The following is a 56178-nucleotide window of genomic DNA, read 5'->3' on the forward strand; positions in this document are numbered from 1 at the left end:
ATGGCTGCGGCTAACCTGCGGGGGGATTACCAGACCTTTCAATTGATTAGCAACCGACAAAGCGCGCGCAATCAATTTCTCGCGCCATGGCGCGACCCCGCATTCAGCGCCGGGCTCCACAGCTTCTATCATGACAGACGGGTAATTAACCAGGAGATATTCAATAGCTCCGATTCTATTGCCCTCAGCCAATAGCGCTCGAACCAGTTCTCCCACACGTCCAGCATACAGATGCGAATCTCCGAAAATCACACTCCGCAAGTCAGCCTTGAAGTCTCCACCATCATATTTATCACCGAACAAGTGGGAAACTATAGGAACAAGGATTCCGCGCCCCTCCCTTAATTCCGCGGCGTTCATGCGCTTGAGAAATTCGGCAGGATCATCGATCCTCGACTCAACAGGGAGAAGTTCTCCAGCCTTTACTCTTAGCATCAATTCCTTGTCAGATCGAGAAATTGATCCAGCATAAAAATATCCAGAATAGTCAAAGTAGTCTTCACCCAGCAGCCCCTTTGTAATAAAGAATCCAACAGGCCCAAGCTTGAGTTCCGAAGATTTTTTTGCGACGTGCGCAACGAAGGCCGGATCTCTTATCGCTTGCGACAGAGCAGTAAAACTAAAATCTGAGACTTTTTTTCGCATTTCCGAGAGACGTCGCGCAGATCCTGAAGCGATCTCACGGGCGGCGATCATTCTTGAACCAAGAGATCCTTGCCCCTTACCGAGCAGCTCTCGATACTCGACCCTCCTTGAGCCAGCCGGCCCAAAGTCAAGGGACAGCGCGTCTTCCAAATTTGCGGCCTCATCAAATCCGTCCCTTACAAAATCACGGAAGTTCATGGCTGAACCTCCGAGAGCTTCGATAGAGAGCAGAGGGTAGCCGACCTCTCGCTCCGACGCCGCCAGCCATATCAGCGCGCGCAGCTCCTTTTCCGTAGCCGCAAGCTCTTGGGGCTGCATGGAAACCTTTGATTCGAGATCACGCACGGCCAGCTGAAGCTCTCCTCTCCTCTCTTTACTCCATCCAGCATAGCTGGACAACAAATCCGAAATAACGCCCTGACCTCTCAGCAACTCTGCATACTCGCGAGGAAAAAGGCAGCGAGACACTACGGCAGCGAACATTTTATCTTTATTAAGAGTTGCATTGCGACCTATGATAGACCGCATTAAATCATATTCGTTAAGAATATTAACAAGCAACCTCATATCATCCACGTGATATGAAACAGACTCAATTACATATTTAGATGGGCATACATCAGGCGCCCACCCTCGAGCAGCCATTATATCCAGCATCTTTTGCTGCGAATTATCCGTATTTATTACCGACACAATCGGTATAACACAGTCAAAAAATTTAACGCGGTCCCTTGATGAGAAAAGATCATCCCTTACCATATAGATAAAATGGACTGGCCGCCGAATGCTGGGCGAAGAGTTAACTATGAAATTGATTTCACGCAGACGAGTGAATGGACTAGAATCATTAAATCTATCCAGATCTTCGATCATCACAATATCTATTCTATTGCGCTCAAATAGATATACGATCTCATCTAACTGTTTGTGTAGAACTGACATCACTGACGAGCGCGCCAGGGACATGCCTTTTATGGCTACAGCATGCAACCTAAAACCGAGAACCGAAGACAGTATGCTGTAAATTATCGCGACAAGACCCACCGCAATCCCCGCCACACACAGCCCCGGGATAGCCTCAAGAATATAGTTGAATGGGAAATGGATCGTAAGGTGGCTCAATCCCTTTGGAAGACCAAAGAGCGCCAAAGCCGCAGCTGAGGCCGCGGCAACAAAAATCGAGTAGAGCAAGGCAGTACCGGCCCGCACATGATTAATGCGCTTGAGCCTGGTCTGAGGAATACTACTATCACGTACTGAATAGAGAAGTTGCTGGACAATTGAAGATTCAATCCGCTCCAGTGCATCTACCCCGACATCAGCGAATGATTTACTTCCATCGCTATCGGGGCTGGGCCCGCCATCATCTGACGAGCCTCCATCTGCAATCCTAACAGCATCTTTGACGACGTCTATTTCTGAGAATGACGCAAGAGATACGAAGCAGAAATTGTATTCACCATGGTCCTCAACAAAAGACTGAATGAAACTACTCTTGCCAGCTCCGTAGCTTCCTGTGATTGCGATGTTCCGAACTTTGGGCAGGCGGAGTGCCCTCTCAAGTTCTGCGCTGTAGCGTGAGTACTCCTCACCTTTTAATCTCACCGGGGTGAGCGGATCAAATGTACCAACTATGTTGCCGCGATCTGGGTTGATCAGCCGCTTGAATGACTGTCGAAGCGCCACTTGCCAACGCGGAACTCTCACGCTGAATGGCGCGACCCCGCGAGACGTAAATAGCGCGCCCCAAGCACTCTTTAGCCTGCCTGGAGTTTCGTTAGGAGTACGATCTGGTGAAAACCCCAGTTGCTCCAATATCTTTCGGATCATCGCCCCGTCGTCCTTGTGATCGCAGATCTTGACGCACGAACTGAAAATTGCGTTTCTGGTGCAGCCTTTGACTCTACTTCCATGGCGAGTGGACTGCATTAGAAAAAAAAGGGCGGCCGTTCGGCCGCCCTTTCTTCCTAATCAAACCCCGACAGGATTAGCCTTCTCAGGATCAATCTTGTACTGCTTGATCGCCCTAGCCACATCCTTACCCGTCATCTTCCCTTCCTTCGCCAGCGCCGCAATCGCGGCATGCGCGATGTAGTACCGGTCAACCTCGAAGAAGCGACGCAGGTTCGCACGGGTATCCGAACGACCAAAGCCATCGGTACCCAGCACCGTGTACGACATCGGCACGAACGAGCGGATCTGGTCCGCGTACGCACGCACGTAGTCGGTGGCGGCAATCGCCGGGCCCTGACGGCCTTCCAGCAGCTCGGTCACGAACGCCTTGCGCTGCTCGCCTTCCGGGTGGAAGCGGTTGTAACGCTCCACGTCGAAGCCGTCGCGGCGCAGTTCGTTGAAGCTCGGGCAGCTCCAGATGTCGGCGGTCACGCCGAAGTCCTTGTCCAGCAGCTCGGCCGCGGCAATGGCTTCGCGCAGGATGGTGCCCGAACCCAGCAGCTGCACGCGCAGCTCGCCCTTCTTCGGCTTGCCGGCGTCGGTGAGCAGGTACATGCCCTTGACGATGCCGTCGGCCGCGCCTTCCGGCATTTCCGGGTGGGTGTAGTTTTCGTTCATCAGGGTGATGTAGTAGTACTCATCAATCTGATCTTCCATCATGGCCTTGGTGCCGTGCTGCAGGATCACCGTCACTTCGAAGCCGAAGGTCGGGTCATAGCTGCGCACGTTCGGAATGCCACCGGCCACGATATGGCTGAAGCCATCTTCGTGCTGCAGGCCTTCACCGTTCAGCGTGGTGCGGCCGGCGGTGCCGCCGAGCAGGAAGCCACGGGTACGCATGTCCGCAGCCTGCCAGGCAATGTCGCCCACGCGCTGGAAGCCGAACATCGAGTAATAGATGTAGAACGGCAGCATCGGCACGTTGGAGACCGAGTAGCTGGTACCGGCAGCCATCCAGGAGCTGATCGCGCCCGGCTCGCTGATGCCCTGCTGCAGCACCTGGCCGCTCTGGTCTTCGCGGTAGAACATCAGCTGGTCCGCATCGACCGGCTTGTACTTCTGGCCGAACGGGGCGTAGATGCCGATCTGGCGGAACAGGCCTTCCATGCCGAAGGTACGGGCTTCGTCGGCCACGATCGGCACGATGTGCGGGCCCAGTTCCTTGTCGCGCAGGGTGATGTTGAGGCTCTGCACGAAGGCCATGGTGGTGGAGTAGCTGCGCTCGCCGCTGGACTTCAGCAGGCGCTCGTAGCTTTCCAGCTTCGGTGCGTTGAAGCTCTTGGTCGCCTTGCGGCGGCGCTGCGGCAGGTAGCCACCCAGGGCGGCACGGCGTTCCTGCAGGTACTTCACTTCCGGCGAATCCGGGCCCGGGTGGTAGAACGGCACCTGGCCGTCGGCCAGCTGGGCGTCGGTCACCGGGATGTTGAAACGGTCGCGGAAGTGGCGGACGGCGTCGTCGTCCAGCTTCTTGGTCTGGTGGGTCGGGTTGAGTGCTTCACCCGCGCTGCCCATGCCGTAGCCCTTGACCGTCTTGGCCAGGATCACGGTCGGCATGCCCTTGGTGTTCACGGCCTGGTGGTAGGCGGCGTAGACCTTGTGCGGATCGTGGCCACCACGGTTGAGGCGCCAGATATCGTCGTCGGACAGGCCGGCGACCATCGCAGCGGTTTCCGGGTACTTGCCGAAGAAATGCTCGCGGGTATACGCGCCACCGAAGGCCTTGCAGTTCTGGTATTCGCCGTCGACGGTTTCCATCATCAGCTTGCGCAGGACGCCGTTGGTGTCCTTGGCCAGCAGGGCATCCCAGTAACCGCCCCACAGCAGCTTGATGACATTCCAGCCGCCGCCACGGAAGACGCCTTCCAGTTCCTGGATGATCTTGCCGTTGCCACGCACCGGGCCGTCGAGGCGCTGCAGGTTGCAGTTGACCACGAAGATCAGGTTGTCCAGGCCTTCGCGGCCGGCCAGCGCGATCGCGCCGAGGGTTTCAGGCTCATCGCTCTCGCCGTCGCCGATGAAGCACCACACCTTGCGGTCGGACTTCTCGATCAGGCCACGGTTTTCCAGGTAACGCAGGAACTGCGCCTGGTAGATGGCGGCGAGCGGGCCCAGGCCCATCGACACGGTCGGGGTCTGCCAGTAATCGGGCATCAGCCACGGATGCGGGTAGCTGGAGAGGCCACCGCCGTCGACTTCCATGCGGAACTTGTCCAGCTGGGCTTCGTCGATGCGGCCTTCCAGGAAGGAGCGCGCATAGATGCCCGGGGCGCTGTGGCCCTGGATGAAGAGCAGGTCGCCCGGGTGGTCTTCGCTCGGGGCGCGCCAGAAGTGGTTGAAGCCCACGTCATACAGCGTGGCGCCGGAGGCGAAGGAGGCGATGTGGCCGCCCAGGTCGCCCGGCTTGCGGTTGGCGCGCACGACCGTCGCCATCGCGTTCCAGCGGATGATGGAACGAATGCGCCATTCCAGTTCGGCGTTGCCCGGGCTCTTGGCCTCCAGGGTCGGCGCGATGGTGTTCACGTACTCGGTGGTGGGAGAGAACGGCAGGTAAGCACCCGAACGACGGGTCAGTTCCACCATGCCTTCCAACAGCTGATGCGCGCGCTCGGGGCCCTCGACATCAATAACGGCCTTCAGCGACTCGATCCATTCCTGGGTTTCCACAGGATTCGGGTCGTTGTTCAGCACCTCGTTCAACCAGTTCATTTGCGCTCCCATGACCGCACGCACGCGCGCGACTGTTTTAGATTTCTAGCCGCAAAGTGTAGCGCACCAAGGGGTTTGCTTACTTCGCTACGGTTGCGTATGGAACCATCCCGGCGTGTCCGGAAGGACAGCCGGCGACAGCGCGAGGGCCGCGCCGGAAGGTTCCACGCTGCATTTCAGCCTGGCCGGCGGCGATGACACCGGCGCGTCAGCAGGACACCGATGGACAGCGCAGGCGCTGCGGCAGAGGCGATTGGCGTGGATCGTGCGCGGCGCCGGGGCGTTTGAACGCGCATCGGCGTGGATCATCGGACGCGTTGGAGGCCGATGACCACGCGCAGTGTTCCACCACAAGCACGCACCGTCACAGCAGGAATTGACCTGAACGCATCCCTGCCATGCGTGCGCCAGTGCTGGCCGAACCGGAGTTTTCGATATATCGTTCCGCCACTGCATTCGATATATCGAAATGACCTCTCCGCGCGACCTCGACCGCCCTGCCCGCCCGCTGACCGCCCGGCCGCTCAGCCGCGGCGACCTGCGCCTGCTGGTGCTGTCCCTGCTCGCCGACCAGCCCCGCCACGGCTATGAGCTGATCCAGCTGATCAGTGACATGTTCGTGCGGGTCTACACACCCAGCGCGGGCTCGATCTACCCGGTGCTGGCGCAGTTCGAGGCCGCCGGCTGGGTTGGCGCGGTCGAGGACGGTGGGCGCAAGCGGTATGCGCTCAGCGCACTGGGCCTGGCCGAACTGGAGGCACAGCGCGACGAGGTCGATGCCGCGGTGCACCGGGTACGCGACAGCGCGCGCACGATCACCAAGGCCAACCTGCCGCCGTCCGTGCGCGATGCACTCCGCGAGCTCAAGCACGCGCTGGGGCTGTGCCACGGCCGCTGGCAGGACGACAACGCCGCGGCCGTCGCCGAGGCGCTGCGCGAGGCCGCCGCGCACATCCGTGCGCAGGGCCGCTGACCTCCCATCTTCGTTTCAGACCCAGCCAGCCACCGCCCGCCAGGTCCTTCTTTCTCAACGCCGCGCTGCGGCACTGATCCAGGTATTCCCATGGCTCTGCATGAAAACCGACTGCTCCGTCATACCGTGAAGTTCCGCCCGCTGCAGGTACTGCGCACCGAAGAGATCAGCCCGTGCATGCGCCGGGTGATCGTCGGTGGCGAGGCGCTGGAAGGCTTCGATTCGCCCTCGCCGGATGACCACGTCAAGCTGTTCTTCCCCAACGCCGAGGGCCAGTTCGTGGTCCCGACGATGACCCCGGAAGGCCCGCGCTACCCCGAAGGCCAGACGCCCTCCCCCTCGCGCGATTACACCCCGCGCTGGTGGGACCTGGAGACCCACGAGCTGGCGCTGGACTTCGTCATGCACGGCGACGGCCTGGCCTCGACCTGGGCCGCCAACGCGCAGCCGGGCGATGCGATCGCCGTGGGCGGCCCGCGTGGCTCGCACATGACCGCCGATGACTTCGACACCTACGTGCTGATCGGCGATGAAACCGCGCTGCCGGCGATCGGCCGCTGGCTGGAGACGCTGCCGGACGGCGCCAATGCCGATGTCTACATCGAGATCCCCGAATCCGGCGATCGCCAGGAGTTGCCGGAGGACGACCGCATCCGCGTCTCGTGGCTGGAGCGCAACGGCTTCGACGCCGCCAGCAGCACCCTGCTGGAAGACGTGCTGACTGATTTCGAGGAACCGGACGGCGATACCTTCTACTGGATCGCGGCCGAATCGCGCCGGGCCCGGATGATGCGCAAGTACATCGAGGGCCACCTGGGCGTGCCGAAGGACTGGATCCGCTCGACCGGCTACTGGAAGGCCCACGGCAGCGAGCACCACGACGACTGAGCCCGCGACGGGCACCGGCCGCGAATGCGACAATCGCGTTTTGTGCCGGTGCCTTTCATGCAAGCCCTCTCTCTTTCGGCACTGACCGATCTGATCGACCGTGCCGAGCGCGCCGATCCCGCGCTGGATGCCGCCCTGGCGGCGCTGGCGCCTTCCGTGGGCGAGAACATCGCCCCGCTGCGCACCGCCCTGGTGCCGCTGGCCCGCGCGCAGGCCGCGCTGGTGCAGGCGAACATCGATATCGACCTGGTCGCCGATGAGCTGCGCCGTTACCAGAAGTACGCGATGCCCGGTAAGCCGAGCCTGCAGATCGTGCAGCTGCGCAAGCAGCAGGCCTCGGTGAAACAGGCCGCGCTGCTGGCCCGCCAGGCCTATGCGCAGGCCACCCATGCCTTCCTGCGTGAGAGCGGCTTGACCGCCCCGGCACGGCGCACGCCGACCGATTTCACCACGCTGTGGCTGGGCAAGGTGAGCGCGCAGGTGGCGGCGGGTTGATCAGGAACGGTAGTACCGGCCGCTGGCCGGCTCGCCCTAAAAGAAAGCCCGCCAATTGGCGGGCTTTCTGCCTTCTCACGACGAGTGAGGAGAAACTCAGGCCGCCGGCTTTTCGCCAGTCGCCTCGGTGGTGATGCGGATGTTCACTTCATCGCTGACGTTCGGGGCGTACGCGCCGACGCCGAAATCGCTGCGCTTGATGGTGGTGGTGGCATCGAAGCCTGCCGCCGGCACCTTGGCCATCGGGTGCTCGCCGCCGCCGTTGATGGTGACATCCAGGGTCACCGGCTTGGTGATGTCCTTGATGGTCAGGTCGCCGGTGACGGTCAGCTTATTGGTGCCGTTGGCTTCAACCTTGGTGCTCTTGAAGGTGGCGGCCGGGAACTTGGCGGCGTCGAAGAAATCGGCGCTCTTCAGATGCTCGTCGAACTTGGCGGTGAAGCTGTTCAGGCCGGTCAGCGGCAGCTTCACTTCCACGGTGGACTTGGTCACGTCAGCGGCGTCATACACCAGGGTGCCTTCGGCGCTGCCGAAGTGGGCGGTCGGGTGCGAGAAGCCGAAGTGGCTCCACTGGACCAGCACGTCGGTGTGGGTCGGGTCGAGCTTGTAGGTGCCCGAGGCGATCTGGATCGCATCGGCAGCCGGGGCGGCAGCCGCAGCGTCTGCTGCCGGGGCGGCGGTTTCGGTGGCGGCCGGCGCGTCAGCGGCCGGAGCAGCGGCTTCGTCGGCCGGCTTGGAGCAGGCGGCGATGGCCAGGGTCAGGGCGAGCGGCAGCAGCAGTTTGCGGGTCACGGTCATGTCAGGTCTCTCTCGTTTCGAAGGGAAAAGAAGCAAAGGTAATGCAGCCCATCCGCACGGACGGGCCACGATCCGGCGGTAACGCTTATGCGATGCGGGCGGCTTCGTCGAAGGACAGGCGAGGCAGCCGCGGGAACAGGCCCGAGGCGTCACCGTACCCCAGGTTGACGAGGAAATTCGACTTGATCGCGGTGCCCTTGAAGAAGGCTTCGTCCACCTTGGCGTTGTCGAAGCCGGACATCGGGCCGGCATCCAGACCCAGCGCGCGGGCGGCCAGGATCAGGTAGGCGCCCTGCAGGCTGCCATTGCGGAACGCGCCTTCGGTACGGCCTTCACGGGGACCGTCGAACCACGCCTTGGCGTCGGTGTGCGGGAACAGGAACGGCAGCTTCTCGTGGAAGTCTTCGTCGAAGGCGACAATCACCGTGACCGGGGCGGCCAGGGTCTTGTCGTGGTTGCCTTCGGACAGCGCCGGGGCGAGCTTGGCCTTGGCTTCCGGGGTTTTCACGAACACGAAGCGCGCCGGGCTGCCGTTGGCGGCGGTCGGCCCCCACTTCAGCAGCTCGTACAGCGCCTGCAGCTGGCTGTCTTCCACCGGCTTATCAAGGAAGGCGTTCTGGGTGCGGGCGGTACGGAACAACTGATCGAGCGCAGCATCGTCAAGGACGTGGGACATGAAGCCTCCGGAAATAAGGGGAATCGTTCGCGCATCGGCTACCGTGGCAGGGCGACCGCGCGAACGGCGAAGGCTGGCAGTGTAGAGTGTCGCGACAGTTGCAACACCCAGCCTGACTGAAACGAATTAATGCCATACGTGAAACGATGGAGTCCGCCCTGGACGATCACTGACGGCCGTGCCGGCAATGTGCGGCAGGCGGTGGCCTTGGCCACGGCATTGAAGCTGGGGGCGCATCGTCCGCTGGTGCTCGCACCGCGTGCGCCCTGGCGCTGGCTGGCCCCGCGCTGGTTGCCGGGTGGGGCCAACGGCTACGGCGAGGCCTTCGCCACGCTTGCCGCCGAGGTACCCGAGCTGGCCATTGGCTGTGGCCGCCAGGCGGCCGGTGCGCTGCGCGAACTGCGCCGCCGTGGCACCAAGGTGGTCCAGATCCTCGACCCTCGCCTCAGCCCACGCCACTGGGACCTGCTGGTGGTGCCCGAGCATGATCGCCTGCGCGGCAGCAACGTGCTCACCCTGCTCGGCAGCCTCAATCCGGTCAACGATGACTGGCTGGCTTGTGGCCGTGCGGCCTTTGCAGCGTTCAGCGCCCTGCCCGGCCCGCGCACCGCGTTGCTGGTCGGTGGGCCGACCCCGCACGCACCGTGGCACGAACCGGACATGGTGCAGGTGTTCCAGCAGCTCGCCTCACAACTACGCGCAGAGGGAGGCAGCCTGTTGGCCACCACCTCGCGACGCACGCCACCAGCCTTGGTCGGAGCGTTGCGCAGTGCGTTCGCCGATGTGCCGAATGTGATCTGGGGCGATGGCGGCGACGGCGTGAATCCCTATGCCGGGCTGCTCGGCTGGGCCAACCGTGTGGTGGTCTCGCCGGATTCGGTGAACCTGCTCTCTGAAGCGTGCGCGACGCGCATGCCGGTCGCCGTAGCCCTGGCCGACCAGGCGCAGGGGCGGCTGGCGCACTTCCAGCACGCACTGCGCGAACGCGGCCGGTTGCAGGCGCGCTGGCTGGATTGGCAGACGCAGGGCCGCATCGAGCCGCTGCGCGAGACCACGCGCGTTGCAGAGCAGGTACGTGCAAGGCTGGGGATTCAGGCCTGACGTGCTCGCACAGCGTTATGATGCGGCCGCGGCCGGTGCCGCCGGAGACTGTGTGACATGGATGTACCTTTCGCTGCCCGGATCAAACGCCTGCGCCCGCTTTTTCTTTGTGGCGCCCTGCTTGGCGCTGCGCTGACCGCGCAGGCCGAACCGCAGTGCGTGGAGCGTCATCCCACCCCGCAATCGTTGGCGGCGATGTTCGATGTGGCATTGACCGCCGGGGAAACACTCGACGCGCTGGACGGCGTGGACGTGGTGATCATCGCCCGCGGTGGCCAGGACCTCAGCAAGTACGGTCTGCGCCATAGCCACCTGGCCTTCCTGTTGCGTGAGGCCGATGGAAACTGGCGCGCGGTGCACCTGCTCAACCACTGCAAATCACCGCAGTCCGAGCTGTTCCGGGAAGGACTGAGTACCTTCATCGGTGAAAGTGGCAGCCATACCGATCTGCGCATCGGGGTGCCGACGCCGGCGGTTCGCAAGGCGTTGATCGCGATGCTGACCCCGCCGGCCATCCAGGCGCGTGCGCTGCATGAGCCCCGCTACAGCGTGGTCGCCTACCCGTTCCGCGACGAGTACCAGAATTCCAATCAGTGGGTGCTCGAGGTGCTGGCCGCTGCACTGGCGCAGGAGGACGACGGGACATTGCTGATCAAGCGTGCTCAGGCGCAGGTCTGGCTGAAGGAGCGCGACTATCGCCCCAGCACGTTGCATATCGGCGTGGCCAAGCGGCTGGGCGCGCGCTTCTTCGTGCCCAATGCTGCGGTGACCGATCATCCGGCCAGCGAACGCATCTCGGGCAATTACTCGGTGGTGACCGTCGAGTCCGTGTTTGATTTCCTTGCACAGCGTCACGCGCTGCAGCAGGAACTCACCGTGGCCCACGTGCCGGTGGACGGCGCTGCGGCACCGAAACCATGAGCGCGTCATCCCCTACCCTCCCCAGGAACTGCGTCATGACGAAATCCCTTCTCTGCGCGAGCCTGCTCGCTGTGTCTGCGCTTACCTTGCTCCCTGCATCGGCCGGCAATCTCAACGGCAATCAGGCCTCGGGCGTGAGCGCGGTGATCAGCGTCTACACCGTCTCGTTCATTGCCGCCTCGCCGGTGTTGCTGGTGGCCAAGGGGTCGCAGAGCGTCCGCGAAGGTTCCAAGCGCACCAAGCCTGATACCGGCAAGGCCGCGCCGCTGCCACCGATGGCCGTGCAGCAGATCGATCGCCAGCCCGACGGGGGTTTCCACGTTGCGCTGCAGCGGCCTGACGCCCCCGATGCGACCGCGCTGATCGACTGGCCGGCACGCGCGGACAATCCTGCCGCGACGCTCAAGGTGGGCGATGTGCTGCATTTCGAGCCGACCGAGGTTGGTGCAGGCTGGACCGTGAAGGCCGCCGACGGTGCGGCGTTGGCGTTCCTGCCGACGCCCGACGCGGCCGCCGGACAATCCAGCGAGCGCTGGTAAGCGCCGGTTGCCCTCTCCTCTTTCTGTGAACGGAGTGATCAGATGAAACCGCTCTCCCCGCGCGTCATCGCCCCGGTACTGGTCGTGGCGCTGTTCGCCGCCAGCCTGCCGGCCCAGGCGCAGTACTCCGTCTATCGCCACCCGGTCGCCAGCAGCGTGGCGGTGACCTCGGTGGTAAGTCTGGTCGTCGTCACCGCGCCGATCTGGCTGACCTCGGCCGGGATCGGCAAGCTGCACGACGGATCGGTCCAACGCAGCCGGGCGCGCGTCGCCCGCGCGGAAAAGGCCGGCCCGCTGCCGCCGCTGACCGTGGAGCGGATCGAGCCCCAAGCCGATGGCGGCTTCCAGGTGGCGCTGAAGAACCCCGACGCGCCAGACGACCTGGCACTGCTGCAGTGGCCGGCCCGCAGCGACACGCCCGCGCCTGCCGTGGCAGTGGGCGATGTGCTGGCCTTCGAGCCGACGCCGGCCGGTGCCGGCTGGACCGTGACCGCGGTCGACGGTGCAGCCCTGGCCTTCCTGCCGACTACCGACGCTGCCGCCAGCAACCTGAGCGAACGCTGGTAGGCAAACCGGCCCGGGCTGGCCCTGGGGTGGCCAAGCCCGGATAATCCGCCGCTTCCCTCACTCCCCGGCTCGCCATGTCCGCGCGTCCTGCCATTGCCTTTGCCCCGTTGACCGTGCCGTCGCTGCTGCTGGCGGTGCTGGCCATGGGCGTGGTGGTGCTGGGCAGCAACGTGCTGGTGCAGTACCCGATCAACGACTGGCTGACGTGGGGTGCCTTCAGCTACCCGGTGGCGTTCCTGGTGAGCAACCTCATCAATCGCCGCTTCGGCCCGCAGGCCGCGCGCAAGGTGGCCTGGGCGGGCTTTGCGCTGGCGGTGCTGCTGTCGATCTGGATCGCCACGCCGCGGATCGCCGTGGCCTCGTGCCTGGCCTTCATCGCTGCGCAGCTGCTGGACATCACCGTGTTCGACCGGCTGCGCCGCGGGCACTGGTGGCGCGCGCCGATGGTGGCGACCACCTGCAGCGCGACGCTGGATACGACGATTTTCTGGAGCATCGCCTTCGCCGGTTCCAGCCTGCCGTGGGTGAGCTGGGCGCTGGGCGATCTGGCGGTGAAGCTGACGATCGGCGTGTTCCTGCTGGCGCCGTTCCGCGCGCTGCTGTGGAAGATGGCGCCGCGCGCGGTGTGACATTGGGCGCCGATCGCCCACTACCGGTGGCAGAGCACCGCGAGGCCATGCCCGGACAAACCGCCGTCAGCTCACAACGTCGATCCGCACCTGGAATGGCAACCCCGCCGCATCGCTTGCCGCGATGATCATCGCGCGCGCCGCTTCCAATGCGGGCGTGGGTGGTGCCAGGCGCGGGCGGCGGTCCAGCGTGCAGGCCAGGCCCACATCCAGCAGCGCCGCATGCGCCTCGTGAAGGCCATCGCGGGTGCCGCCGGGCAGCCAGGCGATGTCGGCGAGTGCATCGATCAGGCTCGGGGTATCGCGCGGCAGCACCACCTGCGGGTGCGTGCCGGCGCTGTCGAGTACGCCGGTCTGCAGCAGGAATTCGAGATCGACGATGCCGCCCGCGCCCTGCTTGAGATCGAGCCGTGCGGCATCGCTGCGGTCCAGTTCGGCACGCATGCGCGCCCGCATCTTGAGCACGTCGGCGTAGAGCACCGCGTTGTCGCGCGGGCGCGCCAGCGTTTCCGCGCGCACCCGTTCGAAATCGGCCAGCAGCGAGGCATCACCGGCGATGGCGCGGGCCCGTACCAGTGCCTGATGCTCCCAGGTCCAGGCACGTTCGCGCTGGTATTCGGTGTAACTCGCCAGTGAGGACACCAGCGCGCCTTTGCCGCCATCCGGGCGCAGGCGCACATCGATGTCGTACAGGCGGCCGGCGGCGGTGACCGCGCCAAGCATCGCCATCACCTTCTGCGCCAGGCGCGCGTACCAACGGCCGGGATCCAGTGGACGCGGGCCGTCACTGCTGTCCTGATCGGCCGGATGGTCGTGCAGGAAGACCAGATCCAGATCCGAGCCGAAGCCCAGCTCCAGTCCGCCCAGGCTGCCGTAACCGATGATCGCGAAACGCCCGCCGGGAATGCCGCCATGCTGGCGCTGCATGTCGGCCTGCACCAGCGCGAGCACGGTGACGACGACAGCTTGGGCGAGTTCGGCCAGTTGCCGGGTCGTATCGACAGCGCGCTGGCGGCCATCCAGCGTGGCCATCGCCATGCGGAAGCTCAGCGCCAGCCGCGTCTCGTTGAGCAGGCGCAGCGCGGCCTCGGGATCATCGATGGTCAGCGCGATATCGCACTCGGCCTGCATGCCTGCCGCATCCGGCATCGGCCCGGAAACGCGCACATCAAGCAGTTCGTCGAGCAGCAGAGGATAGGCGGCCAGACGCTCGGCCAGCAGTGCACTGCGTGCAAGCACGTCGACCAGGCGCGCCAATGCACTGGGTTGTTCATCGAGCAGGGCGAGATAGCTGGTGCGGCGCAGGATCGCCTGCAGCAGACCGAGTACGCGCTTGAGCGCGGCATCCGGCTGCGGTGAGCGCGTGGCTGCGTGCAGCAGCGCCGGCAGCACGCGGTCCAGGCGCGCACGCGCGGCGTCGGACAGCGACTTCACCCCGGAGCTCTGCGCGAAATCACGCAGCGATTGATCGGCGCTGCCGGCGTCGAAGAAGCCGGCCTCGGCCAGCACCTCGGCACTGCCGTTGTCGGGCAGCCCACGCCAGTAGCTGGCCAGCGCATCCGGCGCTGCCTGGCCACGGCGCGGTGCGAGCAGCGCGGCGAACTCGGTGCTGACCCGCGCGCGCTGCACATCGAGCGCGGCAACCAGCGCCTCCCAGTCTTCGTAACCAAGCCCGGCGGCGATGCGCAGGCGGTCCGTGGCGTCGGTGGGCAGCGCGTGGGTCTGTGCGTCACGCAGCATTTGCAGGCGGTTCTCCAGGCGACGCAGGAAGCCGTAGGCATGCAGCAGGTCGGCGCCGTCCTGTTCGGCCATCTGGCCGGAGGCGACCAGCGCCGGCAGCGCGTGCAGCAGGCGGCGCTCGCGCAGCGGCGCTTCGCGACCGCCACGGATCAGCTGCAGGGCCTGTGCGAGGAATTCGATTTCGCGAATACCGCCGGGGCCGCGCTTGATGTCGTCGTGCATTTCGCGACGCGACACTTCGGCGGTGATCGCGGCCTTCATGTCGCGCAGGCCATCGAGTGCGGTGAAATCCAGATAGCGCCGGTAGACGAACGGGCGCAGTGTCTGCAGCCACGCTTCGCCCGCCGCGATGTCCCCGGCGACGGCGCGCGCCTTGAGCCAGGCGTAGCGCTCCCAGTCGCGGCCTTCGCGCTGGAAGTACTGGTCCATGCCGGCGAACGACAGCGCCACGCGGCCGGCGTTACCGAACGGGCGCAGGCGCAGATCGACGCGGTGGCTGAAGCCATCCACGGTGGTGTCATCCAGCAGCCGCGCCAGGCGCTGGCCGAGGCGTGCGAAATACTCTTCGGCCGCCAGCGGACGCGCACCGTCGGATTCGCCGCCCTGCGGGTAGGCGTACACCAGATCCACATCAGAGCTGAAATTGAGTTCGCCACCGCCGAGCTTGCCCAGCCCGAACACAACCAGCTGCTGTGCACTTCCGTCGGCAGCGCGGACCACGCCATGGCGGCCGGTGAATTCCTGCTCCAGCGCGGTCAGCGCCAGTTGCAGGCACGCCTCCGCCAGGTGGGTGGCGCCGGCCAGCGTCGCAGGCACGTCATCCTGCCCGGCCAGGTCGCGCCAGATCAGGCGGGTGGAGGCGGCGGTGCGGTAGCGGCGCAGGCGCTGCTGCCATTCGCTGGGCTGCAGCGGATCCAGTTCGGGCAGGGGCAGCGGTGGGCAGCCGTCCTGGGTGAGGTGGGACAACAGCGCCGGCTGGCGACACAGCGTGTCGATGGCGAAATCGCTGGTGACGGCCAAGGCGCGCACGGTGTCCAGTACGGGAGCCGGCGGCGGCCAGTGGCCGGCCTCGGTCAGCGACAGGGCCAGGCGCGCCAACGCGCGATCAACCAGGGGAACAAGGGCGTCGGGGACGCGCGCGGGCGCGGCGAGATCGGAAATCGGCATGGGGGGATTATGTGGCATCGCGGCGTGGTGGTCCCCGGCCAGGTGCCATCGCGGTAACGCGGTCATCCACCGGCGGGTGACGCATCGTTGAGCGGCGCGGCGTGCCTTTTACCGAACGGCGGGAATAAAAAAGCCCGCTTGCAGCGAACTGCCAGCGGGCTCTGCTCCCTCCCCCACGTCGGGATGCAGGTCGATCTTCTAGGGTCGGCGGAGAACTTGCACGCTGCACTGCAAAACAATACTTGCGGGTACAGAAGTAGGCGGCAAACCTGAACAGGGAGGCGCGGATGTGAAAACGCCATCCCACCAAGGTAGAACCCCTGCCGCTGCATGGATCGCCGATAATGGGGATCCCCCCAGAAACGTTGTCGTCATGTCTGTCGATCGCATTGCAAACGCGCGTCTGCGTGACCGCGTTGTCTCCGCTGAAGCTGCCGCCGCCCTGATCCAGCCGGGTGAAACCGTCGCCATGAGCGGCTTTACCGGTTCAGGCTACCCCAAGGCGGTGCCGGTCGCGCTGGCGCAGCGCATCGAGGCGGTGCACGCCCAGGGCCTGCCCTTCCAGATCAGCCTGATGACCGGCGCCTCGACCGCGCCGGAACTGGATGGCGCGCTGGCCAAGGCCGATGGCATCGCGATGCGCATGCCGTTCCAGAGCGACCCGGATGCGCGCAACCGCATCAACGAGGGCAAGCTGGATTACATCGACATCCACCTCAGCCATGTCGCCCAGCACGTGTGGTTCGGTTTCTACGGCGACATCGACACGGCGGTGATCGAGGTCTCGGCGATCCGCGAAGATGGCTCGCTGGTGCCCTCCACCTCGGTCGGCAATAACAAGACCTGGCTGGACCTGGCCAAGAAGGTGATCGTCGAGGTCAACGAATGGCAGCCGGCCGGCGTGGACGGCATGCATGACATCTACTACGGCACCGCGCTTCCGCCGCACCGCAAGCCGATCCCCTTGGTGCACGCCAACGACCGCATCGGCGAGACCGCGCTGCGCTGCGACCCGGACAAGATCGTGGCGGTGGTGCGCACCAACGGCCCGGACCGCAACAGTCCGTTCAGCCCGATCGATACCACCAGCGAGCAGATCGCGCAGTACCTGATCGAGTTCCTCAAGCACGAAGTGGCCAAGGGCCGCCTGCCGGCCAACCTGCTGCCGCTGCAGAGCGGCGTGGGCAACATCCCGAACGCGGTGCTGGCCGGGCTGGCCAAGAGTGGTTTCCGCGATCTGAGCGCGTTCACCGAGGTGATCCAGGACGGCATGCTCGACCTGCTGCGGGATGGCGTGCTGAGCTATGCCTCGTGCACCGGCTTCGCGCTGAGCCCGCAGGCGAACGAGACCTTCAAGGAACACATCGATTTCTACCGCGAGCGCATCATCATGCGCACGCAGGAGATCTCGAACCACCCGGAGCTGGTACGCCGCCTGGGCTGCATCGGCATGAACGGCATGATCGAGGCCGACCTGTACGGCAACGTCAACTCGACCCACGTGATGGGCAGCCGCATCATGAACGGTATCGGCGGCTCGGGCGACTTCGCGCGCAACGGCTTCCTGTCCGCGTTCCTGAGCCCCTCGACGGCGAAGAACGGCAGCATCTCGGCGATCGTGCCGATGGTCAGCCACGTGGATCACACCGAGCACGATGTCTCGGTGATCGTCACCGAACAGGGCCTGGCCGATCTGCGCGGGCTGACCCCGCGCAAGCGGGCGCGGGTGGTGATCGACAACTGCGCGCATCCGGATTTCCGCGATCAGTTGAACGACTACTTCGACCGCGCCAGCCGCGAGAGCTATGGCAAGCACACCCCGCACCTGCTGCCGGAAGCCTTGTCGTGGCACCAGCGCTGGCTGGATACCGGGACGATGAAGGCGTAATCGTCCAAGGGTAGTGCCGGCCGCTGGCCGGCACCTTCCGTCAGGCAGTACGCAGGCTCGCCAGCGACTCGGCCTGCAGCCGCTCGTAGATCGCGAACTCGTCCTCCACCTTCATGCCCAGCGCCTGCTCGAACGCATCACGGTTGGCATGCGCGGCATAGGCACGCTGTTCGTCGCCGCCCAGGTTGGACTGGAAGATGCCTGCGGCGCTGACCGGCAGAAAATCTTCGTAGACGATCGGGTCGGCGCTGGCCTGGCCAGCGGCGATCAGCGCTTCGGCCGGCAGGTCGCCGACTGCGGCCGGGGTGGCGCGGCCAGCATCGGTCAGGGTGTACCGGTAGTAGCCCAGGCCTTCGCGACGCAGGGTGTCGTGGTCATCCGGGAAGGCGGTGAATGCCGCCGCCAGACGCGTCGGATAGTCCTGGCCGGTACTGCCGGCGCCGCCGCTGTCGCGCGCCTGTGCAAGCAACTGGTCATACAGCGCGCGGCCCTTGGGTGTCAGCGCGAGGCCGCGCTGTTCGATCTCACCGAAACGCGCGGTATGCGTGCCGGCGTCGCCTGCATCGCCCGAGGGGAACTGCACGGTTTCTTCCAGCGCCTTGAAGCTGGTCTGGCGCAGCAGGATCGGGCAGCGGCGCGGTGGCGGGCCTTCGATCACGGCCTTGGCATCGATGCCGCGTGCAAGCATGCCGGCCTGCGCAGCGTCGATGTCCAGCGTGCGCGGGGTCAGGTGATTGATGTGCGGGCCGCGGAAGCTGACCACATCGGCGATCAGGCGGTGCGCGTCGTGCAGCGCGTGGTAGGTGGCGAGCGAAACCGTCGCATCGCCATGCCAGCGGAAGGTCTCCAGCGCTTCGATGACGAAGCGGCGCGCATCGGCTTCATCCAGGCCACCCTCGCGTTCTGCCTGTTCGATCAGGGCCAGCGCGGCATCGGTGAAGATCCGGCGCTGGGCGAGGATGGCAGCGGACTGCTCACGCAGCGCGACGTTCTCGATCAGCTCCAGCCGCAGCAGCGAGGTGAACACGCGGAACGGGTTGCGCGCCAGCGCCTGCGCGGTGCGTGGGCGGAAGGCGGTGGAATGCACCGGCACGCCGGCCACCGAGAGGTCGTAATACCCCACCGGGTACATGCCCATCAGCGCGAACAGGCGGCCCAACGTCGCCAGTTCCCCGGCAGTGCCGACCCGGATCGCGCCATGGCGCTCCTGGTCGAGGCGGGCGCGTTCGTCGGTGCGGTCCAGCTGTTCGGCCAGCGCCGGGTTGGCAGTCAGCACGGCGTCGTTGATCTCGGCCACCAGGTCGACCAGCGTGCCGTACAGCGGCACTTCGGTGCGGTACATGGTGGACATCGCCTGGGCGAACAGGCTGCGGATATCGTCGGGTGAAACGAAACGGTCGGTGCTCATGACGTACTCGGCAACGGGTCACGGGTAGGGACAGCAGTCGGCCATTGTCGCCGAGGCGGTGGCGCGCGGCGATCTGCACAGCAGCAAAGGTGAGCGACAGAGTAGCGCCATGCCATGCGTGGCTGCGCGGTGCATCATCGCGTCAGCGCGTCGCTGCGGCCGGTTCCGGATTGGCCGCCGCACGCTGGCGCTGCTCGCGGTTGCCGAGCTGGCGCTGCAGCGTGGCATCAAGGGTTACCGGGCGATCCCAGTGATCGTGGCTGGCGACGATGGCATGGCGCAGCGCGCGCCAGTGCAGGTTGGTCGGCGTGACCGGAAGCTCGGCGACCACGGCTTCCCAGCGCTTGGCCTCGCCCTCCTCCGGCACCTCGCGCGACCATTGCTGCACGCTCTCGCGGCAGGAACGTTCGATCACGTGGGCCCAGAAACAGGCGAAGTAGATGTCGCCCGCCTGCCAGCCGTGGGTGTGCATCAGCGCGGCGATGTAGCCGCGCGAGACCCCGGCGTAGCGCGAGACTTCATCCAGGAAGCTATCCGGGTAGCGCTCGGCGTAGTGGTTGATGTCCTGCAGTTGGGTATCCACCCAGGCATCCCCGGTGTCCACCACGTAGGCGGCGGACTTCTCCGGGGTCTGCTCGGCCGCCGCCGCCCAGGGCAGCATCAACAGCAGCGCGAGCAGCCCGGCGCGCATCATCCGGCCTGCGCCGCCTTGGCTTCGATGGTGCGCAGCGCCTGCGGCCACTCGAAGGCGGTCGGTGCATCGACCATGCGCGGCTCGTCATCGGCCACGCCGTGCTGGGTCTCGTGCGCCCAGGTCACTGCGTACGGGGTATGGATACCCCAGCCGCCCAAGGTGATCACCGGTTCGATGTCCGAGCGCAGCGAATTGCCGACCATCACGAAGCGCTGGATTGGCAGATCGAACTCTTCCAGCACGCGGGCATAGGTTTCCGGGTCTTTCTCGGAGACGATCTCGATGCGCGGGAACAGGTCGCGCAGGTTGGCCACCTTGATCTTGGCTTCCTGATGGAACAGGTCGCCCTTGGTGATCAGCACGACCGGGTAGTCGCGGGCGATCTCGGTGACCGACTCACGCACGCCGTCGATCAGCTCGACCGGGTGGCGCAGGGTGTCGTGGCCGATATCGAGCATCTGCTGCAGATCGCGGGCGCTGATGGTCTGGTTGGTGATTTCGATCGCGGCTTCGACCATCGACAGGGTCATGCCCTTCACGCCGTAGCCGAACACGCCGAGGTTGCGCTGCTGCACTTCCAGCAGATGGCGCGCGGTCTGGGTGTCGTGCACATCGATGTAGCGCGACAGGATGTCCAGATAATCCTGCTCGGCCTTGCGGTAGTAATCCTCGCTCTTCCACAGCGTGTCATCACCGTCAAAACCAACCAGGCCGATAGCGCCTTGCGGCGTGGGCAGGGAAGTCATCATCGGCCAAGGATACCAACAGCGGGCCAGCGGCCCCACCCCGGCGGCGCACAAAGAAAGGGCGACCGAAGCCGCCCTTTCCCCCTCACTGCGCTACCGGTGTCCCGGTCCTTACTTGCTCTGCTGGGCGCCGTTGCCGGCCGGCTTGCCCTGCTGGGCGGCCACATACGCCTTGTACTCATCCGGCGAGAGCTCGCCGTCCTTGTTGGTGTCGGCCTGGTCGAAGACCTGGGCCAGACCCGCGTTCACCTGGGCCTCGGCCTTGCTGATGGTGCCGTTGCCGTCGGTATCCACGCTGGCCCACGTCTGGCCACCGCCACCACCGGCCTGCGCGGAGGCCTGCGCTGCGGCGTTGGCCGCGGTATCGGCTGCGTCACCGGCCTGCGCTGCCGCCTGCTGTGCCTGGGCGGCCTGATTCTGCGCCTGCGCGGCACTCTGCTGTGCCGACTGGGCCATCGCCGGAATGGCCAGCACACTGCCTGCGGCGACGATCAGGGCGATCAGGGGCTTGCGGTTGCGAATAGTCATTGGGGTGGTCTCCTTGGTAGGTATTGCGCGGCCTGTTGTTTCCGCACGGCCCCACACTGCCACCCTGTTTGTGAATCGATATTGGGCCTCAACCGCCCTGCGCACGCGGTCTTAACCACCCCCACGAAAGCGTGCATTACCGCGGTGGTTAGCCGCAGGTGAGCGGTTGGTAATGCGCCCATTCATTGGCCCCGGATTTAACCGGATGCGAACGCAATCTCACGCGGTGTTGCTGTTTTTTTCGCCTGAGCGGGAACTGAATACAAGCCAGCCCAACGCAACACCACCGATCGCGCCGGCCACTTCGAGCACCACGCGCGAGCCCAGCTCGTTTGGATCATGAATACCGGCCAGGAACAACCGCGCATACAGCGGCGACTCCAGCCGCATCATGCCCATGTAGAAGAGATTCCACGCATCGATGCCGGCCGAAGCCACCACCGCGATCACGCAGGCCCAGCCGATCGCATGCCCGTCGGTCCAGCCTGCCCAGCGGCACAGCCGGTGCCACAGCGCATACACCAGCAGTCCGACCAACAGCGCGATCAGCCCTGCCTCCAGCGTTCCCAGCAATCCGAAGTGCAGTGGCAGGTTCATCGTGGTCCGATCAGGCGGTCAGCGCACAGTGTAACGGCGCGCCTCAGCGGACCGGCACGTCGTAGGCGGTGCTCGGCGCGGGCTCGGGCTGCAGGGTGAAATGCCACCACTCCATCGGGTAGTTGGCGAAGCCGCGGCGAGCCATTGCCTGGCGAAGCTGCTGGCGGTGGCTGCGCTGGGCCGCGCTGATCTCCGGCGCGTCGGTATGCGCGCGCGGGCCGAAGAAGTCGAAGTCGGTCCCCATGTCCACAGGGGCGCAGGATCCGCTGCGGCAATCGAGCAGGGTCAGGTCGACCGTGGCAGCCCGGCTGTGGCCGGAGGTCTCGGCGATGTAGTCGCCGAGCAGGGCCGGCTTGTCGATGTCCGGGTACTGCTGCGCCTTGCGCGACCGCTCCGTGGGATCATGTGCCCAGGCGACGAAGGCCGTCACGGCGTGGGCCGGCCGGTAGCAATCGTAGATCCGCAGCGCGAACCCGTCGGCACGCAGGTCGGTCTCCACCTGCGCCAGCGCGGTGGCGGCCGGAGCGAGCAGATAGCACTTGGGCGCGTCATAGCCGGGCACGCGCTGGCCGGTGAAATTGTCCGGGCCGGCGTAGCGGATGTCCTGCTCGATCGCCGGTGCCAGTGTGCGGATGTCGACCAGCCCGGCCTCGGCGACATCGCGTGCGGGCGAGACCGTGACCGCCGGCGCCGCGGCGTGGGCACTGCCGACCAGCAGCGCCAGCAGCAGCGCGCTACGGACAATCGCCGATGCGGGTGAAGTGCAGGTCCTGGTAGTCATAACTGAAGTCGATCTCCGGATCGATCGCGGCCAAGGTCAGGGTGGGTGGCGTACCTGGCTGCAGCTGCAACCAGGGCTCAGCATCGGCCCCGAGCGTATCCCACTGCACCAGCCAGCGCGCGCCGAGCTGCATGACCTGGCCGCGCAGCCTCGGCGACTTGGCCACGCTGAAGCGCAGCGTGCCCTGCTGCGGGCAGAGCAGGGCCTCGCCCAGCCATGGATCGCGATAGCGGCCCTGCGCGGCCGCCGTGGTGCGAAGCGGGGCCGGACGACGCGCACGGGTATCCGGGCGCACCTGCCCGGCCTCGCGGCGCCCGGCGCGCTCCTGCGCGAGCAGGGACAGATAGTGCTCCACATCTGCACCGTCATCCGGCGCGGTGTAGTGCTTCAACGCCGCCTGCATCAGCGCGGTGCGTGCATCTTCGGCGTCGCTGTTGATCAGGATCACCACGCCCACCTTGCGGTCCGGCAGCAGCGCGAGCGAGGAGTACATGCCCGACAGCGTGCCGGTATGGGCCACCTTCCACTGCCCGTCCATGTCCGACAGGCGCCAGCCATAGCCATAGGCGGAGACGTGCGCGTCGTCCCAGCGGCGCTGCCGCTCGCCCAGTGGCATCGGCATGTGCGCGGTCCACAGCGCGCGGCGCTGCACCGCGCCCAGCCACCCGGGTACGCGCGCGGGATCGAGCAGCACCTGCATCCAGCGGGTCATGTCGCGCAGGCCGCAACGGATGCCGCCGGCGGCCATCGAAGTCAGATCGGGGCTGAGGTCGCCATCGGCACCGCGCACCACGCTGCGACCGTCCTTCCGTGTATGCGGCTGGGCAACATTGCCGACCGCCGTGACCGACCACGCGCCGACCTGGCAGCGATCCATCCCCAACGGCACGAAGACCTCCTCGCGCAGCAGTTGATCGTAGGGCTTGCCGCCGGCGGCAGCAGCGACTTCACCCGCCACCACATACATCAGGTTGTCGTAGGCATAGCCGCTGCGGAAGCTGGTGACCGGCTTGAGGTGGGCCAGCCCGGCGATGATGTCCTGCCGGGTAAAGCGGTTCGGCTCAGGCCACAGCATCAGATCGCCCGCCCCCAGGCCCAGGCCGCTGTTGTGAATCAGCAGATCGCGGACCTGCATCTGCTGCGTCACCCATGGGTCATGCATGCGGAACTGCGGCAGGTACTTGATGACCGGGTCGTCCCAGCGCAGGAGACCGCGGTCGACCAGCCGGGCCAGCAGCGCGGCGGTCATCGCCTTGCTGTTGGAGGCGATCTTGAACAGGGTGTCCGGGTTGATGGCCTCGCCCTGCCCGGCCTGGCGATCACCACGGGTGCCGGTGAAGACAACTTCCCCGTCTTCGACCACGGCCATGGCGATGCCGGGCAGGTGTTCATGGGTGACAGCCTGATCGAGCAGCCGATTGAAGGTGTCGGCCGGATCGGCTGCCCATGCGCTGGGCGCGATGGCCAGGGTGCAGGACAGGCCAAGCGTGAGGAGGCGGGATGGGATACACGGTGAGGTGCGTGACTGCATGGAGTCCCTCGTCATGACCGGAGCGCGTGCAACCGAAGCCGCCCGTGGAAGGCAGGTGCCGACCCACTGTCGGCACCTGCCACGTACGCGCCGGATCAGAAGTTCCAGGTCACCATCAGCTGCGTGTAGCGCGGTGCCTGCCAGCGGGTGCCGGTGTTGAAGGTGTTCTCGCGCACCTGGCCCGGCTGGGCCTCGTAGCGCTGGTGCACGTTGATGACGGTCTGGTTGTTGAACAGGTTGTAGACCGACAGGCGTGCGCTCAGGTCGATGCCCTCCACCGGCAGGCGCCAGGTGACGTTGGCGCCCATGGTCCACGTCCACGGCAGGCGACCGAAGGCACCACGGGGGCTGTACTCGAACTGGCGCTGGTCATACGGCCCCGAACAGTTCGCCACGCACAGCCAGCCTGTGCCGCCGCCGCTGCCTTCGCTGGAGGTGCTGCCACCGGCGACCGTATCGTTGGGCCACATCACGCCGAACGCCGTGATCGGGCCACCGGACAGTACCTGCAGCGTGGTGCCGAACGACCACTGCTCGTTCAGCGCATAGGCGGCGCGGAACTTGAACTGATGGCGGAAGTCGTTGAACAACGGCCCGTAGCGCTGGTTGTTGGACGGATGATCCCAATGCTGGACCATGCCGGTGTCGCCGTAGTTGGTGTCCGAGTTGACCGGGCCTTCGAAGTTGCCGTCGCTGCGCGACCACAGGTAGGACGCGTTGAACAGCCACTTCTCGTCCCACGCGCGATCGATCTGGAACTCCAGGGCCTTGTAGGTGCGCTTGGGCTTGGAGTAGCCGACCACCTCCAGGCTGCCGCCCTTGCGGTAGCCATCCTTGGAGGTATCGATGGTGATCCAGCCCTCGGTGGCGCAGCCGATGCTGGAGTCGCCCCAGATCGTCAGGCTCTCGCCCGGGTTGGCGATCGGCCACAGGGTGGTGCCGGTCGGCCCGCACGGGGTGTGGTTGATGCGCATGTCATCCAGCGCGCGGTCCATCTTGCGGTAGGTCGCGTTGACGCCCCACGACCACGCCTGGTTGATCATGGTCTGGAAGCCGAGGATGTACTCATCCTGGTAGACCGCCTTCAGGTCCTTGTCCACGCTCTGCCGCAGGTCGGCCGCGCCGGTGTTCATGCGGGTATCGACCGGGCCGATCTGCTGGCCGATGACCGGCGCCATGTACGGTGCGCCGGTGACCGGGTTGGCCTGCTGCTGCCAGCCGTTGAGCATGTAGTAGGAGTACTCGTCGGTGAGGCCACCGGCGAAGTTGACGTTGATGTTGTTGGTCACCGGCAGGTAGTAACGGCCGGCGTTGCCGAACAGCTTGGTGCTGCCATCGCCCTTCATGTCCCAGGAGAAGCCGAAGCGCGGTGCGATCAGGTCATCCATCTTGATGAAGGCGTCGCCATCGGCGGTGCGGTTCTCGAAGCGGTCCCAGCGCACGCCGAGGTTCAACATCAGGTTCGGGGTGATGTTCCAGATGTCTTCCAGGTAGAAGGCGTTGGCCTCGGTCTCGAAGGTGCCACCGGAGACGCGGTTGCGCGCGCGCAGCATCTCGGTCACGCCTGCGGGAACATAGGCATTGGCGCCGTCCCATACCTCATCACCCGGGCGGGCCACGTAGGCGGTATAGCTGAGCTGGGTCGGGCCCGGGTAGCGGGTGGACTGCTCGGTGGTCATCAACTCACGGTCCACGCCGAAGCGCAGCAGATGCGTGCCCAGCTGCCATTCGAAGTCCAGGCGGGCCACCTCGCGCGTGTCGTCGCGCTCGGCAACCGCGGCACCGGTAGGATGGCAGCCCGCGCGCAGGCCGTTGAGCTTGCCCAGGCGGGAGGCATAGCTGGCATCGGTGAACACCGGGCTGCACGCCTCATCGAGCGAGGAGTTGGTGAAGGCCCGCTGGTTGTTCTCGCCCACCATGGCGCGCGCGGTGAAGGTCTCGCCGAAGTGACCGGTGTACGTCGCCGACCAGTTCTTGCCGCCGGTCTCGGTGACCGAATCACCACCCCACGCGCCGATCTGGTCGTCATCCCAGTCGTAGTTGTACGCGCCGTTGGTGATCTCGCCTTCGTCGGAGAAGGCCAGCAGTGCCAGGCTGTGGTTGTCGTTGATGTTCCAGTCCAGCTTGGCGCCCCAGAAGCCGTTGTCGCTCTTGTTCTTGAACCAGCTCAGCGCATCGGAGGAGGTGTTGTGGCCGGTGTCGTTGCGGTCCTCATACATCGCGAACAGGAACAGCTTGTCCTTGATGATCGGACCGGCCCCCCACACGTTGGTCTTCAGGAACGAGTTGTTGTCGCGGCTTGCGTAGGAGTGCGGGGTGCCATCGCGGTGGAAGTGATCACGCGGGCTGGACCGCCATGCGCTGGGCTCGGCCGTCACCTCCACACCGCCCTGGAACTCGTTGGTGCCCGAGCGGGTGACCGCGTTGATCACACCGCCGGTGGAGCGGCCAAATTCGACCGAATAGCCGCCGGTCTTGACCTGGAATTCGTTGAAGAAGCCGAATGGCGCGCTGGAGAAGCCGCGGCGGGTATACATGTCGGTGACGTTCAGGCCGTTGATGAAGACCGCGTTCTCGGCCACCGAGGAACCGGCGAAGGACAGCCCCCCGAACGAGGAATTGCCGCCCACCACGCCCGGCGCCAGCAGCGCCACCGCCGACAGATCCTGCGCGACCGGCAGGCGCGAGAGCTCCTGGCGGTTCACGTTGAACGAGGTTTCCGTGGAATACACGTCCACGCGATTGACGACGCGGGTGCCGACCACCTGCAGCGCATCGAGGTTGACCACGCCGCCACTGCTGGCCAGGTTGACGGTGGTCGTACCACCGACCGCAACACTGACCGCGAACGGCTCGCCGAGCTTCTGGCCATCGCGGCTCACCTGCAGCTGGTAGTCGCCCACCGGTAGCTGGCCCAGGCGATAGCTGCCGTCGGCGCTGGCCGTCACTGTCCGGGTCAGGCCGGTCGCGTTGCTGACGACCGTGACCTGGTCACCGGCAGTGGCACGCCCCGCGACGGCACCGCTGACATTCTGTGCCGAAGCACTCATCGGTACCAGGCTGCCCAGACACGCCCCGAGCGCAACGCACAGCGCTGCCCGCTTGAATCGATTTACGTTCATTCCCTGCTCTCTCCTGCAGATGTGGAATCGTGGATACCGCCGTTTACCGCTTGGCCTCCAGTGGCACCACGTGCGACTGGACGTCGTAGTTCCATTGATCGAAATACAGGTTGCCGCCGGACCACTCGGCCTCGCCGCGCTGGGAATCCACCGTGTCCGACCGGAAGTGCTGCTTGGCCGGCACCAGTGGCTGGGCGTAGTCGTCGTTGAAGGCGATGCGATAGGCATCCAGCCCACCCAGATAGAAATCGCGCAGCGCGGGCTGCGGGCTGTCCAGGCGCCCGGTGGTGACATCCATCGGTACCCAGCCGTAGGGCGCCAGGTACAGCGCGCCCCAGTCATGCAGGTTGTTGTAGCCGACCGCATCGTCGGAATAGACCATGCCCGACTGCCAGCGCGCGGGGATGCCGTTCAGGCGCAACAGCGCAATCAGCAGCAGCGTCTGCTGCCCGCAGTCGGCGTGACCGGCGTGCAGCGCGTAGTCGCTGATGTTGGAGATCGTGGCGTACTCGCGGGCGCCGGCCCATGGAATCCGGTCCACGGCGTCGAACAGCTTCTGGACGATCTGGAAGGGATCGGTTTCGGTGCCGACCACCTGCTGCGAGAACGCGCGCAACGCCGGGGTGAACACCACGTGCGGCGCCTGCTCGGCGAGGTACGGCTTCAGCGCGGGATCGTCCGGCGTGGGCTGGACCCTGGCAGGATCGATCGTGATGTGCCGCGCGTACACGGTGACCGCGTAGCGGATCTGGAACTCGGTCGGGGTGCCGGCCACCGCCTTGCGTTCCAGGTAAGCGGTGCGTTGCAGCGCACTGTCAGGCGCCACCTGCGCGCCGGCAGGCGTACTCGCGACCCAGGTGATGTTTTCCTGCTGGCCGGCGATGACACGCGGGTAGGGAATCCATGCGCGGATGGTTTCCCCGGCCGGCACGGCATCGGGCTTGACCACCAGCGACTGGGTCACCTCGATGCGGCGCGGCACCAGACTGGTCGCGCCCGTAGCACGGGCGGCCGCGGCGATCTCCTCATGGTGCGGGTGCAGATGCTCATAGGGGCCCTCCTTCGGCAGCGGGGCCCCGGGTGCCCGCCGGGCGCGCGCCTCGGCGCTGATCCGGAACAGGTTGGACGGCGCGCGCTTGAAGTAGCGGCGCTGGCCATCGATATCCAGGTGTTCGATCAGGCCGGCAGAATCCCAGCGCGCGAATTCGTCATCGCGAAGGTCCGGAATCTGCTTGCGCAGCTGCGCCTTGGCCGCCGCCGCGTCCAGGGTGAAGTCCAGTCGCATGCGGCGCATCCGTTCGCGCTCGAAGGCATAGGCCTGACGCTCGGCATCCGGCAGGCTCGGATCCTGCAGGGCCGTGGCGATGTCGGCCTCGGCCTGCGCGAACGCACCGCGGTCGATGCCGGCGATCACGGTCGGCAACGCGACCGGCGCGGCGGCCAGCCCCCACGGCATCGCCAGCAGACCAGCGCACAGGCACCAGACAGCAGGCAGAGGCAATCGCGGTTTGCGCATCACAGGATCCACGGCGACACTTCCCAGGTGCGGGTGGGGTAATCGCTGTGTAACACGGGCCTGATAGCCGGTCAATAATTTATTCTTGCTTTCGCCGAAAAAAGGAATAAATATTCCTGACGCTTCCGAGGAGGGTGACCGCGTGATGATCCAGGCTTCCCCCCACCGCCCCGTGCGGTCCCGCTGGTTGCCGCGCGCCGTGCTGGCGGCGGTCCTTGCGGCCACGCTGGCACCTGCGTGGGCCGAGGCGCCGCGTGCCGCACCCGGCGCCGACTTCGGCGGGGTGATCGCCCTGCGCGAGGCCTATCTCGCGCCCGGCTTCTGGGCCGACCGCCTGCCCGATCCGGACCGCATGATCCTCGATCGCGCCGGTATCGCCGCACAGAACGCCCGCATGCGTGCCGAGGACACCTCGATCCACGATCTGCGCGCGTTGCCGGCGCAGCTGCCGCGCGAGCAGGTGCTGGGCAGCATCCAATCGCTCTCCAGGTGGCCCGAGCGCACCTTGTACGGCCAGGATGGCAAGACCATCAGCGACCGGCAGCGCAGCGAGACCCTGGCCAACCTGGCACTCGCCGCGGTTCCGGCGCAGCGCCCGCTGCAGTTTGGCCTGGTCACCCATCGCGCCGCGCTGCGCGCGTTCCCGACCGCGCTGCGGGTGTTCAGCAGCCAGGGCGACACCGACATCGACCGCTTCCAGGAGTCGGCTCTGTTCCCCGGCGACGCGGTGGCGGTGCTGCATGAAAGCGCTGACGGGCGCTGGCTGTTCATCACCAGCGAACGCTACTCGGCGTGGATCGAGAAGCGCTTCGTCGGCATCGGCGACGCCGACACCGTGCTCGGCTACGGCCAGCATGGCCCGTATCGTGTGGTCACCGGGGCCACCGCGTTCACTGCCTACACGCCGGAGGAGCCGCGCGTGTCGCGGCTGCAGCTGGACATGGGCGTACGCCTGCCGGTGATCGCCGACTGGCCGCTGGAGAAGACCGTCAACGGCCAGCAGGCCCACGCCGCGCATGTGGTGCAGTTGCCGGTGCGCGAGGCCGATGGCCGCCTGTCACTGGTGCCGGCGCTGCTGCCGCGCTCGCAGGACACCGCCGACGATTATCTGCCGCTGACCCCGCGGACGCTGCTGACCCAGGCCTTCAAGTTCCTCGGCGAGCGCTACGGCTGGGGCCACGACTACGACACCCGCGACTGCAGTGGCTTCGTCTCTGAGATCTACCGCAGCGTCGGCGTGTTGATGCCGCGCAATACCAGCGCACAGGCGGTCAGCCCGGCGCTGGACCGCATCGCCTTCAGCGCGAAGGACGGGAAAGCCACGCGCGACACGGCCGTCAAGCAGCTGCAGGTCGGCGACCTGGTCTACATCCCCGGCCACGTGATGATGGCGATCGGCCACATCGACGGCCGCACCTGGCTGATCCACGATACCGCCGGCGGTGGCTGGATCGGCGCGGATGGCAAGCGCGTGCAGGCCCACCTCAACGGCGTGTCGGTCACTCCGCTGGAGCCGATGATGGCCAGCGATACCGTGAGCTACATCGACCGCATCACCAACATCCAGCGCCTTCGGCCACAGACCCCCTGAATGAAGATCACCGACATCGAACTCGGCATGCTGCGCGTGCCGTTGAAGACCCCGTTCAAGACCGCGCTGCGCACCGTGGACACTGTCGAAGACGTGGTCGTGCTGATCCGCACCGACAGCGGCCATACCGGCTACGGTGAAGCGCCGGCCACGGCAGTGATCACCGGCGACACGCACGGCTCGATCATCGAGGCCATCGAGAGCTTCATCAAACCACGCCTGATCGGCGAGGACGTGGCCAACCTCAATCGGCTCTGCGGCCTGATCCAGACCTCGATGGAGCGCAACACCAGCGCCAAGGCGGCGGTGGAGATCGCGGTCTACGATCTGTGGGCGCAGCTGCACAACGCACCGCTGTACCGCATGCTCGGCGGTGGCGATCCGGTGATCACCACCGACATCACCATCAGCGTGGACTACATCGACAAGATGGTGGCCGACTCGCTCTCGGCGATCGAACGCGGGTTCGAATCGCTGAAGATCAAGGTCGGCAAGGACATCGGCCTGGACATCGAGCGGGTCAAGGCGATCCACGCCGCGGTGCAGGGCCGCGCCCTGCTGCGCCTGGATGCCAACCAGGGCTGGACCGCCAAGCAGGCCGTGCACGCGATGCGCGCGCTGGAAGAAGCCGGCGTGGTGCTGGAACTGCTCGAGCAGCCGGTCAAGGCCGCCGACATCAGTGGCCTGAAATACGTCACCGACCGCGTCAACACCCCGGTCATGGCCGATGAAAGCGTGTTCAACCCCGGCCAGGTATTCGACCTGATCCAGCAGCGCGCCGCCGACATCATCAACATCAAGCTGATGAAGACCGGCGGGTTGTCCAACGCGATCCGCATCGCCGACATCGCCGCGATCTACGGCGTGCCGTGCATGATCGGCTGCATGATCGAATCGAGCATCTCCGTGGCCGCCGCCGTGCACCTGGCCGTCGCCAAGAGCGACATCATCACCAAGGTGGATCTGGACGGGCCGTCACTGGGCCAGTTCAACCCGGTCACCGGTGGGGTCAACTTCAACGAATCGGAAATCACCATCAGCGATGCGCCCGGGTTGGGCATCACCGAGGTGCGTGGGCTGGAGATGATCACGCCGCGGCGGTGGTGACCGTTGTGTCCGCCTCGCCGGTCGCCTACGGTAGAGCCACGCCATGCGTGGCTGCCGTTCGCGCAATCCCACCTGCCGCAGCCACCCATGGGGTGGCTCTACCGGATCTGACGCCCTCCCCATGCCGCCCCTGGTGAAAATCCGCTCCGAGCGTGACCACATGTCGGCGATCGAACGCCGCATCGCCGACTTCATCCTCGACAACGCCCACCTCCTGCGCGATTACTCCTCCCAGCAGCTGGCCAGCGCCTTGGGCATCAGCCAGTCCAGCGTGGTCAAGTTCAGCCAGAAACTGGGCTTCAAGGGCTATCCGGACCTCAAGTACTCCATCGGCGAGGCCGTCGCCCGCGCCGGCAACGACCCGCACAGCCGCCCGCCGCTCCCAGAGGCCGCCAACGACTACACCCAGATCGCCGAGCGCCTGCGCGTGAGCAAGGCCGCCGCCGAGGAAGAAACCTGGCTGGCCAATCCCCAGGCCGACATCGAAGCGATCGTGCAGCTGATCGATGGCGCGCCCAAGGTGTTCGTCTACGGCCTGGGCGATGACGGCCTGTACGCCCGCGAATTCGCCATGCGCCTGTCGCTGCTGGGCATGCTTACCGTGCACCACGCCGACCCGATCCTGATGATGGCCAACCTCTCGGCCGCACGGCCCGGGGACGCGATGCTGGTGTTCTCCGAGTTCGGCAAGCTGCCACAGCTGTTCCAGCTGTCGCGCCAGTTCCAGGACATGGGCGGCAAGGTGGTGTCGATCACCCGCCACAGCGCCAACCCGTTGCGCGCCCATGCCGATGCCAGCCTGGTGCTGTGCGCGCATGACCCGGCGCCGCACGTGGCGCAACTGCTGTACCGTTCTTCCCTGCAGGCGCTGCTGGATTTCGTCTTCGTCCTGCTGTGCCACGCCAACCCGGACCGCCACCGCCAGCTCGGGGTGAACCTGGAACGGATCGAACATTTGATCGACAGCTGATCCTGGAGTCCGCCACGATGATGCCGCTGTTCCGTTCCGTCACCGCCGCCGTGATGCTGGTCATCGCCGCCCCCGTGTTCGCCGCCGCGCTGGAGGGCAGCACGCAGCTGGTCGTGGTCACCACCGAGGGCTGGGATGCCACCCAAGGCAAGCTGCAGGCCTTCGAGCGCACCGCGAAGGGCTGGCAGCCGCACGGCGCCGCCTTCGATGTCGCCGTGGGCCGCAGCGGCAGCGCGTGGGGCGAAGGGCTGCACCCGGCCCAGTCCGGGACGCCACGGAAGCAGGAAGGCGATGGCCGCAGCCCGGCCGGCATCTTCGCGATCGGCCCGGCCTTCGGCTATGCGCGCGGCGTCACCAGCGGCCTGCCCTACCAGCCGATGCGCGACACCAGTTACTGCATGGATGTACCGGACTCGCCGTACTACAACCGCATCGTCGACGCCGAGGTGGTCGGTGCCGATGCGGTGGAAGGCTCGACCGAACCGATGCGGCTGGACCTGCACAACAAGGGCGACGTGCGCTACCGCGAAGGCTTCGTCATCGAGCACAACCCGAAAGCGACGCCCGGCCGTGGCAGCTGCATCTTCGCCCACCTGTGGCGCACACCCGGTGAGGCGACCGCCGGTTGCACCGCGATGGACCCGGCGCGCATGACCACGCTGCTGGCGTGGCTGGACGCCAGCGCGCGGCCGCGCTTCGTACTGTTGCCGCGCGCGGAATACCAGCGCCTGCAGGCCGAATGGCAGCTGCCCGTGCTGGCCGGGAGCGTGCATTGAGCACCGCGCCGCCCGACCCGCAACTCGAACGCGCGGTCAGCCGCTGGCAGATCGTCGGCCTTTCGATCAACGATGTGATCGGCAGTGGCATCTACCTGCTGCCGGCGGCCACCGTCGCCCTGCTCGGTCCCTTCAGCCTGTGGGGGGTGGTCGCGGCCGGCATCGTGGTCGCCCTGCTGGTGCTCTGCTACGCGCAGGCGGCCAGCTATTTCGACGAGCCCGGCGGCAGCTATCTGTATGCGCGCGAGGCATTCGGCCGGTTTGCCGGGTTCGAGATCGGCTGGATGATCTGGCTCACCCGCATCAGCTCGGCGGCGGCGCTCAGCAACGCACTGGCCGATGCGGTCGCGCGCTTCTGGCCCTGGGCCGGGCATGACATCGGCCGTATCGCGGTCATCGTGGTATCGCTGGGCTTCCTCACCGCGGTGAACGTGGCCGGGGTGCGCTCGGCCGCGCGTACCGGTGTGATCCTGGTGATCGGCAAGCTGCTGCCGCTGGTGCTGTTCGTGGCGATCGGCGCGTTCTACGTGGATACCGACCTGGCCTTCTCCGGCGTACGCCCGGACCCGCACGATCTGCAGCGCATGGGCGAAGCAGCGCTCCTGCTGCTGTATGCCTATGCCGGTTTCGAAAACATCCCGGCCGCTGCCGGTGAGTACAAGAACCCGCGCCGTGATATTCCGTTCGCGCTGATCACCATGATCATCACCGTCACCGTGATCTACGGCGCAGTGCAGTTCATCGCGCAGGGCACGTTGGCCGGGCTGGCCAGTTCGCCGACGCCGCTGGCCGATGCCGCCGCCAGCTTCGGCGGGCTCACCCTCGCCCTGATCCTCACCGTGGGCGCAACGATCTCCATCCTGGGCACCAACAGCAACACGATGATGATGGGCCCGCGCTTCCTGTTCGCGTTGGCGCGCGATGGCTACGGGCCGAAGATCCTGGCGCAGGTGCATCCGCGCTTCCGCACCCCGGCGGCGGCGATCATCGCGCAGGGCCTGATCGCCCTGGCGCTGGCCCTGTCCGGTTCGTTCGTGCAGCTGGCGCTGCTGTCGATGACCACGCGCCTGTTCGCCTACATCGGCACGGCCGCGGCGGTGCTGGTGCTGGCGCGCCGGTTCCGTGATCGCCCTGGCGCGTTGAAGCTGCCCGGCGGACCGCTGATCCCGATCCTCGCACTGCTGTTGTGCCTGGCCTTGTTCGCCAGCGCGAGCTGGCAGAACATCGCGGCGGCAGGCATCGCCTTCGCGGTAGGCGCGGTCATCTATAAATTCCCGCGCCGCGATCACGACGGCTGAGCAGGTGCGCAGGTGAATGGCACTTGATGTGTCATTCACCTCGCCGGTCCATGGCGTTAACCCGGCTTTGGGTACGGTGAAGTCTCACCCAACCGGAGCCAACACATGAGCACTGACTATCAGATTCCCGGCCGGGTGCCGGAAGACGGTGTCCCGCGCCAGGCCGTATCGGATTACTGGCGTGAACGCTTTCCAAGCGAACCGTACTATGACAACAACCAGTTCTTCGATGACTACGAGCCGGCCTACCAGCTCGGCCATCGCACCCGCGCTGACGACATGATCCGCGCGTATGAAGAAGTGGAAGCCGAACTGCAGACCCGCTGGGCGCAGGAACATGGCCAGAGCAAGCTGAGCTGGGAACAGGCCCGCAATGCGGTGCGCCGCGGCTGGGATGAGTCCACCGCGCTGCGCCAGGCGCACCTGGACAAGGGCGTCCCGCGCGGCACCTGACGCGCACTCCTCGACCCACCTCCAGCGGCGGCCCTCGGGTCGCCGTTGTCGTATGGGCAGGACCTCTGGTCCACGCGGCGTTGATGGGCATGGTGTACAACAGGGGTTGGCCATCGCCTCCCCGACGGAGACTTCCATGACCCGCAAGCTCTTGCTTACCCTCGCCATCAGCCTCACCCCCGCCCTGTTCACCACCGCGTGTGTTGCTGCCGACAAGGTCGCCGCGCCAGCCGTGGAAAAAGCGCGGTGGCCGTTCGCCGCCACCGAATTCGCCCGTTTCAACGAGCCCTGGGCAATGAGTTTCCTGCCCGACGGCAGCCTGCTGGTCACCGAGAAGAAAGGCGCGCTGAAGCACTTCAACGTGCAGACCCGCAAAACCGCCACCATCACCGGCGTCCCGGACGTCGCCTACGGCGGCCAGGGCGGCTTCGGCGATGTGCTGCCGCACCCGGACTTCGCGAAGAACCAGTGGATCTATCTCAGCTACGCCGAAGAAGGCGACGGTGATACCCGTGGCGCTGCGGTTGCCCGTGCGCGGCTGGCGCTGGCGGCCGATGGCAGCGGCACGCTGGAAGACCTCAAGGTGATCTGGCGCCAGACCCCGAAAGTGAGCGGCAAGGGGCATTACGGCCACCGCCTCGCGTTCGGTCCGGACGGCAAGCTGTGGATCACGTCCAGCGAGCGCCAGAAGTTCGATCCGGCCCAGGACATGGGCGGCAACCTCGGCAAGCTGGTCCGCCTCAATGACGACGGCAGCGTGCCCGCCGACAACCCGTTCGCCTCGCAGGGCGGCGTGGCCGCGCAGGTGTGGTCGCTCGGCCACCGCAATGCGCTGGGCATCGCCTTCGATGCGCGCGGCAAGCTGTGGGTGCATGAAATGGGTCCGGCCGGCGGTGACGAGCTGAACCTGATCGAGCGCGGCGCCAACTACGGCTATCCGATCGTCTCCAACGGCAACCACTACGACGGCCGCGACATTCCCGACCATTCCACCCGCCCGGAATTCGCCGCGCCCAAGGTGACCTGGACCCCGGTAATCTCGCCGGCCGGTTTCATCATCTACAACGGCAAACAGTTCCCCAAGTGGGACGGCAGTGGCTTCATTGGCGGCCTGTCCTCCAAGGCGCTGGTGCGCGTGGCCTTCGACGGCGACAACGCCCGCGAGGCCGAGCGCTTCGACATGGGCGAGCGCATCCGCGAGATCGAACAGGGTCCGGATGGCGCGATCTGGCTGCTCGAAGACGGCAGCAACGGCAAGCTGCTCAAGCTCACGCCGAAAGCCTGAGCCAGACAGGCTGCCGGCGCATCGCCGGCAGCCTGCCCACCTCACGTGCGTTCAAGCGCTGCACGTGCTTACTGGATGGTCACGACCTTGACTTCGGTGCGGCTGCACGCCTGATCCAGGCACGCGCCGTTGAGCCAGACCTGGCCGTCGCCGATCATCACGCCCTGCTGGTTGACCATGACGTCGTCGAACTTCTGCGCGGCGATGGCCTTGCGCACGGCCGGGGTCAGGATGCGCTCGTAGTTGCGCTGGAACTCGCCGGGGCCGGTGATCCTGGCGCCATTGGCGATGTTCAACGGGAAACGCACTTCCTCGACCACGGCCGCGCGATCGCCGCCGTTGACCGCCTTCTGGAAGGCATTGAACACAGCTTCGTACTGGGCCGCGTCGCCAAGCACCTGATCGATGCGCTGGCGGACATCGCCGGTGCCAGCGCTGGTCGGCGCGGCAGGTGTGGCGGCGGCGTCCGCAGCAGGTGTCGTTGCACCGCCAGCGGAAGGCGCGTCGGCATCCGGCGCGGGGCTGCCGGCCGTGACCGCATCCGGCGACAGGCCCGAGGACGGCACGGTGTCACCCGGCGTCGGGCGGCCTTCGGGAATGGCGGTGGCCGGGCCTTGGGCGGGATCCGCAGCGGCGGTGTCAGCCGGCGGCGGCGACGACGGGCTGCAGGCGGCCAGCCACAGCGGGCTGGCCAAGGCCAGCAACAAAGGAGTACGGGACAGGCGCATGGGTGGCTCCATCGGTTTCACGAGGGAGCCAGCGTACCCGCCGGAACGTCAGCCGCCGATGATGGATACGGTAGTGCCGGCCGCTGGCCGGCACTACCGGATGAAGCGAGGCCGGCTCAGGCGGCCAGCAGCTCGAAGATCACCGGCTCGCCGCTGACCGACGAGGCGCACACCCAGAGCTCGAACTGGCCCGGCTCGGCGCGGAACACGCCATCGCGGCCGGTGAAGCCCAGTGCATGGCGATCCAGGGTGAAGGTCACCTCGGTGCTCTGGCCCGGCTGCAGCGCGATCTTGTCAAAGCCCTTCAGCTCGCGCACCGGCCGCACGCGGCTGGCCACGCGATCGTGGATGTACAGCTGCACCACTTCCTCACCTGCCACCGCACCGGTATTGGTCAGCGTGGTGGTGATGGTCAGGGTGTCGTCCCAGCCCAGCTGCGCGTTGCTCAGCTGCGGCACGCCATAGGCGAAGGTGGTGTAGCCCATGCCGTGGCCGAACGCGTACGCCGGCTCGTTCGGAATTTCGCGCCAGCGCGCCTTGAACTCCGACATGGTCGGCAGTTCCGGGCGACCGGTGCGCGGGTGGTTGTAGAAATACGGCTGCTGGCCCGACACCTGCGGGAAGCTCACCGGCAGGCGGCCGGACGGGTTGTAATCGCCGAACAGCACATCGGCCACGGCGTGCCCGGTCTGGGTGCCCAGGTACCAGGTGATCGCCACGGCATGGGCATTGCGCACCGCGCCCTGCAGGGCCAGCGCGCGGCCATTGCGCAGCAGCACGACCAGCGGCTTGCCGGTCATCGCCACCGCTTCGGCCAGCGCCTGCTGCGCCGGCGGCAAGGTGATCTCAACGCGCGACTGCGCCTCACCGCTGTAACGCTGCGGTTCGCCCAGGGCCAGCACCACCACGTCGGCACGCAGCGCGGCGGCCACGGCCTGTTCGATACCGTCCTGCACGGCCGCTTCCAGATCACAGCCCGGCACGATTTCCAGCAGTGCTTCATCGCTGATCGCCGCGCGGACGCCGGCTTCCAGGGTGACGTAGCGCGACTTGTCGCCGAACAGCGTCCAGCAGCCTTCGATGTTGTCGCGGTCCTGCACGAACGGCCCGATCAGCGCGATCTTCTGCCCAGCCTTCTTCAGCGGCAGCACCGACTCGGCGTTCTTGAGCAGCACGATCGAACGGCGCGCGGCATCGCGCGAGAGTTCGTCATGCGCGGCGATATGCGAGGTGTCCGCTTCGCGCACCAGATCCAGCGAACGGTACGGGTCGTCGAACAGGCCGATCGCTTCCTTCAGGCGCAGGATGCGGCGCACCGACTCGTCCAGCGTGGCCATCGGGACTTCGCCGCTCTCGATCAGGCCCGGCAGGTGTTCGGCATAGAAGCCGCTCTGCATGCTCAGGTCCAGGCCGGCGGTGAAGGCCTTGGCGGTGGCGTCGCGGTCATCGGCGGCGTAGCCGTGCGCGACCAGTTCCATGTCGGCGGTGTAGTCGGAGATCACCACGCCCGGGAACTTCCACTCCCCGCGCAGGATGTCGGTCAACAGCTCGGCATTGGCGCTGGCCGGCACGCCGTTGATGTCGTTGAAGGAGGACATCACGGTCAGGGCACCGGCTTCGAAAGCGGCCTTGAACGGCGGCAGGTGCACGTCGCGCAGGGTCTGCGGCGAGATGTCGACCATGTTGTATTCCATGCCGGCCATCACCGCGCCGTAGGCGGCGAAATGCTTCGGGGTGGCCAGCAGTGCATCGGCGGCGCGCAGGTCCGGGCCCTGGAAACCGCGCACGCGGGCGGCGGCGAACGCACAGCCCAGCACCACGTCTTCACCGGCGCCCTCGGCGCCACGGCCCCAGCGCTGGTCGCGGGCGATATCCACGGCCGGCGCATAGGTCCAATGCAGGCCGGCTGCCGTCGCTTCCACCGCGGTGGCGCGGGCGGTGCGCTCGGCCAGGTCCGGCTCGAAGCTGGCGGCCTCGCCCAGCGGGATCGGGAATACGGTGCGCATGCCGTGGATCACGTCCGCGGCCAGGATCACCGGAATCTTCAGGCGGCTTTCTTCCAGCGCGACCTGCTGGATGCGGCGGCCGGCTTCCACGCCCACGCCATTGAACAGCGAGCCCACCTTGCCCTCGCGCACCTGCTGCAGCACCTGGTCGGCATTGCTGACGTTGGCTTCCGGATTCACATCCGGCGCGAACGGGCGGACCATGTCGGCGAACACACCCAGCTGGCCGACTTTTTCTTCGACGGTCATCTGGGCAATGAGGGTTTCGATACGATCGGCGGCCACCGGCTGTCCTTATGAAAACGTTTACAAGCCCGGGATTCTAGCGTTCCCGAGGCCGTTGTGAATGACTTTTGCGTTCATTTTTCTTCCCCGGAGGGAAGACCCCCGCCACCGCACGGGCAGCGACGGGGGCACAGGAGCTTACTCCGCAGCGGCCAGGCGCTGCTGCCCCGCCATCAACATGGCGTCGCTGGATTCCTGGAAAACCCGCAGCCCGAAGGCCGGGAGGATCGCCAGCAGGTGATCGAACACGTCCGACTGCACGCCCTCGTACTCGCCCCACGCCGTGCTGCGGGTGAAGCAGTAGATCTCCAGCGGCAGGCCCTGGGTGGTGGGCTGCAGCTGCCGTACCAGCAGGGTCATTTCGGTATGGATGCCCGGATGGTGCTGCAGGTAGCGCTCGACATAGGCGCGGAAGGTGCCCAGGTTGGTCACCCGGCGCGCGTTCACGGCGGCCACGCCCTTGGCCTGCAGGTCGGCGTTGTACTGCTGCAGCTCGGCCCGCTTGCCGCGCAGGTAATCGCCCAGCACCGCGAACTGCTCCAGCTCGGCCAGCATCGGCGCATCGACGAAGCCGACACTGTGCTGGTCCAGGTACAGCGAGCGCTTGATCCGGCGCCCACCCGCTTCCTGCATGCCACGCCAGTTCTTGAACGACTCGGTCACCAGCTTCTTGGTCGGGATGGTGGTGATGGTCTTGTCGAAGTTCTGCACGGTGATGGTGTGCAGCGCGATATCGATCACATCACCATCGGCGTTCTGGCTCGGCATTTCGATCCAGTCGCCCAGCCGCACCCGGCCATCGCCGCTGATCTGCACGCTGGCCACCAACGAGAGAATGGTGTCCTGGAAGATCAGCATCAGTACCGCGGTGGCCGCGCCCAGGCCGGTGACCAGCGGGCCGAGCTTCACGCCCAGCAGGGTCGCCACGATCGACAGGCCGGCGATCACGAAGACGATGATCTTCACGACCTGCAGGTAACCCTTGATCGGCTTGTTGCGCGCATCCGGGCGCCGCTCGTACAGATCGTTGGCGGCATCCAGCGCATGCGAGACGGCCAGCGCCACGGTCAGCACCGCCCACGCCCGGCAGGCGCCGATCACGAACGCCACCAGCTCCGGCGGCAGGTCCGGCACGATCCGGATGCCGGCGGCGATGACCATGCTCGGCACCACGTTGGACAACCGCGAAATCACCCGCAGGTTGTTGCCGCCTTCATTGCCGGCGCTATGGCCAGGCAGGCGGCTGACCAGCTTGCGCAGGCCGCGCAGCAGGATCTTCTTGGTGACGAAGTTGGCCAGCCAGGCCGCCAGGGCCAGCGCTGCCAGCACCAGCAGGGTGTAAGCCCAGGGCCAGGGTTCCAGGGTCTGCTGGACACTGTCCAGCCATCGGGTTGCCACTACCGCATCCAACATCGTGTATCGATCTCCTAATCGGGGTATCAGGGCGTTGCCAGGTCCTGCGCGCTGCGCTCGATGATCACGCCCACGGCGCGCGCACCGCGCACCGCGCCGGGCTTGCTGAGCTTCAGGCGCAGCCATTGCACCTTGAATTCACGCAGCACGATCTCGGCGATGCGTTCGGCCAGGGTTTCGACCAGGCCATAGTCCGAGTCACGCACGAACTGCTCGATGCGCTTGCTCACGGCTTTGTAATTGAGGGTATCGGCGATGTCGTCGCTGGCCGCCGGACGGCGGTTGTCGAAGCCCATTTCCAGATCGAAACGCAGGGTCTGGCGGATCCGCCGTTCCCAGTCGTAGATCCCGATCAGCGCATCGATCTCGAGCCCCTCGATGAATACCTTGTCCATAGCCATGCCACGTGGAAGATGGCGACCATGGTAACGGGGCTGTCCGGAATGTGCCGGGAATCGGGCGTTGGCGGGCGTCCGCGCCGGTGCCGGAAAAGACAAAGGGTCCCGCGCGGGACCCTTTGCTTACCACCACTGTCCCCGGGGGAGATGGGCATACCCATCAGCTGATCCCGGTGGCACACGCGGCAACGGTACCGGTGTTGCCAAATAGGGTCAACGGTCTGAATCCGGATTTATGACGTAGTGCTCAGGCCCCTTGGAACTCGGTAGATCATTGATCCGATAAGTGTTTTCGATAGATCAAACCTGCCACGACTGACCGACTTCCCTGATACCGCGCGCGACAGCCACCCTCTACGGTGGAGGCCCATGGACCCCGCAAAGCTCTGACGTGCGCGATCAGCACCTGATTCACCGCTCGTTCTCCGCAGCACGCATGACAACGTATGAAGGAGCCGTCGCACACGCCCGACTTCGCACCCATCCATTCGAGCTGTATCGATGGAACATGAGGGTCAGCGGCGCGTTTTTACTGCCGCTCCATACCTGCGAGGTCGTCATCCGCAATGCGGTGGCTGAAGCGGTAGCCCAGCAGCATGGTGCACTCTGGCCATGGCAGGAAGGGTTCCGTACCAGTCTTCCCGGCGGCACAGCGCGCTACAACGCGCGCGAAGAGTTGCGCCGCGCAGCGTCGAAGCACACGTCAACGGCGGGCGTTATCGCCTCGTTGAGATTCGCGTTCTGGCAGCACCTGTTTACCCAACGATTCGACAGGACGCTATGGTCCAAGACCCTGAGGCGCGTCCTTCCAGGCGCGGATCCGGACGTACCCGGGCACCTTGTGCGCGCGCAGCTGCACGGCAACCTCGAACAGGTGAGGCAGCTGCGCAACCGGATTGCGCATCACGAACCGATCTTCGCGCGTGACCTTGCGCTGGATCTGGCCACGATTGGACGAATCGTCCAGATGCGCTGCGCCCATATCGAGCGGTGGATGAACCGGCATGAGTCGGTGACATCATTGCTGAAGCGGAGGCCGGTCTGAGTCGTTGCCGACGTTCGGTCAACCTCACACCGCCGGCAGCGTCGCCATGTCCCAACGTGGGGTGACCTGCACCTGCGGCGGGGTGTGCTGGCCCGCTTCCAGACGCAGGGCGCCGGCGAAGGCGATCATCGCGCCGTTGTCGGTGCACAGCGCCGGGCGCGGGAAGCAGGCGCGGCCACCGCGGCGGGCGGCCATCTGCTGCAGCTTTGCGCGCAGGCGCTTGTTGGCCCCGACGCCGCCAGCCACCACGATCACATCGGTGCCCGCCGCATCCAGCGCGCGTTCGCACTTGATCGCCAGGGTGTCGACCACGGCATCTTCAAAACCGCGCGCGATGTCGGCGCGGGTCTGCTCGCTCTGGTCGCTGTCGCGCCAGGCCAGCAGGACCTGGGTCTTCAACCCGGAGAAGCTGAAATCCAGCCCGGGGCGGTCGGTCATCGGCCGGGTGAACTTGAACCGGCCCGGCGTGCCGCGCTCGGCCAGGGCCGCCAACTGCGGGCCACCGGGGTACGGCAGGCCCATCAGCTTGGCGGTCTTGTCGAAGGCCTCGCCGGCGGCGTCGTCCAGGGTTTCGCCGAGCAGGCGGTACTGGCCGATCCGGTCCACCGCCACCAGCTGGGTATGCCCGCCGGACACCAGCAGGGCCACGAACGGCGCCTGCGGCGGGTCGTCTTCCATCAGCGGGGCCAGCAGATGCCCTTCCATATGGTGGACCCCGACCGCCGGCACCTCCAGCGCCCAGGCCAGCGAACGGGCCACGCCCGCCCCGACCAGCAGCGCGCCGACCAGGCCGGGCCCGGCCGTGTAGGCCACCCCGTCGATGTCGGCCACGGTCATGCCGGCTTCGGCCAGGGTCTGGCGGATCAGCGGCAGCAGCTTGCGCACGTGGTCGCGGCTGGCCAGCTCGGGCACCACCCCGCCGTACTCGGCGTGAAGGGCGATCTGGCTGTAGACCGCGTGGGCGCGCAGGGCGTCGATCCCGGACAGGGAGGTGTCATACACCGCCACGCCGGTCTCATCGCAGGAAGATTCGATACCAAGGACTCGCATAACGGGTATTATGGACCTCTTCAGGCCCCGGCAGACGTACGCTGGCCTGTCTCAGCATCACCCGTGGCCAAGAAGTTCGCCGGGGTGGGTTGCAACTTCTTTTCTCGCCGCTATAATGTGCGGCTCTCACCGGGCGTGACCCGGTTCTACTGTGTCCCGGAGATTCCATGCCCAGCGTTAAAGTCCGCGAGAACGAGCCCTTCGAGTTTGCGCTCCGTCGCTTCAAGCGCACCTGCGAAAAGGCCGGCGTGCTGGCCGAAACCCGCAAGCGCGAGTTCTATGAAAAGCCGACCCAGGAGCGTAAGCGTAAGGCTGCCGCTGCTGTGAAGCGTCAGCTGCGCCGTTCGTCGCGCGACGTTACCAAGCGTCAGCGCCTGTACTGATCGGACGCAACTTCGATACGGCGGGCCCTGGCCTGTCGTGACGGAGCCGAAGCCGGAACGCGCGAGCGTTACCGGCTTTTTGCGTTCCAGCGCTTCGGCGCCCCGCTTCCCATTTCCACCGACACGAGGTGTTCCCATGAGCCTGAAGCAGCAGCTCACCGATGACATGAAGGCCGCCATGAAGGCCGGCGAGAAGCACCGCCTGGGCGTGATCCGCCTGATGAACGCCGCGATCAAGCAGCGCGAAGTCGATGAGCGCATCGAGCTGGATGACGCCGCCGTGCTCGCCGTGCTGGAAAAGATGGTCAAGCAGCGCAAGGACTCGGTCACCCAGTTCGAGGCCGCCGGTCGCGAAGACCTGGCCGTGATCGAGCGCGAGGAAATCGTGGTCATCGACCAGTACCTGCCGGCCAAGCTGGGCGAAGCCGAGATCGTGGCCGCCATCCAGGCCGCCATCGCCGAAACCGGCGCGACCACCCCCGCCGACATCGGCAAGCTGATGGGCGCGCTCAAGCCGCGTCTGGCCGGCCAGGCCGACATGGGCCTGGTGTCCAAGCTGGTCAAGCAGCAGCTGGCCGGCTGATCCCGCCGCCACGCCGCCTATGAAAAGGCCCGCATTTCGCGGGCCTTTTCAGTTTCAGCAGGTCCGCTGTCAGGAGGCCTGGCGGCAATTGCGCAGTGTCATCGAGCTTTCCTCGATCGAACTGATCTCGCCTTCCAGCTTGGCCCAGTCGCGCTCGCGCAGCATGGTGAAGTTGGCGGCCTGGTCAGACGCGAATTCGCAGCGGATGGTGTAGTTGTTGTTGTTGTAGCTGTCGCTCTGGCGGACGCGCAGCAGGCCGCGGGTTGGCGTGACCAGATAGTTGATCGAGCCGATGTCACCAGGCTTGGTCGAGTACGTGTTGGGATTGACGGTATAGATCTGGCCGTCGATCTGGTAGCGCCGCCCCACATACTTGGCGTATAGCGGCAGGAACGTGGCCGAACGGTCGCCCTTGTCTTCCTTGTTGGTGGTGGTACCCAGCATCAGGTCCTTGAAGGCACCGGCACTGCGGTACAGGGCCATCGTGTCTTTGACTTCCTTGCCCATCATCTTGGACAGATCCGGGGCCGCCACGGCCTCCATGGCCGGCATGGGGTACTGGGTGCGTCCCGCTGCAGCAACCGCGTCGCCCTGGCTGCCCGCCTTGAGCTTGTCCAGCATCCCGCACATCGACTGCTTGGCCGCCGCCGGCTCGACCGACTGGCCCCGGGCCAGCTTGGTCGCCAGGGTGACCCGACCGGTACGGTCGGCGGTGCCCACCAGTACCAGCGGGGTGCGCAGCCCTTTGCGCTGGATCAGGTACTGGTCGCCGGTATCGCCCTGCACCAGCTGACCAGCGACTTCGAATTCGTCATCGCCGCCAATCTTGCGCAACTGGTCCAGCGCGCTCTGCACCTTCAGGCCCGGTACGGTGACATCGGCCATGTAAAGCGCACCGTTGCGCGCGTCCCCTACCGTCTTGAAGGCCTTGTCGCAGGCCCCGGCGGCCATCGCCGGACCTGCGGCCGCCAACAGCGCCATCGTCGTGTAGACCATTCCTTTCATGAAGCGTCCTTTCTGCTGTGAAGGTGGAAAACCGGGAAAAAGGATAGCGCGATATCCGTCAAGATCCTGACGTGACCGGACCACTTCACCCGGTGCAATCCGTCGATTTGCTAGAACGGGGGGCCTCGCTTCCGACCTGATGCCGTCCATGCACCCGCCGAGCCACTCCCTCTCCAGGATCCGCAAGCACATGGCGCGGCTGGAGCAGAGCTTCCCCGCCGTGCTGCTGCGCCGCTTCATCGATGCGGACGTTATGACCCAGGCCGCTGCGCTGGCCTTCTACGCCCTGCTCTCGATGGCGCCGCTGCTGGTCCTGCTGCTGTGGCTGACCGCCTCGCTGTATCCCCCGGCGCAGCAGGCGCTGCTGGGCCAGATCAACGATGTGGCCGGCACCAGTGCCGCCTCGGTGGCCGAAACCGTGCTCAGCAACGCCAACAACCAGCCGGACATCGGCACGCTGGCGGGGGTCTGGAGCACCTTGTTGCTGTTCATCGGCGCCACGGCGGTGTTCGCCCAGCTGCAGAACGCCCTGAACCTGATCTTCAACACCAGCGGCGAGCGCCTGGATGGGATCGTGGCGTGGCTGCGCAAGCGCGTGTTCTCCTTCGGCGTGGTCCTGGCGCTGGGCTTCCTGCTGATCCTGTCGATGACCGCCACCACCATGCTGCAGGTGGTCTTCGCGCACCTGCCCTCGGTCCTGCCGGCGATCGGCTATCTCACCAGCCTGGCGCTGTACACGGTGGGCTTCGCCTTCCTCTACCACTACCTGCCCGACCGCCGCGTGGCGTGGCGACAGGCCTTCATCGGCGGTGCGATCACCTCGGCGTTGTTCGCGCTGGGCCGTTATGGCATCGGCCTGTACATCGCCACCGTCGCACCGGGCAGCGCGTATGGCTCGATGGGCGCCCTGGTGATCTCGCTGGTGTGGATCTACTACGCCACCGTGGTGTTCTTCGTTGGTGCACTGATGACCTCGGTGATCGATGAGCGCCTGCGCGCCCATGCCGTCCTCGCCCAGGCCGGTGTCGCGCCGCCGAAACCGGGCGAAACGGCCGGCAGCTAGTAGACTAGCGGCACCCCCGCTTCCGCGCGTGGCCGTGACCGGCCATGCCCCCGCCTGCTGCCCATGGCCCGTATCCCCGACGCATTCATCGACGACCTGCTGGCCCGCTCCGACATTGTCGAGGTGGTGGGCAGCCGCGTGCCGTTGAAGCGCCAGGGCAAGGAATACGCCGCGCGGTGCCCGTTCCATGACGAGCGCTCGGCCTCGTTCACGGTCTCGCCGACCAAGCAGTTCTATCACTGCTTCGGCTGCGGCGCGCATGGCACGGCGATCAGCTTCCTGATGAATTACGACCGCCTCGAGTTTCTCGATGCGGTCGATGAGCTGGCCAAGCGCGTGGGCATGGAAGTGCCGCGCGATACCCAGCCGCGCACCGCCCAGCAGCAGGACGACAGCCGCGATCTGTACTCGGCCCTCGATGCGGCCACGCGCTTTTTCCAGACCGCGCTGAAGGGCAGCGACAAGGCACGCGCCTACCTGGACCAGCGCGGTGTCGATGAAGAAAACCGTGAGCGCTTTGCCATCGGTTACGCACCGGACGGCTACAGCGCGTTGAAGGATGCACTGGGCAAGGACGAGCGCCGGATGAAGCTGCTCGACCGCGCCGGCCTGTTCTCCAAGAACGACCGCGGCCACGTCTACGACAAGTTCCGCGACCGGGTCATGTTCCCGATCTTCGACCGCCGTGGCCGCGTGATCGCCTACGGCGGTCGCGTGATGGAGAAGGACGACGGCCCGAAGTACCTCAACTCGCCCGAGACCGCGCTGTTCCACAAGGGCCGCGAGCTGTACGGCCTGTGGCAGGTACGCCAGGCCAACCAGAAGATCGAGCGGCTGATCGTCGTCGAGGGCTACATGGATGTGGTCTCGCTGTTCCAGTTCGGGGTTACCCAGGCAGTGGCCACGCTGGGCACGGCGACCACGCCGGACCACGCCGAGCTGCTGTTCCGCAACGCGCCGGACGTGTTCTTCTGCTTCGACGGCGATGCCGCCGGCCGTCGCGCCGGCTGGCGTGCGCTGGAGTCGGTGCTGCCGCGCATGAAGGACGGCCGCCAGGCATTCTTCCTGTTCCTGCCCGACGGCGAGGACCCTGACACGATCGTGCGCAAGGAAGGCCGCGAGGGCTTCGATGCACGCCTGCAGCAGGCCACGCCGCTATCGCAGTTCTTCTTCGATGAGCTCACCCGTGAGGTCAACATGGGTACGCTTGACGGCAAGGCACGCCTGGCCGAGCGGGCCAAGCCGATGCTGGCGCAGATTCCCGATGGCGCCTTCGGCGACCTGATGAAGCAGCAGCTGACCACGCTGACCGGCCTGGGTGCCAAGCCCAGCGCATCCGCGGCTCCTTCGCGGCCGCCACAGCGCGCGGTCGCACCGGCACAGCGCCGCAGCCTGGTGCGTGCGGCCATCGCGATCCTGCTGCAGCAGCCCTCGCTGGCGATGACCCTGGAAGGCCACCACTTCACCGGCCTGCGCCTGCCCGGCATCGAACTGCTGACCGAACTGCTGACCCTGGTCGAGCAGCGCCCGGACATCAGCACCGGCGCGCTGCTGGAGCACTTCGACGGGCGCGAGGAACAGGACGCGCTGCACAAGCTGGCCGCACAGACCCTGCCCGGCGACGAGGCAATGTGGACCCAGGAACTGCATGACGCCGTGGCCCAGCTGGAGAAACAGCTGCTGATGCAACGTCTGGATGAGCTTCAGGCAAAGCAGAGCCAGCAGGGTCTGGACGATACTGACAAGTACGAGCTGCGCGAACTGCTCAAGGCGCGCAGCACCCTCCGCTTCTGACCGACGGAGCCGCCGTGGCATCCCACATCGCACGTTCCACCGCACCGATCGTCCGCTGGCTCCGCGCTGGCGTCATGGCCGCGCTGTTCGCGCCGTGCCTGCCCACCTGGGCGGCGGAACTGCCATTCGCACAGCCACGGCCGCAGCTGTACACCGCCGGGCAACCCAGCGCTGCCGAGCTGCAGCAGGCGGCCGCGGCCGGGATCACCACCGTGATCGACCTGCGCCAGCCCGACGAGGCGCGTGGCTTCGATGAAACCGCCGCGGCCGAGCGCCTGGGCCTGCGCTACGTGCGCATTCCCGTTGCGGGTGCCGCCGGCCTGACCGACGCCAACGTGCAGGCGCTGCGTACCGCCCTGGCGCAGAGCCAGGGCCCGGTGCTGCTGCACTGCGCCTCCGGCAACCGCGCCGGTGCATTGCTGGCCGTGCTGGAGGCGCGTGACGGTGCCTTGGTGGACCAGGCGCTGCAGTTCGGCCGCGAGGCCGGCATGACCTCGCTGGAAGCGCCGACCCGTGTCCTGCTGGAGCAGGACGCCGCGCGTTGACCCCGCTCTTCTTCTCCCGCCCACTTCCCTGCTCTACAGGAGCCTGCCCACCATGACCCGCTGGTGGTCGCGCCTGCGACCGGACAACTTCACCCTCGCCCTGCTCTGCACCGTGCTGCTGGCGTCCTTCCTGCCGATGCACGGCGCCGCCGCGATGGTCCTGGACGATGTCACCGACGTCGCCATCGCCGCACTGTTCTTCCTGCACGGCGCACGCCTGCCGCGTGAGTCGATCGTCGCCGGCCTGCTGCACTGGCGCCTGCACCTGACCATCCTGGCCTGCACCTTCGTGATGTTCCCGTTGCTGGGGCTGATGTTCAAACCGCTGGATGGCTGGCTGCTCACCCCCGAGCTGTACATCGGCGTGCTGTTCCTGTGCGCGCTGCCGTCCACCGTGCAGTCCTCGATCGCGTTCACCTCGATCGCCCGTGGCAACGTCCCGGCGGCCGTGTGCAGCGCCTCGCTGTCGAGCATCCTCGGCGTGTTCCTGACCCCGCTGCTGCTGGCCCTGCTGGCCGGCACCGAAGGCGGCATGCACAACCCCGGCCAGGCCATCGTCAGCATCATGCTGCAGCTGCTGGTGCCGTTCGTGGCCGGCCACCTGCTGCGGCCCTGGATCGCCCGCTGGGTCGAAAAGCAGCGCGCCCTGCTGCGCTACACCGACCAGGGCACGATCCTGCTGGTGGTCTATTCCGCCTTCGGCGAAGCGGTGAGCGAAGGGCTGTGGAGCAAGACGCCGCTGTTGTCGCTGCTCAGTGTGGCCGTGGTGGCAGCAGTACTGCTCGGCATCGCGATGCCGCTGATCCGCTTCATCGCGCGCCGGTTGGGCTTCAACCGCGAAGACGAGATCACCATCCTGTTCTGCGGCTCCAAGAAGAGCCTGGCCACCGGCGTGCCCATCGCCAAGGTGCTGTTCGCCGGGGGCAGCCTCGGTGCGATCGTGCTGCCGATCATGATCTATCACCAGATCCAGCTGATCGTCTGCGCGATGATCGCGCAGCGGTATGCGCGTGATCCTGTGGAACCGACGCCCGTCACCCGGCAGGACTGAGACGGCAATACTGCAGCCTGCGCGGCCTCGTCACGCAGGCCGCAGAGCCAGCCCTAGGGCGCCGTCAACGTGCCGACGCTGAGTCCGGGCAGGAACACCACCAGATCGTACTGCCGATCCTGGTCGGTACTGAGTTCGGGATCACGTGGTGCGCGCTCGATCAGCGGCAGCGCGCGGCAAGGCTGCACGCAGGCCCAGAAATGACCGCGCAACGCCTCCAGGCGCACGCTGTACAGCGGCAGATCCAGCAGGTGGGAGGCCATCCTGCGCTGCTGCATCTCCGGTGGCGCATCTGCGGGCGGCCTGCGCATCGCATGCACGTTGCCGGTCAGCACCAGCATCCGGGCGCCGAGCGGCAGCGCGTTGAACTGCTGGTGCAGATGCGTGGCCATGGCGGCGTCGCGCGCCTCGTTGCCGTTGGACGCTCCGCTCTCCACGTCATAGCCGGTGACGCCCACATTGCGTCCCTGCGCGCGCAGCGATCGAATGGATTCGATCAGGTCGAGCATGTCGCGGCTTCGCCGTCCGTCATGCTGGTTATCCTTGACGGACCAGAACGGGGTGGTCCGCAGTGCTTCACGCGCATCAGGATCACCGTTGGAGCGCAGGTAGCGCGCGAGCGCGACGTTCTCGCTCATCGGCATCTCCAGTCCCAGCTGAACCGCGGCGTTGTCGCGGCTGTAGCGCTCCACCAGATCGGCCACGAGCCGCGGCGTTTCAGCGGTGCCGTGGTACTCGCCGAGGACGATCAGGCGCGCATCGCCTGCATGCTGGATGATCTGCGCAGCCGTGTCCTCCACTCGCGCTACCGGTGCCGGTGCCGCATTCGCCGCACCCAACGCCATGCCGATCACCCACCCTGCCATCCAACGCCATCGCTTCATACCGTCATTCCCTGTTCGGTAGAGACGCAATGGCGACGGCGAATCACCGATTCAAGGCGGTTACTGCAACCAGGGCAGCATCCAGTGGTCCACCATCAGGAAGGCGAACAGCGCCATCAGGTAAACGATGGAGTAGCCGAACATCTTCATCGAGAAGATCTCATCCGGCGGATTCAGCATGCGCCAGGCGTACCAGAGGAAGACCGCGTTGAGCACGATCGCACCGCCCAGGTAGAACATGCCACTCATGCCGAACACGACCGGCAGGATGCTGACGATGGCCAGGGCGATCGAATAGACCATGATCGACTTGCGTGTGTACGCCACGCCATGGGTCACCGGCAGCATCGGGATCTCCGCCTTGGCGTAATCCTCGCGACGGAAGATCGCCAGGGCCCAGAAGTGCGGTGGGGTCCAGATGAAGATGATCAGCACCAGCAGCGATGCGTAGGCCCAGTCCCACGGGCCCTGCATGCCGGTGATCGCGGCCCAGCCGAGCATCGGCGGGGTAGCGCCGGCAAGGCCACCGATGACGATGTTCTGCGAGGTCGCGCGCTTGAGGTACACGGTGTAGATCACCGCGTACCCGATCAGCGAGGCAAAGGTCAGCACCGCGGTGATGACGTTGACCCAGACCACCAGGATCGTCATCGACAGCGCGATCAGCAGGCCGGCGAACACCAGCACCTGCCACGGCTTGACCTTGCCCACCACCAGTGGGCGCCACGAGGTGCGCGCCATCTGTGCATCGATGCGCGCGTCCAGCAGCTGGTTGATCGCCGCGGCGGCCGAGGCGGCCAGCCAGATGCCTAGGAAGCCGAGCGCGCCGTCCAGCGCCTGCTGCGCGGTCGGCAGCCCGGGGATGGCCAGGAACATGCCCACCAGCGCGGTGAACACGATCAGGGCGACGACCTTGGGCTTGGTCAGATCCCAGTACTGACGGTAACTGGCCATGCCGTCAGCCCGCCTGCACGGCAGGGGAGGCAGCGCCGGCCTTGCCGCCCTCGGCATCCGGCGCGCGCAGGCGCGCCAGCAGCGTCACCAGCACGAACAGCAGCGCCACCGCGCCACCGCTATGCGCGACGGCCACTTCCAGCGGCACCGCCAGCTTCACGTTGAGGATGCCCAGGGTGATCTGCAGCACCACCAGCAGGCCCAGTGCGCTCGCCCAGCCGCGCATGCTCGGCAGGCGGAACAGGCGCACCGAGAGCCACAGCAGGTACACGGCCACCACGATCGCCATCATCCGGTGTGCCATCTGGATCGCGATGCGCGAGGCGCCATCCAGCACGCCCCCTTCATAATCCACGCCGATGCCGCGCCACAGGGTGAAGCCTTCCTTGAAGTCATGCGGCGGCCACCACTGGCTGACGCAGCGCGGGAAGTTGTCCAGCGAGGCGCTGCCGCCACCGCAGGCGAGTGCGGCGTAGTTGGCACTGACCCAGCCGCCGAGGGCGATCTGCGCGACCAGCACGGCCACGCCGGCACGGATCAGCCATTTCAGCTTGGGCGCTTCGGCCAGGGTGATCGGCATGTGCGTGGCGCGCCACGCCATCCACACCAGCAGGCCGAACATCAGCATGCCGCCAAGCAGATGGCCCATCACCACGATCGGCTTGAGCAGCCAGGTGACCGTCCACATGCCGAGCAGCGCCTGGAAGATGACCACGGCCAACGTCAGCAACGCGGCGCGGGCCAGGTCGATATTGGTCCACCGCAACGCGGCGATCAGCAGGATCGCCTCGCCGATCAGGGCGATGATGCTCGCTGGGACGTGCATGCCCATCATGTACAGCGGTATCCCGGTCGCCACCAGCACACAGGCGGTGATGACCGCAGTGCTGCCCCAGCGACGGCGGCGCGTAGCCAGCAGCGCCAGGGTGAGGATCTCGATACCGAGTGCGCCGGCCAGGAAGCGGTGCACCTGCTCGCGCCACGCCTTGTGCGTTTCCAGCGGGCGGATCTTGGCGGCCTCGTGGCCGATCACTTCCTCGGCGTGCTGCGGCCAGGTGACACGGCCATAGCAGGTCGGCCAGTCCGGGCAGCTCAGGCCCGCATCGGACAAGCGCACGAACGAGCCGAACATGATCGTGCTGGCCGTCATGATCAGTGCAAACCACGCCAGACGGTGGAAATTGCGGTGCAGCACCGGGCGTGCGGAGAGGCTCATCGAACAGAACTCACTTCAGTTTCAGCAGCGTGGCCAGGTCTTTGCGCAGACCGGCCATATCGAATCCCGGCGCGTACCGCATGATCACGAAACCGTTGGGATCGATCACATACACAGGCGTGCCGGCGGCGTCATCCACGGCGGGCAAAGCGGCACGCAGGTCCGGTTGGGCGCGCAGCGCGCGCAGTGCGGGCATGCCCTGGACCTCGGCCGGCGGCGTGCCCAGCCACAGGATCTCGACATTATCCGCGTTATGGCCGAACAGCTGCCACACCTTGCCCAATCCCTGCGACAAAGTGACGCACTCGCTGGTACAGCTGGCAGACGGGGCCACCAGGATCCGCCAGGTACGTTCGTTGGGATTCCACGGGTACGGCTGGCCGTCGGCCAGGGTCGGCGGCAGCGCGCGCAGGTCCGCCGGCGGCTGCAGCAGTTGCCCGGTATTGCGGTGCGCGGTGGGCTGCCAGCCGGAGAAGCGCAGCACGCCCGCCAACGCCATGGCGCCGAAGAACACGCCGAACAGGGCGATCAGGGTCCAGCGGCCGCGTGAACGGGACGGCAGCCGTGCCGGGGAAGTGGCATTCATGGGCGGCATTTTCTCATGTTGAGCCGGTCAGCGCCGGGAAGTGCCACGCCGGCGGCGATGGCGTCGGAATTCCAGGACCAGCGCGACCACCAGCACGGTCAACGCCAGCCCGAACCATTGCACGGCATAGCCCAGATGGCGACTGGGCGGCAGTGTGTTGGGCAGCAGCTCCAGATCCCGCGCATATCCGCCTGCCAGCGCCGGATCCAACCGCAGCACGCGCGCGCCAAGGCTGCCCGGCGGCAACGACAGCGCGCGCGCCATCTCTTCCGGTGGCATCCGGCTGGCCAGCCATACGCCCGGCTCTGGCGCGGGCGACAGCGCCGGGCCCAGCGCCAGGCCGGTAGCCGGCGGCGGCGCCAGCAGGCCGCTGAGGGCCGTGGGGCCGCTATGCGGGGTGATCGGCGGGATCACACGATCCGGCGGCATCGGCAGCCAGCCCAGGTCGATCAGTACCCGTGCGCCGTCATCACTCTGGAACGGTTGGTAGACCTTGATCCCGGCCCGGCCATCGCGGGTCTGGTTGTCGAGCAGCAGCGTACCCGGCAGGAAGCGGCCGCGGTCCTCCACCCAGCGCAGCACCGGCGGTGCCGCCAACGCTTGGCGCAGGGTGAGTGACTGCGCACGCGCCGGCACCTGCTGGGCCAGCAGCGCCTCTTTTTCATGCATGCGCTGCAGTTGCCAGCGGCCGAGCTGGCAGAACGCGAGGATGACGAGTACCGCGGCGATCCAGCCGATCAGGCGTGTGTGCTTGCGCATCATGACAACGCCGGCGAAACGCGGTGATATAGGCGCACCCGCCACGCCATCGAGCCGCGCATGAATGATTCGTTGAAGACCCTGCTGGTAATCGCGTTTCTGATCGTCATCGTCTGGAATCTGGGCGCCGGGCTGTATTACCTGCTGGTCGATCGCGGCCAGACCAAGCGCACCGTCAATGCCCTCACCCGCCGCATCGCGGTGTCGGTGGCGCTGATCGTGCTGGTGGTCATCGGCATCTACAGCGGTTGGATCAAGCCCCACGGCATCGGCGGCTGAAGCCGCACCGGCGTCGATGCGGCAGGACGTCGCACCGACGCTACAGCACGTAGACGAACAGGAACAGCATCAGCCACACCACGTCGACGAAGTGCCAGTACCACGCGGCGGCTTCGAAACCGAAATGGTTGTCGCGGGTGAAATGCCCCTTCGAGGAACGCAGCCACATCACCGCCAACATGATCGTGCCGAGCAGCACGTGCACGCCGTGGAAGCCGGTGAGCATGAAGAACGTCGAGCCGTAGATGCCCGAGCCCAACGTGAGATTGAGTTCCTTGTAGGCGTGGATGTACTCCTCCGCCTGCAGGGTGAGGAAGCCCAGGCCGAGCAGCACGGTGATGCCCAGCCAGACCAGCAGCTGGCGCCGATGCCCAGCCTTGAGCGCGTGGTGCGCGATGGTCAGGGTGACACCGGAGGTCAGCAGGATCAGCGTGTTGATCAGCGGCAGGCCCCAGGCCGGAATGGTCTGGAAATGCCCGCCGATGGCCCCGGGGCCGTTGGTCGGCCACGCCGCCGAGTAGCCATCCCACAGCAACTCATTGGTCATCACCCCATCGCCTGCGCCGCCCAGCCACGGCAGGCCCAGGTTGCGGGTATAGAACAGCGCGCCGAAAAATGCGCCGAAGAACATCACCTCCGAGAAGATGAACCACACCATCCCCATCCGGAACGAGCCGTCGACCTGGCGGTTGTAGCTGCCGGCCTGCGATTCGCGCACCACGTCGCTGAACCACCAGAACAGGGTCAGCACCAGCATCGCGATGCCCGCGTAGAAGGTCCACTTGCCCCAGCTGGAATCATTGAGCCAGCTGGCCACGCCGACCATCGTCACCATCATCGCGATGGAACCGATGAACGGCCATTTGCTGTGCGTGGGCACGAAGTACACGTTCGCATCGGGGCTTTGCTGGGCCATGGTCTTGGGTCCGGTCCGGATCAGGGAGCTGCACGCGCGCCGGTCGGCAGGCTGGCCGGGGCCAACTGCGCGGACAACGCGTCGTTCTTGTAGAAGGTGTAGGACAGGGTGATCGTGGTGATGTTGGCCGGCAGGTCGGGATCGACGATGAAGCGCACCGGCATGTCGCGTTTCTCACCGGCCTGTAGGGTCTGCGCGGTGAAGCAGAAACACTCGGTCTTGCTGAAGTAGCCCGACGCCTTGGCCGGGGCCACCGACGGCACCGCGCTGCCGACCAGCGCGCGATCGCTGTCATTGCGCGCGTAATACAGCGCTTCGTTGAGCTCGCCGGGCACCACGTCCATCGTCAGCTGTTCGGGATGGAACGCCCACGGCAGCTTGGAATTCACACCGCCATCGAACTCCACCCGCACCGTGCGCTTGCCGGTGGCGGCCGCCGTACCCGCCGCCGCGCCCGGGCCACGTTCCAGGCGCACGCCGAACACCTTCTCGCAGGCGATGCGGTACAGCGGCACCAGCGAGAAGGTCAGCACGAACACCGCCAGGGCTACCCCGATCAGGCGGGGCAGGCCCGCATGACGTGCGGGCGGAGCCGGGCGCGGATCGCTCATCGCCCGATCACCCCGCTGAGGATGAAGCCGGCATAGACCATCAGCGCGACGATCCCGACCGCCCACGCGGTGCGGTGCGCGCGGCGGCGTTGCAGGGCCTGCTCATCGGGGGTGCGGAGCGTACTGGTCATGAGCGGCCTCAATGGGTGATGTCGTCATGCGCCAGATCACCCGGACGGATGGTCGGCGGCGTGGTGAACGTATGCGCCGGTGCGGGCGACGGGATCGTCCACTCCAGGCCACGTGCGCCTTCCCAGCAGCGATCGGCGGCCTTCGCGCCGTGGCGCAGGGAGTGCCACAGGATCGCGGCCATCATGAAGGGCGTGACGAACATGCCGAACGCACCGATCGAACTGATCAGGTTCCAGTCGGCGAAGGCCACGCTGTAATCCGGAATACGCCGCGGCATGCCGGCCAGGCCGAGGAAGTGCTGCGGGAAGAACAGCAGGTTCACGAACACGATCGACCACCAGAAGTGCACCTTGGCCCAGGTTTCGCTGTACATGCGCCCGGTCCACTTGGGCCACCAGTAGTA

53 protein-coding genes (1 of these 53 only partly in view) are annotated in these 56178 nt (G+C 66.2%); 24 read left to right on the top strand and 29 right to left on the bottom strand.

Features of this window, described 5'->3' with window-relative positions; genetic code table 11:
• The coding region (locus tag HMPREF3113_RS18580; RefSeq protein ID WP_217628697.1) for a YobI family P-loop NTPase at positions 1–2475 on the bottom strand (2475 nt) is incomplete at its 3' end.
• A gap of 141 nt (positions 2476–2616) precedes the next feature.
• Entirely contained in the window at positions 2617–5304 is a 2688-nt protein-coding gene (gene aceE, locus HMPREF3113_RS06520; protein WP_070471509.1) for a pyruvate dehydrogenase (acetyl-transferring), homodimeric type, read from the bottom strand.
• 469 nt (positions 5305–5773) lie between these two features.
• On the opposite strand from aceE, the gene HMPREF3113_RS06525 reads away from it, so the two are divergent.
• From HMPREF3113_RS06525 to HMPREF3113_RS06535, 3 genes are all read left to right on the top strand, one after another.
• The gene (locus HMPREF3113_RS06525) at positions 5774–6277 is read left to right on the top strand and encodes a PadR family transcriptional regulator (RefSeq protein ID WP_070471510.1); all 504 of its coding nucleotides are present in this window, start codon (positions 5774–5776) and stop codon (positions 6275–6277) included.
• 90 nt (positions 6278–6367) lie between these two features.
• Positions 6368–7165, top strand: a complete 798-nt coding sequence (locus tag HMPREF3113_RS06530) for a siderophore-interacting protein (protein ID WP_070471511.1) — start codon at positions 6368–6370, stop codon at positions 7163–7165.
• Between the two features lie 57 nt (positions 7166–7222).
• On the top strand, positions 7223–7660 hold the full coding sequence (locus HMPREF3113_RS06535) for an efflux RND transporter periplasmic adaptor subunit (protein ID WP_070471512.1): 438 nt from the start codon (positions 7223–7225) through the stop codon (positions 7658–7660).
• Positions 7661–7756: 96 nt separating this feature from the next.
• On the opposite strand, the gene HMPREF3113_RS06540 is transcribed toward HMPREF3113_RS06535, so the two are convergent.
• Together HMPREF3113_RS06540 and HMPREF3113_RS06545 are read right to left on the bottom strand one after the other, a co-directional pair.
• Positions 7757–8458 (bottom strand): YceI family protein, encoded by a 702-nt coding sequence (locus tag HMPREF3113_RS06540; protein WP_083298732.1) that lies wholly within the window; start codon positions 8456–8458, stop codon positions 7757–7759.
• 85 nt (positions 8459–8543) lie between these two features.
• Positions 8544–9134 carry a malonic semialdehyde reductase gene (locus HMPREF3113_RS06545; RefSeq protein ID WP_070471513.1) on the bottom strand — a complete coding sequence of 197 codons (591 nt, stop codon included), beginning with the start codon at positions 9132–9134 and terminating at the stop codon, positions 8544–8546.
• A 129-nt stretch (positions 9135–9263) separates the two neighbouring features.
• Between HMPREF3113_RS06545 and HMPREF3113_RS06550 the strand changes: the two genes are divergently transcribed.
• From HMPREF3113_RS06550 to HMPREF3113_RS06570, 5 genes are all read left to right on the top strand, one after another.
• Positions 9264–10235: a mitochondrial fission ELM1 family protein gene (locus HMPREF3113_RS06550; RefSeq protein ID WP_070471514.1), complete on the top strand. Its 972-nt coding sequence runs from the start codon at positions 9264–9266 to the stop codon at positions 10233–10235.
• A gap of 57 nt (positions 10236–10292) precedes the next feature.
• Positions 10293–11156: a DUF2145 domain-containing protein gene (locus HMPREF3113_RS06555; protein ID WP_070471515.1), complete on the top strand. Its 864-nt coding sequence runs from the start codon at positions 10293–10295 to the stop codon at positions 11154–11156.
• A 35-nt stretch (positions 11157–11191) separates the two neighbouring features.
• Complete coding sequence (locus HMPREF3113_RS06560) at positions 11192–11695, top strand: hypothetical protein (RefSeq protein WP_070471516.1); 504 nt, start codon at positions 11192–11194, stop codon at positions 11693–11695.
• A 42-nt stretch (positions 11696–11737) separates the two neighbouring features.
• Entirely contained in the window at positions 11738–12262 is a 525-nt protein-coding gene (locus HMPREF3113_RS06565; RefSeq protein WP_070471517.1) for a hypothetical protein, read from the top strand.
• Between the two features lie 74 nt (positions 12263–12336).
• Positions 12337–12891, top strand: coding sequence for a queuosine precursor transporter (locus HMPREF3113_RS06570; RefSeq protein ID WP_070471518.1), 555 nt, complete (start codon positions 12337–12339; stop codon positions 12889–12891).
• Positions 12892–12957: 66 nt separating this feature from the next.
• On the opposite strand, the gene glnE is transcribed toward HMPREF3113_RS06570, so the two are convergent.
• Positions 12958–15798 carry a bifunctional [glutamate--ammonia ligase]-adenylyl-L-tyrosine phosphorylase/[glutamate--ammonia-ligase] adenylyltransferase gene (glnE, locus tag HMPREF3113_RS06575; RefSeq protein WP_070471519.1) on the bottom strand — a complete coding sequence of 947 codons (2841 nt, stop codon included), beginning with the start codon at positions 15796–15798 and terminating at the stop codon, positions 12958–12960.
• A gap of 373 nt (positions 15799–16171) precedes the next feature.
• Between glnE and HMPREF3113_RS06580 the strand changes: the two genes are divergently transcribed.
• The gene (locus tag HMPREF3113_RS06580; RefSeq protein WP_070471520.1) at positions 16172–17686 is read left to right on the top strand and encodes an acetyl-CoA hydrolase/transferase family protein; all 1515 of its coding nucleotides are present in this window, start codon (positions 16172–16174) and stop codon (positions 17684–17686) included.
• 40 nt (positions 17687–17726) lie between these two features.
• Here HMPREF3113_RS06580 and HMPREF3113_RS06585 read toward each other — a convergent pair whose 3' ends face one another.
• The 9 genes from HMPREF3113_RS06585 to HMPREF3113_RS06625 all read right to left on the bottom strand — a co-directional run bounded on the left by HMPREF3113_RS06585 (position 17727) and on the right by HMPREF3113_RS06625 (position 28621).
• Positions 17727–19094: a 2-oxoadipate dioxygenase/decarboxylase HglS gene (locus tag HMPREF3113_RS06585; protein WP_070471521.1), complete on the bottom strand. Its 1368-nt coding sequence runs from the start codon at positions 19092–19094 to the stop codon at positions 17727–17729.
• A 142-nt stretch (positions 19095–19236) separates the two neighbouring features.
• Complete coding sequence (locus HMPREF3113_RS06590; protein WP_070471522.1) at positions 19237–19788, bottom strand: hypothetical protein; 552 nt, start codon at positions 19786–19788, stop codon at positions 19237–19239.
• Entirely contained in the window at positions 19785–20537 is a 753-nt protein-coding gene (locus HMPREF3113_RS06595) for an HAD family hydrolase (RefSeq protein WP_070471523.1), read from the bottom strand. Before HMPREF3113_RS06595 ends, HMPREF3113_RS06590 begins: the two co-directional genes overlap by 4 nt.
• 108 nt (positions 20538–20645) lie before the next feature.
• Positions 20646–21062 carry an EF-hand domain-containing protein gene (locus tag HMPREF3113_RS06600; protein WP_070471524.1) on the bottom strand — a complete coding sequence of 139 codons (417 nt, stop codon included), beginning with the start codon at positions 21060–21062 and terminating at the stop codon, positions 20646–20648.
• A 219-nt stretch (positions 21063–21281) separates the two neighbouring features.
• Positions 21282–21659 carry a hypothetical protein gene (locus HMPREF3113_RS06605; protein WP_070471525.1) on the bottom strand — a complete coding sequence of 126 codons (378 nt, stop codon included), beginning with the start codon at positions 21657–21659 and terminating at the stop codon, positions 21282–21284.
• A gap of 43 nt (positions 21660–21702) precedes the next feature.
• The gene (locus HMPREF3113_RS06610) at positions 21703–22440 is read right to left on the bottom strand and encodes a M15 family metallopeptidase (protein ID WP_102788920.1); all 738 of its coding nucleotides are present in this window, start codon (positions 22438–22440) and stop codon (positions 21703–21705) included.
• Positions 22394–23971: a serine hydrolase domain-containing protein gene (locus HMPREF3113_RS06615; protein ID WP_254427823.1), complete on the bottom strand. Its 1578-nt coding sequence runs from the start codon at positions 23969–23971 to the stop codon at positions 22394–22396. The genes HMPREF3113_RS06610 and HMPREF3113_RS06615 overlap by 47 nt, the downstream gene beginning before the upstream one ends.
• 95 nt (positions 23972–24066) lie before the next feature.
• Positions 24067–27093, bottom strand: a complete 3027-nt coding sequence (locus tag HMPREF3113_RS06620) for a TonB-dependent receptor (protein WP_070471526.1) — start codon at positions 27091–27093, stop codon at positions 24067–24069.
• 43 nt (positions 27094–27136) lie between these two features.
• A complete protein-coding gene (locus tag HMPREF3113_RS06625) occupies positions 27137–28621 on the bottom strand; it encodes a transglutaminase-like domain-containing protein (RefSeq protein ID WP_070471527.1) in 1485 nt (494 codons plus the stop codon).
• A gap of 160 nt (positions 28622–28781) precedes the next feature.
• Between HMPREF3113_RS06625 and HMPREF3113_RS06630 the strand changes: the two genes are divergently transcribed.
• The 7 genes from HMPREF3113_RS06630 (at position 28782) to HMPREF3113_RS06660 (ending at position 36089) form a co-directional block, all read left to right on the top strand.
• Positions 28782–30200 (top strand): C40 family peptidase, encoded by a 1419-nt coding sequence (locus HMPREF3113_RS06630; RefSeq protein WP_254665251.1) that lies wholly within the window; start codon positions 28782–28784, stop codon positions 30198–30200.
• A complete protein-coding gene (locus HMPREF3113_RS06635) occupies positions 30201–31307 on the top strand; it encodes a dipeptide epimerase (protein WP_070471529.1) in 1107 nt (368 codons plus the stop codon). It abuts the gene before it with no gap.
• 121 nt (positions 31308–31428) lie between these two features.
• Positions 31429–32277, top strand: coding sequence for a MurR/RpiR family transcriptional regulator (locus HMPREF3113_RS06640; protein WP_070471530.1), 849 nt, complete (start codon positions 31429–31431; stop codon positions 32275–32277).
• Positions 32278–32294: 17 nt separating this feature from the next.
• Positions 32295–33053: a L,D-transpeptidase family protein gene (locus HMPREF3113_RS06645; RefSeq protein WP_070471531.1), complete on the top strand. Its 759-nt coding sequence runs from the start codon at positions 32295–32297 to the stop codon at positions 33051–33053.
• On the top strand, positions 33050–34351 hold the full coding sequence (locus HMPREF3113_RS06650; protein ID WP_070471532.1) for an APC family permease: 1302 nt from the start codon (positions 33050–33052) through the stop codon (positions 34349–34351). Before HMPREF3113_RS06645 ends, HMPREF3113_RS06650 begins: the two co-directional genes overlap by 4 nt.
• Before the next feature lie 105 nt (positions 34352–34456).
• A complete protein-coding gene (locus HMPREF3113_RS06655; protein ID WP_070471533.1) occupies positions 34457–34804 on the top strand; it encodes a hypothetical protein in 348 nt (115 codons plus the stop codon).
• Between the two features lie 136 nt (positions 34805–34940).
• Positions 34941–36089 (top strand): PQQ-dependent sugar dehydrogenase, encoded by a 1149-nt coding sequence (locus HMPREF3113_RS06660; protein WP_070471534.1) that lies wholly within the window; start codon positions 34941–34943, stop codon positions 36087–36089.
• Positions 36090–36157: 68 nt separating this feature from the next.
• On the opposite strand, the gene HMPREF3113_RS06665 is transcribed toward HMPREF3113_RS06660, so the two are convergent.
• The 4 genes from HMPREF3113_RS06665 to folB all read right to left on the bottom strand — a co-directional run bounded on the left by HMPREF3113_RS06665 (position 36158) and on the right by folB (position 40916).
• Positions 36158–36793 (bottom strand): hypothetical protein, encoded by a 636-nt coding sequence (locus HMPREF3113_RS06665; protein WP_102789027.1) that lies wholly within the window; start codon positions 36791–36793, stop codon positions 36158–36160.
• A gap of 140 nt (positions 36794–36933) precedes the next feature.
• Positions 36934–39108, bottom strand: coding sequence for a glycoside hydrolase family 3 N-terminal domain-containing protein (locus HMPREF3113_RS06670; RefSeq protein WP_070471535.1), 2175 nt, complete (start codon positions 39106–39108; stop codon positions 36934–36936).
• Positions 39109–39246: 138 nt separating this feature from the next.
• Positions 39247–40521 carry a mechanosensitive ion channel family protein gene (locus tag HMPREF3113_RS06675; protein ID WP_070471536.1) on the bottom strand — a complete coding sequence of 425 codons (1275 nt, stop codon included), beginning with the start codon at positions 40519–40521 and terminating at the stop codon, positions 39247–39249.
• A gap of 26 nt (positions 40522–40547) precedes the next feature.
• Positions 40548–40916 (bottom strand): dihydroneopterin aldolase, encoded by a 369-nt coding sequence (gene folB, locus HMPREF3113_RS06680; protein WP_019185979.1) that lies wholly within the window; start codon positions 40914–40916, stop codon positions 40548–40550.
• Positions 40917–41355: 439 nt separating this feature from the next.
• Between folB and HMPREF3113_RS06685 the strand changes: the two genes are divergently transcribed.
• Positions 41356–41964, top strand: coding sequence for a hypothetical protein (locus HMPREF3113_RS06685; protein ID WP_070471537.1), 609 nt, complete (start codon positions 41356–41358; stop codon positions 41962–41964).
• Between the two features lie 24 nt (positions 41965–41988).
• On the opposite strand, the gene tsaD is transcribed toward HMPREF3113_RS06685, so the two are convergent.
• On the bottom strand, positions 41989–43014 hold the full coding sequence (gene tsaD / locus HMPREF3113_RS06690) for a tRNA (adenosine(37)-N6)-threonylcarbamoyltransferase complex transferase subunit TsaD (protein ID WP_070471538.1): 1026 nt from the start codon (positions 43012–43014) through the stop codon (positions 41989–41991).
• A gap of 167 nt (positions 43015–43181) precedes the next feature.
• Here tsaD and rpsU point away from each other — a divergent pair, with 167 nt between their 5' ends.
• On the top strand, positions 43182–43397 hold the full coding sequence (rpsU, locus tag HMPREF3113_RS06695) for a 30S ribosomal protein S21 (protein WP_002808376.1): 216 nt from the start codon (positions 43182–43184) through the stop codon (positions 43395–43397).
• A 136-nt stretch (positions 43398–43533) separates the two neighbouring features.
• A complete protein-coding gene (locus tag HMPREF3113_RS06700) occupies positions 43534–43980 on the top strand; it encodes a GatB/YqeY domain-containing protein (protein WP_070426478.1) in 447 nt (148 codons plus the stop codon).
• A 69-nt stretch (positions 43981–44049) separates the two neighbouring features.
• On the opposite strand, the gene HMPREF3113_RS06705 is transcribed toward HMPREF3113_RS06700, so the two are convergent.
• Positions 44050–44985, bottom strand: a complete 936-nt coding sequence (locus HMPREF3113_RS06705) for a hypothetical protein (RefSeq protein WP_235318883.1) — start codon at positions 44983–44985, stop codon at positions 44050–44052.
• Between the two features lie 139 nt (positions 44986–45124).
• Between HMPREF3113_RS06705 and HMPREF3113_RS06710 the strand changes: the two genes are divergently transcribed.
• From HMPREF3113_RS06710 to HMPREF3113_RS06725, 4 genes are all read left to right on the top strand, one after another.
• Positions 45125–46048: a YihY/virulence factor BrkB family protein gene (locus HMPREF3113_RS06710; RefSeq protein WP_070471539.1), complete on the top strand. Its 924-nt coding sequence runs from the start codon at positions 45125–45127 to the stop codon at positions 46046–46048.
• A 63-nt stretch (positions 46049–46111) separates the two neighbouring features.
• On the top strand, positions 46112–47842 hold the full coding sequence (dnaG, locus tag HMPREF3113_RS06715) for a DNA primase (protein WP_019185985.1): 1731 nt from the start codon (positions 46112–46114) through the stop codon (positions 47840–47842).
• A 74-nt stretch (positions 47843–47916) separates the two neighbouring features.
• A complete protein-coding gene (locus HMPREF3113_RS06720) occupies positions 47917–48387 on the top strand; it encodes a protein tyrosine phosphatase family protein (RefSeq protein ID WP_070471553.1) in 471 nt (156 codons plus the stop codon).
• A gap of 52 nt (positions 48388–48439) precedes the next feature.
• Positions 48440–49438 (top strand): bile acid:sodium symporter family protein, encoded by a 999-nt coding sequence (locus HMPREF3113_RS06725; protein WP_019185987.1) that lies wholly within the window; start codon positions 48440–48442, stop codon positions 49436–49438.
• A gap of 53 nt (positions 49439–49491) precedes the next feature.
• Here the strand turns inward: HMPREF3113_RS06725 and HMPREF3113_RS06730 are convergent, their stop codons facing one another.
• The 5 genes from HMPREF3113_RS06730 to HMPREF3113_RS06750 form a co-directional block, all read right to left on the bottom strand.
• Positions 49492–50283: a TraB/GumN family protein gene (locus tag HMPREF3113_RS06730; protein ID WP_254665252.1), complete on the bottom strand. Its 792-nt coding sequence runs from the start codon at positions 50281–50283 to the stop codon at positions 49492–49494.
• 99 nt (positions 50284–50382) lie between these two features.
• Complete coding sequence (gene cyoE, locus HMPREF3113_RS06735; protein ID WP_046272851.1) at positions 50383–51276, bottom strand: heme o synthase; 894 nt, start codon at positions 51274–51276, stop codon at positions 50383–50385.
• 4 nt (positions 51277–51280) lie between these two features.
• Positions 51281–52492, bottom strand: a complete 1212-nt coding sequence (locus tag HMPREF3113_RS06740; protein WP_070471541.1) for a COX15/CtaA family protein — start codon at positions 52490–52492, stop codon at positions 51281–51283.
• A gap of 10 nt (positions 52493–52502) precedes the next feature.
• Positions 52503–53078 carry a hypothetical protein gene (locus HMPREF3113_RS06745; protein ID WP_026070219.1) on the bottom strand — a complete coding sequence of 192 codons (576 nt, stop codon included), beginning with the start codon at positions 53076–53078 and terminating at the stop codon, positions 52503–52505.
• Between the two features lie 27 nt (positions 53079–53105).
• A complete protein-coding gene (locus HMPREF3113_RS06750) occupies positions 53106–53840 on the bottom strand; it encodes an SURF1 family protein (RefSeq protein WP_070471542.1) in 735 nt (244 codons plus the stop codon).
• A 57-nt stretch (positions 53841–53897) separates the two neighbouring features.
• Between HMPREF3113_RS06750 and HMPREF3113_RS06755 the strand changes: the two genes are divergently transcribed.
• Entirely contained in the window at positions 53898–54116 is a 219-nt protein-coding gene (locus HMPREF3113_RS06755; protein ID WP_019185993.1) for a twin transmembrane helix small protein, read from the top strand.
• Between the two features lie 40 nt (positions 54117–54156).
• Here the strand turns inward: HMPREF3113_RS06755 and HMPREF3113_RS06760 are convergent, their stop codons facing one another.
• The 4 genes in view from HMPREF3113_RS06760 to ctaD are tightly spaced (at most 20 nt apart) and all read right to left on the bottom strand, a layout consistent with a single transcriptional unit that may run on beyond the window.
• Positions 54157–55032 (bottom strand): cytochrome c oxidase subunit 3, encoded by an 876-nt coding sequence (locus HMPREF3113_RS06760; RefSeq protein WP_019185994.1) that lies wholly within the window; start codon positions 55030–55032, stop codon positions 54157–54159.
• Positions 55033–55052: 20 nt separating this feature from the next.
• On the bottom strand, positions 55053–55643 hold the full coding sequence (locus HMPREF3113_RS06765; protein WP_019185995.1) for a cytochrome c oxidase assembly protein: 591 nt from the start codon (positions 55641–55643) through the stop codon (positions 55053–55055).
• Positions 55640–55774, bottom strand: coding sequence for a hypothetical protein (locus HMPREF3113_RS19100; protein WP_261798216.1), 135 nt, complete (start codon positions 55772–55774; stop codon positions 55640–55642). The genes HMPREF3113_RS06765 and HMPREF3113_RS19100 overlap by 4 nt, the downstream gene beginning before the upstream one ends.
• An 8-nt stretch (positions 55775–55782) precedes the next feature.
• A protein-coding gene (gene ctaD / locus HMPREF3113_RS06770; RefSeq protein WP_070471543.1) for a cytochrome c oxidase subunit I crosses the window boundary here: on the bottom strand, positions 55783–56178 show its end. 1215 nt of this gene lie beyond the right edge of the window; the window shows 396 of its 1611 coding nt (coding positions 1216–1611); its start codon lies off the right edge, out of view; its stop codon occupies positions 55783–55785.

This window comes from Stenotrophomonas sp. HMSC10F06 (assembly GCF_001807865.1).
GTDB classification, from domain to species: domain Bacteria; phylum Pseudomonadota; class Gammaproteobacteria; order Xanthomonadales; family Xanthomonadaceae; genus Stenotrophomonas; species Stenotrophomonas bentonitica_A.

Bases quoted from the DNA above. Each gene is read 5' to 3' on its own strand.
- HMPREF3113_RS06600 (WP_070471524.1), bottom strand. From the start codon at position 21,062: ATGACTATTCGCAACCGCAAGCCCCTGATCGCCCTGATCGTCGCCGCA.
- aceE (WP_070471509.1), bottom strand. From the start codon at position 5,304: ATGAACTGGTTGAACGAGGTGCTGAACAACGACCCGAATCCTGTGGAA.
- HMPREF3113_RS06635 (WP_070471529.1), top strand. From the start codon at position 30,201: ATGAAGATCACCGACATCGAACTCGGCATGCTGCGCGTGCCGTTGAAG.
- HMPREF3113_RS06570 (WP_070471518.1), top strand. From the start codon at position 12,337: ATGTCCGCGCGTCCTGCCATTGCCTTTGCCCCGTTGACCGTGCCGTCG.
- HMPREF3113_RS06725 (WP_019185987.1), top strand. From the start codon at position 48,440: ATGACCCGCTGGTGGTCGCGCCTGCGACCGGACAACTTCACCCTCGCC.
- HMPREF3113_RS06530 (WP_070471511.1), top strand. From the start codon at position 6,368: ATGGCTCTGCATGAAAACCGACTGCTCCGTCATACCGTGAAGTTCCGC.
- HMPREF3113_RS06610 (WP_102788920.1), bottom strand. From the start codon at position 22,440: ATGACTACCAGGACCTGCACTTCACCCGCATCGGCGATTGTCCGTAGC.
- HMPREF3113_RS06585 (WP_070471521.1), bottom strand. From the start codon at position 19,094: ATGAGCACCGACCGTTTCGTTTCACCCGACGATATCCGCAGCCTGTTC.
- HMPREF3113_RS06750 (WP_070471542.1), bottom strand. From the start codon at position 53,840: ATGATGCGCAAGCACACACGCCTGATCGGCTGGATCGCCGCGGTACTC.
- HMPREF3113_RS06620 (WP_070471526.1), bottom strand. From the start codon at position 27,093: ATGAACGTAAATCGATTCAAGCGGGCAGCGCTGTGCGTTGCGCTCGGG.
- glnE (WP_070471519.1), bottom strand. From the start codon at position 15,798: ATGCCGATTTCCGATCTCGCCGCGCCCGCGCGCGTCCCCGACGCCCTT.
- HMPREF3113_RS06675 (WP_070471536.1), bottom strand. From the start codon at position 40,521: ATGTTGGATGCGGTAGTGGCAACCCGATGGCTGGACAGTGTCCAGCAG.
- HMPREF3113_RS06535 (WP_070471512.1), top strand. From the start codon at position 7,223: ATGCAAGCCCTCTCTCTTTCGGCACTGACCGATCTGATCGACCGTGCC.
- HMPREF3113_RS06760 (WP_019185994.1), bottom strand. From the start codon at position 55,032: ATGGCCCAGCAAAGCCCCGATGCGAACGTGTACTTCGTGCCCACGCAC.
- HMPREF3113_RS06525 (WP_070471510.1), top strand. From the start codon at position 5,774: ATGACCTCTCCGCGCGACCTCGACCGCCCTGCCCGCCCGCTGACCGCC.
- HMPREF3113_RS06685 (WP_070471537.1), top strand. From the start codon at position 41,356: ATGACAACGTATGAAGGAGCCGTCGCACACGCCCGACTTCGCACCCAT.
- HMPREF3113_RS06730 (WP_254665252.1), bottom strand. From the start codon at position 50,283: ATGGCGTTGGGTGCGGCGAATGCGGCACCGGCACCGGTAGCGCGAGTG.
- HMPREF3113_RS06615 (WP_254427823.1), bottom strand. From the start codon at position 23,971: ATGCAGTCACGCACCTCACCGTGTATCCCATCCCGCCTCCTCACGCTT.
- HMPREF3113_RS06755 (WP_019185993.1), top strand. From the start codon at position 53,898: ATGAATGATTCGTTGAAGACCCTGCTGGTAATCGCGTTTCTGATCGTC.
- HMPREF3113_RS06745 (WP_026070219.1), bottom strand. From the start codon at position 53,078: ATGAATGCCACTTCCCCGGCACGGCTGCCGTCCCGTTCACGCGGCCGC.
- HMPREF3113_RS06545 (WP_070471513.1), bottom strand. From the start codon at position 9,134: ATGTCCCACGTCCTTGACGATGCTGCGCTCGATCAGTTGTTCCGTACC.
- HMPREF3113_RS06640 (WP_070471530.1), top strand. From the start codon at position 31,429: ATGCCGCCCCTGGTGAAAATCCGCTCCGAGCGTGACCACATGTCGGCG.
- HMPREF3113_RS06655 (WP_070471533.1), top strand. From the start codon at position 34,457: ATGAGCACTGACTATCAGATTCCCGGCCGGGTGCCGGAAGACGGTGTC.
- HMPREF3113_RS19100 (WP_261798216.1), bottom strand. From the start codon at position 55,774: ATGACCAGTACGCTCCGCACCCCCGATGAGCAGGCCCTGCAACGCCGC.
- HMPREF3113_RS06555 (WP_070471515.1), top strand. From the start codon at position 10,293: ATGGATGTACCTTTCGCTGCCCGGATCAAACGCCTGCGCCCGCTTTTT.
- HMPREF3113_RS06590 (WP_070471522.1), bottom strand. From the start codon at position 19,788: ATGATGCGCGCCGGGCTGCTCGCGCTGCTGTTGATGCTGCCCTGGGCG.
- HMPREF3113_RS06550 (WP_070471514.1), top strand. From the start codon at position 9,264: ATGCCATACGTGAAACGATGGAGTCCGCCCTGGACGATCACTGACGGC.
- HMPREF3113_RS06705 (WP_235318883.1), bottom strand. From the start codon at position 44,985: ATGAAAGGAATGGTCTACACGACGATGGCGCTGTTGGCGGCCGCAGGT.
- tsaD (WP_070471538.1), bottom strand. From the start codon at position 43,014: ATGCGAGTCCTTGGTATCGAATCTTCCTGCGATGAGACCGGCGTGGCG.
- dnaG (WP_019185985.1), top strand. From the start codon at position 46,112: ATGGCCCGTATCCCCGACGCATTCATCGACGACCTGCTGGCCCGCTCC.
- rpsU (WP_002808376.1), top strand. From the start codon at position 43,182: ATGCCCAGCGTTAAAGTCCGCGAGAACGAGCCCTTCGAGTTTGCGCTC.
- HMPREF3113_RS06645 (WP_070471531.1), top strand. From the start codon at position 32,295: ATGATGCCGCTGTTCCGTTCCGTCACCGCCGCCGTGATGCTGGTCATC.
- HMPREF3113_RS06580 (WP_070471520.1), top strand. From the start codon at position 16,172: ATGTCTGTCGATCGCATTGCAAACGCGCGTCTGCGTGACCGCGTTGTC.
- cyoE (WP_046272851.1), bottom strand. From the start codon at position 51,276: ATGGCCAGTTACCGTCAGTACTGGGATCTGACCAAGCCCAAGGTCGTC.
- HMPREF3113_RS06660 (WP_070471534.1), top strand. From the start codon at position 34,941: ATGACCCGCAAGCTCTTGCTTACCCTCGCCATCAGCCTCACCCCCGCC.
- HMPREF3113_RS06700 (WP_070426478.1), top strand. From the start codon at position 43,534: ATGAGCCTGAAGCAGCAGCTCACCGATGACATGAAGGCCGCCATGAAG.
- HMPREF3113_RS06595 (WP_070471523.1), bottom strand. From the start codon at position 20,537: ATGATGACTTCCCTGCCCACGCCGCAAGGCGCTATCGGCCTGGTTGGT.
- HMPREF3113_RS06605 (WP_070471525.1), bottom strand. From the start codon at position 21,659: ATGAACCTGCCACTGCACTTCGGATTGCTGGGAACGCTGGAGGCAGGG.
- HMPREF3113_RS06740 (WP_070471541.1), bottom strand. From the start codon at position 52,492: ATGAGCCTCTCCGCACGCCCGGTGCTGCACCGCAATTTCCACCGTCTG.
- HMPREF3113_RS06765 (WP_019185995.1), bottom strand. From the start codon at position 55,643: ATGAGCGATCCGCGCCCGGCTCCGCCCGCACGTCATGCGGGCCTGCCC.
- folB (WP_019185979.1), bottom strand. From the start codon at position 40,916: ATGGACAAGGTATTCATCGAGGGGCTCGAGATCGATGCGCTGATCGGG.
- HMPREF3113_RS06720 (WP_070471553.1), top strand. From the start codon at position 47,917: ATGGCCGCGCTGTTCGCGCCGTGCCTGCCCACCTGGGCGGCGGAACTG.
- HMPREF3113_RS06560 (WP_070471516.1), top strand. From the start codon at position 11,192: ATGACGAAATCCCTTCTCTGCGCGAGCCTGCTCGCTGTGTCTGCGCTT.
- HMPREF3113_RS06565 (WP_070471517.1), top strand. From the start codon at position 11,738: ATGAAACCGCTCTCCCCGCGCGTCATCGCCCCGGTACTGGTCGTGGCG.
- HMPREF3113_RS06710 (WP_070471539.1), top strand. From the start codon at position 45,125: ATGCCGTCCATGCACCCGCCGAGCCACTCCCTCTCCAGGATCCGCAAG.
- HMPREF3113_RS06540 (WP_083298732.1), bottom strand. From the start codon at position 8,458: ATGACCGTGACCCGCAAACTGCTGCTGCCGCTCGCCCTGACCCTGGCC.